50 protein-coding genes and 3 pseudogenes are annotated in these 56,499 nt (G+C 70.4%); 25 read left to right on the plus strand and 28 right to left on the minus strand.

Going from position 1 to position 56,499, the window contains the following annotated elements; translation table 11 throughout:
- Positions 1-114 precede the first annotated feature (114 nt).
- Both LCD33_RS04070 and LCD33_RS29560 read right to left on the minus strand, forming a co-directional pair.
- Positions 115-1,728, minus strand: coding sequence for a cation acetate symporter (locus LCD33_RS04070; protein WP_224968566.1), 1,614 nt, complete (start codon positions 1,726-1,728; stop codon positions 115-117).
- On the minus strand, positions 1,728-2,144 hold the full coding sequence (locus LCD33_RS29560) for a DUF485 domain-containing protein (protein WP_224957832.1): 417 nt from the start codon (positions 2,142-2,144) through the stop codon (positions 1,728-1,730). Before LCD33_RS29560 ends, LCD33_RS04070 begins: the two co-directional genes overlap by 1 nt.
- Before the next feature lie 440 nt (positions 2,145-2,584).
- Between LCD33_RS29560 and LCD33_RS04080 the strand changes: the two genes are divergently transcribed.
- Together LCD33_RS04080 and LCD33_RS04085 are read left to right on the plus strand one after the other, a co-directional pair.
- Positions 2,585-4,075 carry an OFA family MFS transporter gene (locus LCD33_RS04080; RefSeq protein WP_224968568.1) on the plus strand — a complete coding sequence of 497 codons (1,491 nt, stop codon included), beginning with the start codon at positions 2,585-2,587 and terminating at the stop codon, positions 4,073-4,075.
- A 10-nt stretch (positions 4,076-4,085) separates the two neighbouring features.
- Positions 4,086-4,223 carry a hypothetical protein gene (locus tag LCD33_RS04085; protein WP_224957903.1) on the plus strand — a complete coding sequence of 46 codons (138 nt, stop codon included), beginning with the start codon at positions 4,086-4,088 and terminating at the stop codon, positions 4,221-4,223.
- Positions 4,224-4,359: 136 nt separating this feature from the next.
- Here the strand turns inward: LCD33_RS04085 and LCD33_RS04090 are convergent, their stop codons facing one another.
- Positions 4,360-4,563 carry a cold-shock protein gene (locus tag LCD33_RS04090; RefSeq protein WP_224957835.1) on the minus strand — a complete coding sequence of 68 codons (204 nt, stop codon included), beginning with the start codon at positions 4,561-4,563 and terminating at the stop codon, positions 4,360-4,362.
- Between the two features lie 420 nt (positions 4,564-4,983).
- On the opposite strand from LCD33_RS04090, the gene LCD33_RS04095 reads away from it, so the two are divergent.
- Positions 4,984-6,234 carry a sensor histidine kinase gene (locus LCD33_RS04095; protein WP_224977529.1) on the plus strand — a complete coding sequence of 417 codons (1,251 nt, stop codon included), beginning with the start codon at positions 4,984-4,986 and terminating at the stop codon, positions 6,232-6,234.
- Entirely contained in the window at positions 6,231-6,893 is a 663-nt protein-coding gene (locus tag LCD33_RS04100; protein WP_224957837.1) for a response regulator transcription factor, read from the plus strand. Before LCD33_RS04095 ends, LCD33_RS04100 begins: the two co-directional genes overlap by 4 nt.
- A 168-nt stretch (positions 6,894-7,061) precedes the next feature.
- Here LCD33_RS04100 and LCD33_RS04105 read toward each other — a convergent pair whose 3' ends face one another.
- Positions 7,062-7,952, minus strand: coding sequence for a CPBP family intramembrane glutamic endopeptidase (locus LCD33_RS04105; RefSeq protein WP_224977530.1), 891 nt, complete (start codon positions 7,950-7,952; stop codon positions 7,062-7,064).
- A gap of 176 nt (positions 7,953-8,128) precedes the next feature.
- Here LCD33_RS04105 and LCD33_RS04110 point away from each other — a divergent pair, with 176 nt between their 5' ends.
- The 4 genes from LCD33_RS04110 to LCD33_RS04125 are packed head-to-tail and all read left to right on the plus strand — an operon-like array spanning position 8,129 to position 12,295.
- Complete coding sequence (locus tag LCD33_RS04110; RefSeq protein WP_224957840.1) at positions 8,129-8,860, plus strand: GntR family transcriptional regulator; 732 nt, start codon at positions 8,129-8,131, stop codon at positions 8,858-8,860.
- Positions 8,857-9,879 carry an ADP-ribosylglycohydrolase family protein gene (locus tag LCD33_RS04115; protein WP_224957841.1) on the plus strand — a complete coding sequence of 341 codons (1,023 nt, stop codon included), beginning with the start codon at positions 8,857-8,859 and terminating at the stop codon, positions 9,877-9,879. The genes LCD33_RS04110 and LCD33_RS04115 overlap by 4 nt, the downstream gene beginning before the upstream one ends.
- A 5-nt stretch (positions 9,880-9,884) precedes the next feature.
- Positions 9,885-11,354 (plus strand): cytosine permease, encoded by a 1,470-nt coding sequence (locus LCD33_RS04120; RefSeq protein WP_224977531.1) that lies wholly within the window; start codon positions 9,885-9,887, stop codon positions 11,352-11,354.
- Positions 11,351-12,295 (plus strand): PfkB family carbohydrate kinase, encoded by a 945-nt coding sequence (locus LCD33_RS04125; RefSeq protein ID WP_224977532.1) that lies wholly within the window; start codon positions 11,351-11,353, stop codon positions 12,293-12,295. The genes LCD33_RS04120 and LCD33_RS04125 overlap by 4 nt, the downstream gene beginning before the upstream one ends.
- A gap of 16 nt (positions 12,296-12,311) precedes the next feature.
- Here the strand turns inward: LCD33_RS04125 and LCD33_RS04130 are convergent, their stop codons facing one another.
- Positions 12,312-13,025 (minus strand): haloacid dehalogenase type II, encoded by a 714-nt coding sequence (locus tag LCD33_RS04130; RefSeq protein ID WP_224957845.1) that lies wholly within the window; start codon positions 13,023-13,025, stop codon positions 12,312-12,314.
- 137 nt (positions 13,026-13,162) lie between these two features.
- On the opposite strand from LCD33_RS04130, the gene LCD33_RS04135 reads away from it, so the two are divergent.
- From LCD33_RS04135 to LCD33_RS04145, 3 genes are all read left to right on the plus strand, one after another.
- Complete coding sequence (locus tag LCD33_RS04135) at positions 13,163-13,975, plus strand: DMT family transporter (RefSeq protein ID WP_224977533.1); 813 nt, start codon at positions 13,163-13,165, stop codon at positions 13,973-13,975.
- 58 nt (positions 13,976-14,033) lie between these two features.
- Complete coding sequence (locus LCD33_RS04140) at positions 14,034-14,432, plus strand: CocE/NonD family hydrolase C-terminal non-catalytic domain-containing protein (RefSeq protein ID WP_224977534.1); 399 nt, start codon at positions 14,034-14,036, stop codon at positions 14,430-14,432.
- Between the two features lie 84 nt (positions 14,433-14,516).
- Positions 14,517-15,605 (plus strand): amidohydrolase family protein, encoded by a 1,089-nt coding sequence (locus tag LCD33_RS04145; RefSeq protein WP_224957850.1) that lies wholly within the window; start codon positions 14,517-14,519, stop codon positions 15,603-15,605.
- A 364-nt stretch (positions 15,606-15,969) separates the two neighbouring features.
- Here LCD33_RS04145 and LCD33_RS04150 read toward each other — a convergent pair whose 3' ends face one another.
- Positions 15,970-16,899: a zinc-binding alcohol dehydrogenase family protein gene (locus LCD33_RS04150; RefSeq protein WP_224977535.1), complete on the minus strand. Its 930-nt coding sequence runs from the start codon at positions 16,897-16,899 to the stop codon at positions 15,970-15,972.
- A gap of 172 nt (positions 16,900-17,071) precedes the next feature.
- Between LCD33_RS04150 and LCD33_RS04155 the strand changes: the two genes are divergently transcribed.
- Positions 17,072-18,007 (plus strand): AraC family transcriptional regulator, encoded by a 936-nt coding sequence (locus tag LCD33_RS04155; protein WP_224957852.1) that lies wholly within the window; start codon positions 17,072-17,074, stop codon positions 18,005-18,007.
- Between the two features lie 416 nt (positions 18,008-18,423).
- Here LCD33_RS04155 and LCD33_RS04160 read toward each other — a convergent pair whose 3' ends face one another.
- Positions 18,424-18,996: a TetR/AcrR family transcriptional regulator gene (locus LCD33_RS04160; RefSeq protein WP_224968760.1), complete on the minus strand. Its 573-nt coding sequence runs from the start codon at positions 18,994-18,996 to the stop codon at positions 18,424-18,426.
- Between the two features lie 88 nt (positions 18,997-19,084).
- Here LCD33_RS04160 and LCD33_RS04165 point away from each other — a divergent pair, with 88 nt between their 5' ends.
- Positions 19,085-19,702, plus strand: a complete 618-nt coding sequence (locus LCD33_RS04165; RefSeq protein ID WP_374201648.1) for an alcohol dehydrogenase catalytic domain-containing protein — start codon at positions 19,085-19,087, stop codon at positions 19,700-19,702.
- Positions 19,703-19,926: 224 nt separating this feature from the next.
- Here LCD33_RS04165 and LCD33_RS04170 read toward each other — a convergent pair whose 3' ends face one another.
- Together LCD33_RS04170 and LCD33_RS04175 are read right to left on the minus strand one after the other, a co-directional pair.
- Positions 19,927-20,253, minus strand: a complete 327-nt coding sequence (locus LCD33_RS04170) for a transcriptional regulator (protein ID WP_224957854.1) — start codon at positions 20,251-20,253, stop codon at positions 19,927-19,929.
- Positions 20,250-20,714: a hypothetical protein gene (locus tag LCD33_RS04175; protein WP_224968762.1), complete on the minus strand. Its 465-nt coding sequence runs from the start codon at positions 20,712-20,714 to the stop codon at positions 20,250-20,252. Before LCD33_RS04175 ends, LCD33_RS04170 begins: the two co-directional genes overlap by 4 nt.
- 236 nt (positions 20,715-20,950) lie before the next feature.
- Between LCD33_RS04175 and LCD33_RS04180 the strand changes: the two genes are divergently transcribed.
- Positions 20,951-21,400, plus strand: coding sequence for an amidohydrolase (locus tag LCD33_RS04180; protein WP_255614680.1), 450 nt, complete (start codon positions 20,951-20,953; stop codon positions 21,398-21,400).
- 200 nt (positions 21,401-21,600) lie between these two features.
- Here the strand turns inward: LCD33_RS04180 and LCD33_RS29315 are convergent, their stop codons facing one another.
- Positions 21,601-22,398: a helix-turn-helix transcriptional regulator gene (locus tag LCD33_RS29315; RefSeq protein ID WP_224968764.1), complete on the minus strand. Its 798-nt coding sequence runs from the start codon at positions 22,396-22,398 to the stop codon at positions 21,601-21,603.
- A 160-nt stretch (positions 22,399-22,558) separates the two neighbouring features.
- On the opposite strand from LCD33_RS29315, the gene LCD33_RS04190 reads away from it, so the two are divergent.
- Positions 22,559-22,894, plus strand: a complete 336-nt coding sequence (locus LCD33_RS04190; protein ID WP_224968766.1) for a hypothetical protein — start codon at positions 22,559-22,561, stop codon at positions 22,892-22,894.
- A gap of 37 nt (positions 22,895-22,931) precedes the next feature.
- Positions 22,932-23,483, plus strand: coding sequence for a nuclear transport factor 2 family protein (locus tag LCD33_RS04195; RefSeq protein ID WP_224957859.1), 552 nt, complete (start codon positions 22,932-22,934; stop codon positions 23,481-23,483).
- Positions 23,484-23,498: 15 nt separating this feature from the next.
- On the opposite strand, the gene LCD33_RS04200 is transcribed toward LCD33_RS04195, so the two are convergent.
- Together LCD33_RS04200 and LCD33_RS04205 are read right to left on the minus strand one after the other, a co-directional pair.
- The gene (locus LCD33_RS04200; RefSeq protein WP_224968768.1) at positions 23,499-23,855 is read right to left on the minus strand and encodes a hypothetical protein; all 357 of its coding nucleotides are present in this window, start codon (positions 23,853-23,855) and stop codon (positions 23,499-23,501) included.
- Position 23,856: 1 nt separating this feature from the next.
- Positions 23,857-24,276, minus strand: a complete 420-nt coding sequence (locus tag LCD33_RS04205; RefSeq protein ID WP_224968770.1) for a TetR/AcrR family transcriptional regulator — start codon at positions 24,274-24,276, stop codon at positions 23,857-23,859.
- A gap of 395 nt (positions 24,277-24,671) precedes the next feature.
- Between LCD33_RS04205 and dnaE the strand changes: the two genes are divergently transcribed.
- Entirely contained in the window at positions 24,672-28,211 is a 3,540-nt protein-coding gene (gene dnaE, locus LCD33_RS04210; RefSeq protein WP_374201772.1) for a DNA polymerase III subunit alpha, read from the plus strand.
- 64 nt (positions 28,212-28,275) lie between these two features.
- Here dnaE and LCD33_RS04215 read toward each other — a convergent pair whose 3' ends face one another.
- The 9 genes and pseudogenes from LCD33_RS04215 to LCD33_RS04255 form a co-directional block, all read right to left on the minus strand.
- A complete protein-coding gene (locus LCD33_RS04215; RefSeq protein WP_224957863.1) occupies positions 28,276-29,232 on the minus strand; it encodes a hydroxymethylglutaryl-CoA lyase in 957 nt (318 codons plus the stop codon).
- A complete protein-coding gene (locus LCD33_RS04220; protein WP_224968337.1) occupies positions 29,229-29,402 on the minus strand; it encodes a hypothetical protein in 174 nt (57 codons plus the stop codon). Before LCD33_RS04220 ends, LCD33_RS04215 begins: the two co-directional genes overlap by 4 nt.
- A gap of 307 nt (positions 29,403-29,709) precedes the next feature.
- The gene (locus tag LCD33_RS04225) at positions 29,710-30,507 is read right to left on the minus strand and encodes an enoyl-CoA hydratase/isomerase family protein (protein WP_224968339.1); all 798 of its coding nucleotides are present in this window, start codon (positions 30,505-30,507) and stop codon (positions 29,710-29,712) included.
- Positions 30,508-31,755, minus strand: coding sequence for a CaiB/BaiF CoA-transferase family protein (locus tag LCD33_RS04230; protein ID WP_224968341.1), 1,248 nt, complete (start codon positions 31,753-31,755; stop codon positions 30,508-30,510).
- Positions 31,752-33,917, minus strand: coding sequence for a hydantoinase B/oxoprolinase family protein (locus LCD33_RS04235; RefSeq protein ID WP_224968343.1), 2,166 nt, complete (start codon positions 33,915-33,917; stop codon positions 31,752-31,754). Before LCD33_RS04235 ends, LCD33_RS04230 begins: the two co-directional genes overlap by 4 nt.
- A gap of 40 nt (positions 33,918-33,957) precedes the next feature.
- Entirely contained in the window at positions 33,958-36,009 is a 2,052-nt protein-coding gene (locus LCD33_RS04240) for a hydantoinase/oxoprolinase family protein (protein WP_224957867.1), read from the minus strand.
- 53 nt (positions 36,010-36,062) lie between these two features.
- Positions 36,063-37,361: pseudogene (locus tag LCD33_RS04245) on the minus strand (hydroxymethylglutaryl-CoA reductase, degradative); the annotation flags it as partial.
- Positions 37,362-37,638: 277 nt separating this feature from the next.
- Positions 37,639-39,585, minus strand: a complete 1,947-nt coding sequence (locus LCD33_RS04250; protein WP_224957869.1) for a helix-turn-helix domain-containing protein — start codon at positions 39,583-39,585, stop codon at positions 37,639-37,641.
- Between the two features lie 529 nt (positions 39,586-40,114).
- Positions 40,115-41,337 (minus strand): annotated as a pseudogene (locus LCD33_RS04255) (alpha/beta fold hydrolase).
- A 730-nt stretch (positions 41,338-42,067) separates the two neighbouring features.
- Here LCD33_RS04255 and LCD33_RS04260 point away from each other — a divergent pair.
- A complete protein-coding gene (locus LCD33_RS04260; RefSeq protein WP_224957873.1) occupies positions 42,068-43,405 on the plus strand; it encodes an aromatic acid exporter family protein in 1,338 nt (445 codons plus the stop codon).
- Between the two features lie 111 nt (positions 43,406-43,516).
- Entirely contained in the window at positions 43,517-43,648 is a 132-nt protein-coding gene (locus tag LCD33_RS28755) for a hypothetical protein (protein ID WP_255615271.1), read from the plus strand.
- Positions 43,649-43,653: 5 nt separating this feature from the next.
- On the opposite strand, the gene LCD33_RS04265 is transcribed toward LCD33_RS28755, so the two are convergent.
- Positions 43,654-45,255 carry a CdaR family transcriptional regulator gene (locus LCD33_RS04265; protein ID WP_224977537.1) on the minus strand — a complete coding sequence of 534 codons (1,602 nt, stop codon included), beginning with the start codon at positions 45,253-45,255 and terminating at the stop codon, positions 43,654-43,656.
- A gap of 884 nt (positions 45,256-46,139) precedes the next feature.
- On the opposite strand from LCD33_RS04265, the gene LCD33_RS29565 reads away from it, so the two are divergent.
- The 6 genes and pseudogenes from LCD33_RS29565 to LCD33_RS04285 all read left to right on the plus strand — a co-directional run bounded on the left by LCD33_RS29565 (position 46,140) and on the right by LCD33_RS04285 (position 49,466).
- Positions 46,140-46,472 carry an inorganic diphosphatase gene (locus LCD33_RS29565; RefSeq protein WP_224957877.1) on the plus strand — a complete coding sequence of 111 codons (333 nt, stop codon included), beginning with the start codon at positions 46,140-46,142 and terminating at the stop codon, positions 46,470-46,472.
- On the plus strand, positions 46,411-46,539 hold the full coding sequence (locus LCD33_RS28760; RefSeq protein WP_255615272.1) for a hypothetical protein: 129 nt from the start codon (positions 46,411-46,413) through the stop codon (positions 46,537-46,539). The genes LCD33_RS29565 and LCD33_RS28760 overlap by 62 nt, the downstream gene beginning before the upstream one ends.
- A gap of 183 nt (positions 46,540-46,722) precedes the next feature.
- A pseudogene (locus LCD33_RS28765) lies at positions 46,723-47,181 on the plus strand (cation:proton antiporter); the annotation flags it as partial.
- A 31-nt stretch (positions 47,182-47,212) separates the two neighbouring features.
- Entirely contained in the window at positions 47,213-48,358 is a 1,146-nt protein-coding gene (locus tag LCD33_RS04275) for a cation:proton antiporter (RefSeq protein WP_308011221.1), read from the plus strand.
- A gap of 92 nt (positions 48,359-48,450) precedes the next feature.
- The gene (locus tag LCD33_RS04280) at positions 48,451-48,822 is read left to right on the plus strand and encodes a hypothetical protein (RefSeq protein WP_224967549.1); all 372 of its coding nucleotides are present in this window, start codon (positions 48,451-48,453) and stop codon (positions 48,820-48,822) included.
- Positions 48,823-49,016: 194 nt separating this feature from the next.
- Entirely contained in the window at positions 49,017-49,466 is a 450-nt protein-coding gene (locus LCD33_RS04285; RefSeq protein WP_224967551.1) for a DUF1931 family protein, read from the plus strand.
- A gap of 62 nt (positions 49,467-49,528) precedes the next feature.
- Here LCD33_RS04285 and clpB read toward each other — a convergent pair whose 3' ends face one another.
- The 6 genes from clpB to LCD33_RS04315 are packed head-to-tail and all read right to left on the minus strand — an operon-like array spanning position 49,529 to position 56,434.
- The gene (gene clpB, locus LCD33_RS04290; protein WP_224957883.1) at positions 49,529-52,159 is read right to left on the minus strand and encodes an ATP-dependent chaperone ClpB; all 2,631 of its coding nucleotides are present in this window, start codon (positions 52,157-52,159) and stop codon (positions 49,529-49,531) included.
- Positions 52,150-52,509 carry a chaperone modulator CbpM gene (locus LCD33_RS04295; RefSeq protein WP_224957885.1) on the minus strand — a complete coding sequence of 120 codons (360 nt, stop codon included), beginning with the start codon at positions 52,507-52,509 and terminating at the stop codon, positions 52,150-52,152. Before LCD33_RS04295 ends, clpB begins: the two co-directional genes overlap by 10 nt.
- A gap of 2 nt (positions 52,510-52,511) precedes the next feature.
- A complete protein-coding gene (locus LCD33_RS04300) occupies positions 52,512-53,441 on the minus strand; it encodes a DnaJ C-terminal domain-containing protein (protein WP_224957887.1) in 930 nt (309 codons plus the stop codon).
- A gap of 5 nt (positions 53,442-53,446) precedes the next feature.
- Positions 53,447-53,962 carry a nucleotide exchange factor GrpE gene (locus LCD33_RS04305; protein ID WP_224957890.1) on the minus strand — a complete coding sequence of 172 codons (516 nt, stop codon included), beginning with the start codon at positions 53,960-53,962 and terminating at the stop codon, positions 53,447-53,449.
- Between the two features lie 8 nt (positions 53,963-53,970).
- Positions 53,971-55,869: a molecular chaperone DnaK gene (dnaK, locus tag LCD33_RS04310; RefSeq protein WP_224977538.1), complete on the minus strand. Its 1,899-nt coding sequence runs from the start codon at positions 55,867-55,869 to the stop codon at positions 53,971-53,973.
- A gap of 34 nt (positions 55,870-55,903) precedes the next feature.
- Positions 55,904-56,434 carry a general stress protein gene (locus LCD33_RS04315; protein WP_224957893.1) on the minus strand — a complete coding sequence of 177 codons (531 nt, stop codon included), beginning with the start codon at positions 56,432-56,434 and terminating at the stop codon, positions 55,904-55,906.
- Positions 56,435-56,499: the final 65 nt, after the last annotated feature.

Consider the following 56,499-nt stretch of genomic DNA (forward strand, 5'->3'; position numbering starts at 1 on the left):
CCCCGGTCCCCCCCGCGGCGCCGCGCGCCCCCCCCCCCCCCCCCCCCCCCCCCCGCCCGCCCGCCCCCCCCCCCCCGCCCGCGGCCGCCCCCGCGGCGGCGTGCGCGGCGAGCGTCAGGCGCGTTGCGGTTCCTTGAGGCCGGAGCCGATCCCGGTGAGGGAGCGGACCTCCATCTCGGCCTGCTTGACCGGGTCCTGGTCCTTCTTGCCGAGCAGGGTGCCGAGGAAACCGGCCAGGAAGCCCAGCGGGATGGACACGATGCCCGGGTTGGTGAGCGGGAACAGGTCGAAGTCGGCGTTGGGGAACATCGCCGAAGGCCGTCCCGACACCGCGGGCGAGAACGCGATGAGCACGATGCACGACACGAGGCCGGTGTACATCGACCACAACGTCCCGGTGGTGTTGAAGCGCCGCCAGAACAGCGAGTACAGCATCGTCGGCAGGTTCGCCGAGGCGGCCAGCGCCAGCGCCAGCGACACCATGAACGCCGCGTTCTGCCCGATGGCCGCGATGCCGCCGACGGTGGAGAGCACGCCGACCACGAGCGCGGTGAGGCGGGCGACTCGGATCTCGGAGCCGGTGTCGGCCTTGCCGCGCTTGATGATGTTCGCGTAGACGTCGTGCGCGAACGAGGCGGACGCGGTGAGCGTGAGGCCCGCGACGACCGCGAGGATCGTGGCGAACGCGATCGCGGCGACCACGCCCAGCAGCCAGGAACCGCCGATGCGGTGGGCCAGCAGCAGCGCCGCCGAGTTCTCCCCGCCGGGCGCGTTGGTGATCGCGTCGGAACCGACCAGCGCGGTCGCGCCGAAGCCGAGCAGCATCGTCGCCAGGTAGAACACGATCATCGTCCAGGTGATCCACACGACCGAGCGGCGCGCCTCGCGGGCGCTGGGCACCGTGTAGAACCGCATCATGATGTGCGGCAGGCAGGAGATGCCCAGCACGATCGCCATCGCCAGCGAGATGAAGTCGATCCGCGACAGCGAGGTCTGGCCGTACTGCGCGCCCGGTTCCAGCAGCGCCTGGCCGAGCGGGCTGTTGGCCGCCGCCTGCTCCAGCAGGCCGGAGAGGTCGTAGGAGAAGCGGCCGATCAGGAACACCGCCATCAGCGACACGCAGATCAGCAGCAGCGTGGCCTTGATGATCTGCACCCAGGTGGTGCCCTTCATGCCGCCGACCAGCACGTAGAAGATCATGATGAGGCCGACGGCGACGACGACCATCGCCTGCCCGAACTTGCTCTGCACGTCCAGCAGCAGCGCGACGAGACCACCGGCGCTCGCCATCTGCGCGACCATGTAGAAGAACGAGATGACCAGCGTCGTGTTCGCGGCGGCCGCGCGGACGGGCCGCTGCCGCATCCGGTAACCGATCACGTCGCCCATCGTGAACCGCCCGGTGTTGCGCACCAGTTCGGCGATGAGCATCAGTTCGATCAGCCACGCCACGAGGAACCCGACGGAGTAGAGGAACCCGTCGTACCCGTGCACGGCGATGGCCCCGGCGACGCCGAGGAACGAGGCGGCGGAGAGCCAGTCACCGGCCAGCGCGATGCCGTTCTGCGCGCCGGTGAGGTTGCCGCCCGCCACGTAGTAGTCGGAGGCGGTCGTGTTCCGGTTCGACACCCGGTACACCACGAACAGCGTCAGCAGCACGAATCCGGCGAAAACGCTGACGGTGGTCGTCGGGTCGCCGACGGCCCCGGCCGCGATGGTGGTCGTCATCAGCGGTCGGCCCCTTCCTGCTCGCGCAGCTGGTCCACCAGCGGATCGATGCGCCTGCGCACGTACCGCCCGTAGAGCACGGTGACGATCGCGGTGGTGACGAACTGGAGCAGCCCCAGCACGATGCCCATGTTCACGTAGCCGTACACCTGCCGGCTCATGAAGTCCTCGGCGTAGGCGCCGAGCGCGACGTAGGTGAAGTACCAAGCGAGGACGAGCAGCGTCACCGGGAACACGAACCACCGGAATCGACGCCGGAGCGCGACGAAATCGTCGCTTTCCTGAATTGCGGCGAAATCGGTTCCACCCGAGTTCGCGGGGCGCCGGAGGCTGTGTTTCGAGATGTTGCCGAATCGTGGCTCGGCGTACTGACCGTCAAGCCGGTCTCGGCTTCGGTTCTCCGACGTTCGGGGCATGCTGTGGATCCTTCGGGCTTGCTCGCGCGTCAAGGAATCCGGAGTCTATCCCCTCGGGGCCAAAGAAACACGTGCGGGCGCTATCCGAACTTCCAGCTACATCAGCGCAAATAATTGGTCTCGAAACGGTCACAACATTGGTCACGGGACCAACACGATGCGCTACACGGCGTAACCGAGACTGAGGCGTTTTGTAATTAATACGTGCGTTTCGCCCGACTCGAACGGGCACTTTCCCGTGCGTAGCAAGGCCCTTCCCGCCCACCAGCAGCGATCACGAATCGTGACGGGTGATCCGGACCCCAGCGCACCCCGCCTCGATTGTTCGCCAATTTCCCGTTTGACCAGGCAGGTAGCATCTCGAATTCGTGCGCCCCTCACGTGCCGGGGCGCGTTTCCGGTACCAGCCACCGGAACCCTTGCACCAAGGAGGTTTACTTGTGACAGTGCGTGACGGATTCTCGGTCGTTGCGCCACCGACCTGGAACCGTTGGCTAGTCCCACCCGCCGCGCTGGCCATCCATCTTTCCATCGGGCAGGCCTACGCGTGGAGCGTTTTCAAAAGCCCGCTGGAATCGAGCCTCCAGATTTCCGGGACCGGTAGCGCGCTGCCGTTCCAGGTGGCCATCTTCTTCCTCGGGCTGTCGGCGGCGTTCGGCGGCAAGTTCGTGGAGTCCCGCGGCCCGCGCTGGGCCATGCTGGTCTCCACCATCGCCTTCGCCTCGGGCTTCCTGATCTCCGCCCTGGGCATGTACCTGGGGCAGTACTGGCTCGTCGTCGTCGGGTACGGCGTGGTCGGTGGCATCGGCCTCGGGATCGGGTACATCGCACCGGTGTCGACGCTGATGAAGTGGTTCCCGGACCGCCCAGGTCTGGCCACGGGCATCGCCATCATGGGCTTCGGCGGCGGCGCGATCATCGCCTCGCCGTGGTCGACCGCGATGCTCGACGCCTTCGGCAAGACCACCAGCGGCATCGGCAGCACGTTCCTGGTGCACGGCATCGTCTACGCCGTGTTCATGACGCTCGGCATCCTGCTGGTCCGGGTTCCCCCGCCGGGCTGGACCCCGCCGGGCTGGACCCCTGCCGCCGCGGCCAAGAGCACCAACCCCATCAAGGTCTCGGCCAACAACGCGCTCCGCACGCCGCAGTTCTGGTTGCTGTGGATCGTGCTGTGCCTGAACGTGACCGCGGGCATCGGGATCCTGCAGAAGGCCTCCCCGATGATCCAGGACTTCTTCGCGGGGACCAGCACTCCGGTAGCCGTCGCCGCGGCGACCGGGTTCGTGTCCCTGCTGTCCCTGGCCAACATGGGCGGCCGCTTCGCGTGGTCGGCGCTGTCCGACCGCACCGGGCGCAAGAACATCTACCGGGTCTACCTCGGAGTGGGTGCGCTCGCGTACCTGCTGCTGCTGTTCGCGGGAGACAGCAGCGTCGCGCTGTTCGTCGTCGCCGCCATGCTGATCATGTCGTTCTACGGGGCGGGCTTCGCGACGATCCCCGCCTACCTGAAGGACCTGTTCGGCACCTTCGAGGTCGGCGCCATCCACGGCAGGCTGCTCACCGCCTGGTCGGTGGCGGGCGTGCTCGGGCCGGCCATCGTGGACGCGCTCGCCGACTCCGGCGAGGCCGCGGGCAAGTCCGGTGCGGACCTGTACACGGTGTCGTTCTACCTGATGACCGGCGCGCTGGTGATCGGGTTCGTGGCGAACGAGCTGATCCGCCCGGTGCACTCCCGGTTCTACGAGCCGGAGCAGGCCGCGGCGGAGGCCGAGTCCGGTTCCGGCGACGCGGCGGAGACCGCCGAGTCCGAGTCCGCGGACTCCGCGAAGTCCGAGCAGGCCGACGCGGACGACTCCGCGGCGGAGAAGGCCGACGAGTCGACGGACACCGCGAAGGCGTCCAGCACGTCCGGCGAGCAGAGCAGCTGAGGGGCGAGAGATGACCGAGCAGAAAACCGCACCCGAAGGCGGGATCGGGGTCAAGGCCCTCCTCACCGTGTCCTGGCTGTGGGTGGGCGTCCCGTTCGCGATCGGCGTCTACCAGCTCGTGATCAAGGCGGCGCAGCTGTTCGCGTGAGCGGCGCCGCCCGGTGATCGACCGGGCCGAAAAACACTGAGGCCGACCGTCCAGCTGGACGGTCGGCCTCAGTTGTGATCACCCCCGGATCGCGGGGAGTCCCCGGCCCGGGTTCACATCGCCTGGAAGGCGAAGATCAGACCACGCGCACGGACTCGGCCTGCGGGCCCTTCGGGCCCTGCGTGACCTCGAAGGAGACCGTCTGGTTCTCCTCCAGGGTGCGGAAGCCGGCGGCGTCGATGGCCGAGTAGTGGACGAAGACGTCGGGTCCACCCTCGGACGGCTCGATGAAGCCGAAGCCCTTCTCCGAGTTGAACCACTTCACGGTGCCCTGTGCCATGTTCCTGCTCCATCCTGGTAGCTGGTCGGTTCCGGTGCCAGGTCCGGCACCGGGGTCGCGGATCTCAGACGGCGACTACTCCAGCTACTCCCAAGACAGCAGCTCGCCCGCATCAGCACTCCTGCGAGCGTGCGAAAAACACGAACCCAGAAACAACGACCGCCATCGAGAATACACGTCGGCCCGCGGAGGTCCGAGCCCTCGACCGCCCCGCCCGCGCCGCGCACCAGGCGGAGGCCGGTCTCCGCTGCGGATTCAGCCCGTGGCGAACCCCCGATCGTGGCGGAGAACACCGCCCGCCGAGCCGCGATCCGCGCTCCCCCGGGCGGCTCGGGACCCCCGGCTAAGATCGCCGCGTGCCGCCGACAGGCGCGGACGCCGGGCCCGCGGATCGTCCGCCGCGGCGCGGAAGGAGCACGGATGCGCATCCCGCCGAGCGCGCCGCGGCCGCTGAACCCGATGGCCGCCGCCGGGTGCGGAGTGGTCTCGCTGGCCCTGTTCCTCGCGATCCCGCTGGCCGGTGCCGCGGACCCGACGCTCGGCGACCTGCCTTCGCCCGGCGAGGGCCGGTGGTGGCTGCTGGGCGCGGTGCTGCTGGTGCAGGCGGTCACCGCGGTGCAGGTGAACCGCCGCCCCGAGGTGGTGCTGCCGCTGGTCGCCGGGGTTCCGCTGGTGGCGGCCTGGTTCGGTCCGAACGCGGCGTTCAGCACCACCGCGGTGACCTTGATCGCGTCGGTGTACCTCGCGGTCGTGGCCCGGATGCGGCGGCCGCGGGTCGTGCTGCCCGCCGCGTGGCTGCTGGTGGCGACCGCCCAGGCCTGCAACGAGGTGCGCGGCGGAGCGCTGACGGTGCCGGAGGCGCTGCTGGCCGGGCCGGCGCAGGCGCTGGTCGTCGTCGGGCTGCCGCTGCTGGCCGGGTCCGTGGTCGCGGCGCAGCGGGACGCCCGCGACGCCCGCGAGCAGGAGGCGCGGGCGCTGCGGCGCGAGCAGGGCGCGCTGCTGGAGGCCGCGGTGTCGCAGCAGCGCGCCGCGATGTCCCGGGAGCTGCACGACATCGCCGCGCACCACCTGTCCGGGATCGCGCTGATGGCGGCGGTGATCGACCGCCGGATCGACTCGGACCCGGCGGCGGCGAAGGAGGCGGCCCGCGAGATCCGGCAGCAGAGCACCGCGGTCCTCGACGACCTGCGGCGGCTCGTCGGGCTGTTGCGGGAGGATCCGGGTGCGGAGTCGCCGGTCGCCGCGCTGGAGGCGGTGCCGGAGCTCGTCGCCCAGCGCCGGGCCACCGGTGCGGAGATCGACCTGGTGCTGCCCGAGTCGGGGACCGACGGCGTCGGCCCGCTCGCCCAGCTCGTCGCCTACCGCGCCGTCCAGGAGTCGCTGGCCAACGCGGCGGCGCACGCCCCGGGCGCGCGCTGCGCGGTGGAGATCGGCGCCCGGGACCGGGACCGCGTGCAGGTCGTCGTCCGCAACGGCTCCCCCGCCGCCGCGGGCGCGGGACCGGGCGGCGGGTACGGCCTGCTCGGCATGGCCGAGCGCGCCCAGCTCGTCGGCGCCGACCTGGACTACGGCCCCACTGCGGGCGGCGGCTGGGAAGTGCGCCTGCTGCTGCCCCGCGAAGACCCGTCCCCCGCGGCGTCCGCGCCGCCGACCCCGGAGGCAACGGCGTGATCCGCGTCCTCGTCGCCGACGACCAGCACCTGACCCGCGCCGGGCTGTCGGCGCTGCTGGGCGGCGAACCCGACATCGAGGTGGTGGGCCTGGCCCGCGACGGCACCGAGGCGCTGGCGATGGCCCGCGAACTGGCGCCCGACGTGGCGTGCCTGGACATCCGGATGCCGGGTCGCAGCGGCATCGAGGTGGCGGCCGAGCTGTGCGCCGCGGACGCCGACCCGCAGGTGGCGGTGCTGGTGCTGACCACGTTCGACCTGGACGACTACGTGTTCGGCGCGTTGGAGGCCGGTGCCTCCGGGTTCCTGCTCAAGGACGCGGAGCCGGACGCGATCGTCGGCGCGGTCCGCCAGGTCGCCGCCGGGCAGGGCACCATCGACCAGAGCCTGACCCGGCGGATCCTGCGCGAGTTCGTGCACCGCCGCCGCCTGCAACCGGTGACCGCGCGCCGGGCCGGGGACCTGCTCACCCCGCGGGAGCACGAGATCCTGCTGCTGCTCGCGCAGGGCATGTCGAACGAGGACATCGCCCGCGCCCTCGTCGTCGAGGTGTCCACGGTGAAGTCGCACCTGGCGCGGATGCTGCCGAAGCTCGGCGTGCAGTCCCGGTTGCAGGCGGTGGTGTGGGCGTACCAGAACCACGTGGTCGCGGTCCCGTGACCGGCTCCCCGGTCGCGGGCCGGGACAGGGGCCGCGCGGGGGGGCGGCGCGGCGCCCCCGGCCCCCCGCCCCCCGGGGGGGGGCGCCGGCCCCCCCCCGGGGGGCCCCCCCGGCCCCCCCCCCCCCCCCCCCCCCCGCTGGGGCGCGACGAGCACCCGTCGGCCCGGGTCAACCCCGGTAACCGAGCCTGCCCTTGGTGCCGACCAGCACGAGCAGGGAGGCGACGACCGTCCCGGAGGCCATCGCGATCATCGCGAGGTCCACGTCGATCGTCGGGAACATCTCCGACCACACGAGCGTGGAGAAGTTGTTCGCGCTCACGTGCAGCAGCATCGACAGCGGCAGGCTCTCCCCGGTGCGGTTGAACACCCAGGTCATGACGATGTTGAACGAGATGCAGAAGACGGCGAACGCCACCGGCAGGGTCCAGTGCGCGTGCGGCCAGCGGCCCCATTCGGTGAAGAACAGCGGCAGGTGCCACACGGTCCACAGCGGGCCGAGCACCATCGAGCCGGCCAGCGGCCCGAACCGGCGTTGGAGGCGGGGCAGCGCGAAGTCCCGCCAGCCCGGTTCCTCCGCCAACCCCGTCGTGATCATCTGGATGAGCAGTCCGGGCACGTAGGCGGCGACCACCATCATCGACGGCGCGTGCACCTGCCCGCCGGAGAAGGCGTACCCGGCGGCCAGCATCGTCACCGGCACGCCCAGCAGCGTGATCGCGTACCAGTGCCAGCGGACCCGCCACCGCCACATCCGGCCGACCCAGCGGCGCAGCCCGGCGCGCCCGTCCGCGATCGCCGTCACCAGCAGCGCGGACCCGATCGGTCCGAGGTAGGCGCCGGGCAGCATGCCGAGGAGCTGGCTGGTGCCCAGCACCTCCGGGAAGCGGAAGTCCCACACCCCGATCCCGTTGCGGGACAGGATGTAGGGCACCCAGGCCGACCAGCTCAGGCCGTTGGCGAGCAGGAAGAAGCTCAGCATCGGGCGGCGCCGGATCAGTCCGCGCAGCCCCTTCGTCGGTTCCGCGGTCTCCCGCGTGGTGATGTCCTTCGTGGTCACGTACTGGAGCCAACCAGCGGAGCCCCGCCCGCTTCGAGCTCCGGAAGGTCGAACCCGGGCGCTGCCATCGAAAGTTGCAAGCGGGTGTCCACTGCGGACGCGGCCGTCGGCCCGGACGTCGCGGGTCGTCGCGCTCGCGGTTGCCGGCGTCTCCAGCATGCTGTACATGTACCTACATGTATAAACAGGTCTCGCCGGGGAAACGGCAGCAGATCGTCGACACCCTCGCGCAGCGCATCCGCGACGGCCACTACCGGCTCGGCGAGAAGCTGGACGGGGAACTGCGCCTCGCCGAGGAGTTCGACGTCTCGCGCGGCACCGTCCGGCAGGCGCTCAACGAGCTCCAGCACCTGCGGCTCATCGCCACCGAGAGCGGACGCGGCTCGTTCGTCATCTTCAACGGGCACCAGCTCAGCCAGGACCGCGGCTGGGCCCAATCGCTCGCCGACACCGGCAGCGAGATCACCGTCGCCGTCCTCGGCCTCGAACGCGTGGAGCGCGCCGACGTGCCGCTGCTGCCGCCCGAAGTGCGGCTCGACCGGGGCATCGCGATCCGCCGCGTCCGCATCCTCCGCTCCGCGGACGGCGTCGAACCGATCTCCTTCGAGCACTCCACCGTGCCCGCCGAAGGCACCCTCGAACAGCTGCCGGAGACCGGGCTGGTGAAGGGCTCGATCTCCCAGACCCTCGCGCAAGCCGGGTACCTGCTGACCCGCGGCACCCAGCGGGCGGACGTGCACTGGCTGGACGAGCGGGAAGCCGGGATCCTGCACCGCGAAGCGGGCAGCGCGTTCCTGCGCACCGCCCGCACCTCGTTCACCGACGACGGCCGGTTCGCCGAGCACGTCGTCTCGCTGCTCGACCCGCGGTACTTCACCCTCGCGCTGAACTTCGGCGACCAGCGATGAACGCCGAGCACGACCCGGCGTTCGACCGCGCGCACGGCGCCCTGCTCGGCCTCGCCATCGGCGACGCCCTCGGCATGCCCACCCAGTCGATGCCGCGGGACCTGGTGCGCGCGCGCTACGGCCGGATCGAGGACTTCGTCGACGGCGCGGCCGACCAGCCGATCGCGCCCGGCATGGCCGCGGGATCGGTCACCGACGACACCGACCAGGCGATGATCGTCGCGCGGCTGGTCGCGGACGGCGACGGGGGCATCGATCCGCACGCCTTCGCCGCGGAACTCATCGCCTGGGAGCAGGTGATGGTCGAGCGCGGCTCGCTGGACCTGCTCGGCCCCTCCACCAACGCCGCCCTGGCGAAGCTGCAGGCGGGCGCCCCCATCGAGGAGACCGGCCGCTACGGGACCACGAACGGCGCCGCGATGCGCATCGCCCCCGTCGGCATCGCGCACACCCCGGGCGAGCGCCTGCTCGACGCAGTCGTCGAAGCCAGCCGCGTCACCCACAACACCGGGCTCGGCATCTCCGCGGCCGCCGCGATCGCCGCCGCCGTGTCCGCGGGCGTCGACGGCGTGGACGTCCCCGGCGCGCTCGCGGCCGCCGCCACCGCGGCCCGCGACGGCGAATCGCGCGGGCACTGGGTGGCGGGCGGTTCGATCGCCGCCCGGCTGGAGTCCTTCCGCGCGAAGGCGCGGCGGCTCGGCACCGCGGAGTTCGCGACCTTCCTCTACGAGGTGGTCGGCACCTCGGTGCAGTCGCAGGAATCGGTCGTCGCGGCCCTCCTGCTCGTCGAACGCGGCGCCGACGACCCGTTCGCGGCGCTGTGCACCGCTGCTTCCCTCGGCGGCGACACCGACACCGTCGCCGCCATGGCCGGAGCGGTGCTGGGTGCCGTGCACGGCACCGCCGCCTTCCCCGCAGCGGCGGTCCACCGGGTCCTGGCGGTCAACGCCCTGGAACCGGCACCACTCGCGCGGCGGCTCCTCGCCGTGCGGCGATCGTCAACGGAGATGATGAGGTGACCCCTGTGTCCGAGACCGGATCCCCGGCGGCGAGCGCGCCGGAAGCACCCCCGGCCGGCGCGCTCGGAGCGGTCGAGCAGCGCGGCATCGAACCGGTGCCCGCCGCCGAACGCACCGGGAACCCGCTGCAGCTGTTCTGGGTGTGGTTCGCGGCGAACATCTCCGTGGTCGGTATGCCCCTCGGCGTCAGCCTCGTCGCCCTCGGCCTGTCCGCGTGGCAGGCGGTCGTCGTCGCGTTCCTCGGCTCGTTCGGCTCCTTCGCCGTCGTCGGCCTGATCTCCGTCGCCGGGCGGCGCGGCGGGGCGCCGAGCCTCACCCTGTCCCGCGCCGTGTTCGGCACCCGGGGCAACGCGGGGCCGACGGCGGTCGCGCTGGTGTCGCGGCTCGGCTGGGAGACGGTGAACACGTCCACGGCCGCGCTCGCGATCGTCACCATCGTCTCGCTGCTCGCGGGCACCGGCGGCGACGCGAAGTCCGCGCCGGTCGTCGCGGTCGTGGGCGTCGCGCTGTTCGTCGGCTTCACCGTCGCCGTCTCCGGGATGGGCCACGGCGCGATCCTCGTCGTGCAGAAGTGGTCCACCTGGATCTTCGGGGCCGCGAACCTGGCGATCCTCGGCTTCCTGGTCGTCAACATCGACTGGGCCGAGGTCGGCCGCGCCCCGGGCGGGGACCTCGCCGCGGTCCTGACCGGCATCGGGACCATCGTCGCGGGCACCGGCATCGGCTGGGCGAACTCCGGGGCCGACATGGCGCGCTACCAGGCGCCGAGCGTGCGCGCGGTGCCGCTGGTGATGTCCGCGTCGGCCGGTGCCGGCATCCCGCTGGTGATCATGATCGGCATGGGGTCGGTGCTCGGCTCGTCCGATCCGGCGATCGCCGCGTCCGCGAACCCGCTGGACGCGATCCGGGACACGCTGCCGCTGCCGGTCGCCGTGGGCTACATGCTGATCTCGTTCGTCGGGCTGCTGCTGTCGAACCACCTGTCGGTGTACTCGGCGGGGCTGACCACGCTCACCCTCGGGCTGCGGGTGAAGCGGGTGTACGCGGTGATCGTGGACGTGGTGGTCACGACGGTCGCCTCGCTGCTGTTCCTGCTGGTCGCGGACGGGTTCTACCGGCCGTTCACCACGTTCATCTCGCTGCTGGCGGTGCCGATCTCGGCGTGGGTGGGGATCTTCCTCGTCGACATGCTGCGGCGCCGCGAGTACGACCCGGTGGCGCTGCTGGACCTGACCCCGCGCAGCGCCTACCACTACCGCGGCGGGGTGCGGTGGGCCGCGTTCGGCCCGTGGCTGGCCGCCATCGTCTTCGCCGCGCTGTTCATGCAGGTCACGCCGGGCGATGTCCCGTGGTACACCGGGCCGCTGCACGAGACCTGGATCGGGGTGAACGGCATGGCGTGGCTGGCGGCCGCCGCCGTCGGCGGGCTGCTGTACGCGGCGTTCGGCCTGCGCTCCGCGGCGGGTCCGCGATGAGCGGGCGCGTCATCCACACCGGGCAGGGCGTCGTGGACCTGGTGCTGCGGGTTCCCGCGGTGCCCGCGCCGGGCGGTGACGTGTTCGCCTCCGGGCACGAGTTCCTCGCCGGCGGTGGGGTGAACGTCATGCTCGCCGCCGCGCGCGACGGGGCCCGCGTCGTGTACGCGGGCGGGCACGGGACCGGGCCGTTCGGGGACGTGGTGCGCGCGGCGCTCACCGCCGAAGGGGTCGAGCTCACCGCACCGGCCGATCCGGACCGGGACACCGGGTTCAGCATCGCGCTCGTCGACGACGGCGCGGAGCGGACGTTCGTCTCCACCGCCGGGGCGGAGTCCGAAGTGGACGCCGAGCAGCTGCGCCGCACCGCACCGGGCGACGCGGACGTCGTCTACGCGTCCGGCTACTCCCTGGTGCACGACGCCAACCGCGCCGCGCTGCTGGAGTGGTTGCCCACCGCCCCTGGCCGCGTCGTCGTCGATCCCGCCCCCGTGATCGGCGACGCCGACCTCGACGCGGTGCGCGTGCTGCTGGACCGCGCCGACGTGTGGACCACGAACGAGCGGGAGGCGCGGATCCTGCTGCGGCGCTTGGGATCCGAGTCCGCGGACGACGCGGCCGGAGTGGCGGCGGCGCTGGCCACCACCACGGGCCGCACCGTGGTGCTGCGCGCCGGACCGCGCGGTGCGCTGCTCACCCGGCCCGGTGGTGACGTGCTGCTGTGCCCCTCCCCCGCGGTCGACGCGGTGGACACCAACGGCGCGGGCGACGCGCACGCCGGGGTGATGGCGGCGCGGCTGGCCGCCGGAGCGGACCTCGAATCCGCGGTCCGGCGCGCGAGCATCGCCGCCGCGATCGCGGTCACCCGCTCCGGTCCCGCCACCGCGCCCACCACCGCCGAGGTCGATGCGGTGGTCCGCGCCTCGATCGCCGGCGGCTAGGCCGGGCGCGGCCGGGTCAGCAGCCGAGGCGGGTCGCGAGCTCGGCGGCCGAGGTGGCGGCGATGTCGCAAGTGACGTCGGCCGCGCGGTCCGCCTCGCGGTGCGGCCCCTTCTCGCCGGGCCGTTCCAAGAACGCGGTGCGCAGCCCGGCGGCGCGCGCCCCGTCCACGTCCCAGCGGTGCGCGGCGACCAGCAGCAGCTGGTGCGGTGCGACGTCCAGCAGGCGGGCGGTCGTCAGGTAGGCGGCCGGGGACGGCTTGTAGCTGCGGGCGAGCTCGGCTGAGGTGATCGCGTCGAAGGTCAGCCCCGCCGCCTTGACCAGGTCGGTCAGCAACCGGAAACCGCCGTTGGACAGCACCACCACGGTGTAGCGGGCCCGCAACCGCGCCACCAGGTCCGCGCTGTCCGGCCAGGCGGGCAGCCGGTGCCAGGCGCGCACCAGCCGGGCCCGGTCGTCCTCGCCCATCGCGCCGGCGACCCCGTGCTCGGCGAGCAGGTCGTCCAGCGATTCGCGGTGCAGCGCGTCCAGGTACGCCCACTCGCGTTCCCCGCGGTCGACCCGCGCCATCGCGGGCAGGTAGCGACCCCGCCAGCTCTCGGCGAACGCGGCGGGATCGAGCTCGACCCCGCGATCGGCGAACACCGCGCCGACCTGCTCGGTGATGCCGCTGTACCAGTCCACCGCGGTGCCGAAGATGTCGAACGCCACCACGCGCACGTCGTCGAGCATGCCGCCTCCTCGCCGGTCGTCCCGAGTTCGCTGACCCGTCAGTGACACCACGTGGCAGCGCTCGGCGCAAGCGGTGCCCGACCGCTCGACGTGGCGGCCGCGCGGCGACACCACCGCGGAGCAGGCCAGCGCTGTTCGTGAAGCTCGCCGAGGTCGGGTCGGGCACCGCGGCGTTCCTGCGCTGCGCGATCGCGCTCGTCGCGCTGGTGCCGTTGGCGGTGCGCGAGCACCGCGGGCACGGCCCGCTGGAGCCCGCGCTGCGGCGCTGGGCGGTGGCCTCGGGCGTCCTGCTCGGGCTGGACTACGTGCTGTGGACGCAGAGCATCCTCGACGTGGGCGCGGGGATCGCGACGGTGCTGAACAACGTGCAGGTGCTCGCGTTCCCGCTGCTGGCGCTGGTGTTCGGCGGCACGCCGATGGCGCGGCGGTCCCTGTTCGCCTGCCCGGTGATGCTCGCGGGGATCGCGCTGACCAGCGGCCTGCTCGTGCCGGGCGCGCAGGCGGCGCACCAGGGGCGCGGGGTGCTGCTGGGCGTGGCGTCCGGGGTCGCCTACGCCGGCTACCTGCACCTCAACCGGCTCTCCGGGCACCGCAGCCCGCGGCCCGTGGTGACGCCGGTGTGCCTGGCGACGGCGGCCGCCGCGGTGGTCACCGGTGGGGCCGGGGCGGTGACCACGGGGATCACCGTGGACCTCCCGGCGACGTCCTGGCTGTGGCTCGTGCTGCTGGCGCTGGTGGGGCAGGTCGCCGCGTGGCTGCTGCTGGCGGCGGGCGGTCGCGGGCTCGCGCCGGGCACGTCGGCGTCGCTGTTGCTGCTGCAGCCGGTCCTCGCGGTCGGGCTGGGCGTGCTGGTGCTGCGCGAGTCGCCGACCGCGGTGCAGCTCGCGGGGTGCGCGACCGTCGTCGCCGCCGTCTGGTCCGCGAACCGGCCGTCCACTTCGGACATATGACCTCGCGGCGGATTCGAGTCCACATCGGACGGACGGCTGCCGCCGACCGTCCCACCAGGTGGACGGACGACGGCTGCCACCGGCACCCGTCCCGGTACGAAACATCACCGAGCACGGCGCCTCGATCCTGCGGTACAAGGGATCCGACGGGCGCCTGCGCGTCTCGATGCGCCACCTCGACGAGGCGCTGTCGAGCGATGCGGTGCCCGCGCACAGCTTCGACCGCGTCGAGAAGCTCTCCCCCGGCGAGGTCGTCGACGTCGAGATCGACCTGCTCCCGATCGGCCTCGCGTTCCACCCCGGCGAGCAGCTCCGCTTCATCATCAGCGGCCGCAACCTGCTCGGGAGGATGATGCCCGGGATCCGCGAGTACGTTCCCGCCAACACCGGTCGGCACATCATCCACACCGGCGGCGACAGCCCTTCCTATCTGCAACTGCCCGTTCAGGCGCGATAGCCGGCCATCTCGGGAGTCCCGCACGACGGCATCCGGCGGGCGCCTCGGGGACCGGGACCGCCCGGCGGTTCGAAAGGACGACGAATGAGCACGACCACCATCACCGACGTGCGGCTGCTCGGATCCTCGGGTCCCGTCGACGTCACCTTCGCGGCCGGGACGATCTCCGCGGTCGAGCCCGCGGGCACCGCCCCGGCCGGAGGTGAGGTCGTCGCCGGGCGCGGCCGGACGCTGCTGCCCGGGCTCATCGACACCCACGTCCACCTGCTCGAACGCGCGCACCTGGCAGCGGCGGCGCGCGCCGGCATCACGACCGTCGTCGACCTCGGCACCCACCCGGACGAACTCGTCGACCGGTTGCGCGCCGAGGAAGGCGTGTCCGCTCTGCTCAGCGCCGGATCGGCCGCCTCGGCCCCCGGCAGCACCCAGATCGCACAGATGGGCTTCCCCGCGGAGAGCGGGGTGTCCGGCCCGGACGACGCCGAGCGCTACCTGGCGTGGCGCGCAGCGGCGGGTTCCGACCTGATCAAGATCATCATCGAGGATCCGGACATCACCGACGTCCCGGCGCTCGCCCCGGACGCACTCGCCGCGCTGGTCGCCGGCGCCCACGCGCGGGGCCTGCGCACCGTCGCGCACGTCGTCACCGCCGACTCCTTCACCCGCGGACTCGACGCCGGTGTCGACGTGCTGACCCACGCGCCGATCGATCGACCGCTGCCCGAGCCGACCGTGCGGCGGATGATCGAGCACCGCACGATCGCCTCGCCGACGCTCGTCATGATGCGCGGCGTGACCCGGGCCCGGTTCGGCGCGCACGCGGAGGAGGCGTTCGCCGCCGCGGTCGAAAGCGTGCGGCGCATGCACGCGGCCGGAGTGCCGATCGTGGCCGGGACGGATGCCAACGCCGCGCCGGGATCACCGGCCCCCGTCGCCCACGGCAGCTCGCTGCACGACGAGCTCCAGCTGCTCGGCGAAGCGGGCCTCTCCCCCACCGAGGCGCTGATCTCCGCGACGAGCGGCGCAGCGGCGGCGCTGGGGCTGGACGACCGGGGAACGGTCGCCCCCGGGCAGCGCGCGGACCTGCTCCTCGTGGACGGCGACCCCGTCGACGACCTCGCGGTGGCCCGCACGCTCGCCGGGGTCTGGGTGGCCGGGCAGCAGGTCGTCTGACGCGGCGAGCCGGGCACCGCGGCGGTGTTCCGCGGCCCCGGCCCCGCGGCGGATCCACCAGCACCCGAAGGAGAACGCACCTGGCACGAGTCCACATCGGACCGGGCACCGTCGCGGGCGCCGAGCACGACGGCGTCTTCCGGTTCCTCGCGATTCCCCCAACGCCGCACCACCGGTCGGCAGGCCCCGCCCGCACCGCCCCGTCGCGGCGCTCACCGGCGTCCTGGTCACGATGCTGATCTCGGCGGTTCTCCCGCGCCCGCGTGATCGACTTGCTGCGCTGAGTGACGGGCCCCCGAGCACACCGGCGACCCGGTTCGACGGCGACCCGAGCACGATCCGGTACGGCGGCGGGAACCCCGGTTCAGGACCGGGTCAGGACGATGCGCTTGCTGCTGTCGGCCGGCTGCGCCCAGGCGCGTTCGACGTCGTGGAGCGGGATCGGGTCGGCGTCCACGGCGAAGGTGCCGCGGGCGATCTCCGCCAGCACCTCCGGGGCCGCGGCCGCCATCTCCGCTCCGCTCAGCGAGCCCTGCCCGCTGCCGATCACGTCGATCCGCGAGGACCGCAGCGCCCCGGCGGGCAGCGCCGCCCGAGACCCGGCCGTCTCGCCGAGGTTGATCCAGGTCAGCGGGCGTGCCGGTTCGGGCCGGGCGGAGAGCAGCGCACCCATCGTCGTGACCGCCGGTTCGCCCCAGAGGAAGTCGAGGACCACGTCGACGTCCGGGGGTGGCGGGTCGCCGATCAGGGCCGTCCCGGTGGCGCCGCGCACCGCGGCCAGCCGTTCCGGGTCGCGCCCCACGGCGGTCACCTGCGCGGCGCCGAACAGCCGGGCCACCGCCACGGCCATCCGCCCGGTGCCACCGGTCGCGCCGAGCACCAGGACGTTCTTGCCCGGTTCCAGCGCGATCCGCCGCGTCAACGCGAGCCAGGACGCGATCACGCAGTTCATCGTCGCCGCCACCGCCACCGGGTCGGCCCCGTCGGGGAGGACGATGCTGCGCCGGGTGTCGATGACCGCTTGTTCGGCCATCGAACCGCTCCGGCCCCCGAAGATCGCGAAGAACCAGAGCCGGCCGTCCGGACCGCGCCCCACACCGTCGAGGCCCGGCACCAGGGGCAGCTCGTCGGGGGAGCTCGTGTAGTGCGAGCCGTCGGCCTGCATCCGGACTCGCGGATGGAGCCCGGCGGCCAGGACGTCGACCACGATCTCGTGCTCCTCGGTCGCTCGCGGGGAGGGCGTGTCCGCGTACCGGGGGCCGGTGCCGTACGCCGTGACCACTGCAGCTTTCATTCTCGGAAGTCCTTCCAGAGGCGGGAACGGGTGGACGAATGTCCGGAGGGAGGGAACCGGGTCCGCGCGTCGTGGGCGGTCCCTCGCCGTCATGATCGAAACTCTAAGCGGGCGCGGAGGTGCCGCCTATGCTCGAAGAACCGAGTTCTGTTCGCGATCGTCCGGAGGGCCGATGGATCCGCTGAGCGAAGTGCTGTCGCTGCTCCGGCCGCGGAGTCCGAGGACGGCCGAGGTCGACGCGGGCGGCGCGTGGGCGATCGAGCTCGACGACCTAGCCGGGCAGATCAAGTGCTACGCCGTCGTCGAGGGCTCGTGCCGGCTGACGGTCGAGGGCGGATCCGCAGAGCTGCCCGAAGGCGCCTGCTTCGTCATGCCGACCGGCCGCGGCGCCGTCATCGGCAGCGGACCGGACGTCGAACCGGCACTGGCCTCCGAAGTGCTCGGCCCGGCCCGCAGCGGGAGGGTCATCACCTACCAGGGCGGCGGCACTCGCGTGATCGGTACGCGGTTCGAGTTCGACAGTCCGAACGCGCCGGTGCTGCTGCGGTCGATGCCGACCCTCATGCGGGTCGACGCGTCCCGTGATCGTGCCCGGCTGCGCGGCGCGATCGAGCTCATGGCCGAGGAGGTCCGCGAGGCACGCCCGGGCTCGCACCTGGTCGCGCAGCAACTCGCCCACCTGATGCTGGTCCAGGCGCTGCGGCTGCACCTGGCCACTCGGTCCCCGGACGACGTCGGTTGGTTCGCCGCCCTGGCCGATCCCCGGTTGAGCGCCGCGCTGGAGGCCGTGCACGCCGACCCCGCCCACCCGTGGACCGTGCAGAAGCTCGCCGCCCGGGCCGGCATGTCCCGCACGACGTTCGCCGAGCACTTCCGGGCCCGCGCGGGCGAGACCCCGATCGCTTACCTGACCCGGTGGCGCATGATCCTGGCCGGCGAGAAGCTGCGCACCGGCGAGGACACGATCGCCCGGATCGCGAGCTCCCTGGGCTACCACTCCGAGCACGCCTTCAACGCGGCCTTCAAGCGGGAGGTGGGGGTTCCGCCCGGGCGCTACGCCCGCGCCGCCCGACCCGATCGGAACTCCGAGCGGGCCGCGGACGGCTGAACCACCGAGGATTCGTCCCGCCCACGACGCGCGGATCGTCGAGGTGGTCGACTTCCCGCACGGCTCGCACTCGGCGGCACGACAACGTCCACAAGGGACGGACACTCCGGCGACACCTCGACCCCGAGGCGGAAGAGGTGGTCGCGTTCGGCATCGGTGAGCTCGAACACCCGGGACAGCGCGATCATGAGTGGACGGCCACCCCGAACGGGGAGACCTCCTTCCGCGGAGAACCGATTCGAACGAAGTCCACAGTGGACGAATTCGGCCGAAGCCGAGAAGATCAGCCGCCGCGGCCGACGAGCACGTCGCCGTCGAGCGGCTCCCCCAGCCGCGGCGCTCGACCAGGTCGCCGCGTCGGACCGGTCACCTGCCACGAGCGCACGTGGCCGGGGCGAACCCGGCCACCGAGCGGCTCAGGCCTCGGGCCGCAGACCGCGCATCAGCACGTCGAGCAACCGGCCGGCCCTGGCACCGTGCTCGGGGAGGGGCGCGACGGTGAAGATGCCGATGAGACCGGCGGCCACGTCCTCGGCCGCGACGTCGCCGCGCAGTTCACCTGCCGCGTCGCCGGCGCGAAGCACCTCTTCGATCGCCGCGATCAGGTCGGCGTGGGTCCGGGCGTGCGCGATCTCGCCGGACTCGATCATGGCGAGCAGCGTGCCCAGCATGCCGTTCTTGGTCGCGACCCAGCCCCCGAACAGGTCCATCCAGCGCCGCAACGCCTCGGCCGGGGGCAGCTCCGCGAGCAGCCGGCGGGCGCCGTCGGTGAGCCGCTGGACCTGATCGCCGTAGACCGCGGCGACCAGGTCCTCGCGGGTGGGGAAGTGCCGGTAGAGGGTGGCGATGCCGACCCCGGCTTCGCGCGCGACCTCCCGCAGCGACGGTTCGGTCTCGGCGGACGCGAAGACGCGGGTGGCGACCTCGAGGAGCTGCCTGCGGTTGCGGGACGCGTCCGCTCGCGGCGCGCGGGTGCCTGACCTCTTCAAAACGGAACACGCTCCGGTTGTGCTACGGTTCGTCGAAACGGAGCATAGTCCGCTTCCCGTCCGCACCCCTCCCCGGAGTCCGATCAGCATGAGCACGTCCACCAGGACCAGCAGAGCCGTCCAGTTCGTCGAATCCTTCGGAGGGCCCGCGGCCCTCGACCTGCGCGAGGTGCCCGTCCCGGAGGTGGCAACGGGACAGGTCCGCGTCCGCGTCATCGCGGCCGGGCTGAACCCGATGGACTGGTTCATGACCTCGGACGCGGACGCCGCCGCCCGCTTCGGGCTGAGCTTGCCGTGCGGCTTCGGGAACGACTACGCGGGCGTCGTGGACGAGGTGGGCGACGGGGCCCGTGACGGGAACGGCGTCCGGTTCGAGGTCGGCGACCGGGTGTTCGGAGCCGCCGCTGGCTCCCGACGGCATCACCGCGGCCGTGGACCTGCACGGCACGGACGTGATCGCGGTGGCGCGCGAGCTCGGCGCACCCGGCTCCCGGCTGACCACGATCGCCGCCGTCGTGACGGCGTCCTCCCGGCGAACGGTGCCAACGCCGCTCCCGGCGCCATCGAGGAGATCGCCCGCCTGGCCGCGGAAGGCCTGCTGCGCGTGCCCATCGCGGCGACCTTCCCCGTCGAGGAGGTCCGCGCCGCCGTCGAGCTGCAGGCGGGACGGCACGTGCACGGCAAGGTCGTCGTCGACCTCCCCTGAGGGGCGCAACCGCCACGAGGTGGCCGCAGACCGGCTTCGAACCGACGCCCCGCGCTCGCGCGGATGCCGCGCTCCCCCCGGCCCACGGCGCTCGCACGGTCCGATGAAGCCACGCCGGAGCAGGGACCCGCGAGGCCGTCCGGAGGCGGCCCGCAGCGGCCGCCGAGATCACCCGCGCCCCGACCCGGATCTACCGCAGCGCTCTCACGGCGCGACCAGGACGCCTAGCGCCCTTCATCCTCATTCCGCCAGGAATGACGCGCGGGGTCGGCGACGATGGCGTTGAGGGCGGCGATGTGGCGCCGGTACGCCTGCCGCCCGGCCGGGGTGATGCGGTACCAGGTGGCGCCGCCTCTGCCTCGCCCGGTCTTCTTGACCTTGACGTAGCCGGCGTGCTCCAGCGTGTTCATCTGCTTCGACAGGTCCGAGTCGCTGATGCCGAGGTGGTCGCGCAGGAAGCCGAAGTCGGCGTGCTCACCGCCGGCCAGGACCGACATCGCCGCCAGGCGTTTGGGAGCGTGGATGACGGCATCGAGGTCGGAGAGATTCATCCCTCGCCCTCGACCCGTCGGCGGGTCCGCGCCGCTGCGTGTTCGTACGCCTTCTCGTACCACAGCAGCCCTCCCGTGACGCCCACGAACGTCACAGCCGCCGCCACGACACCACCGGCGAACACGGCGAGCAGCGCGATGGTGGCCGTCAGGACCGCCGCGCCGATCAGGTAGGCCCTGATGGCGGGCTTGAACTCCGCCGGTGCACCAGCGACGTCCGGCCATGCACCGCGCACCCGGCGGTACCGGACCTGGGCGATCAACGCGACGGCCACCAGCGCCAGCAGCGCCGCGGCGCTCCACAACCCGTGCAGCTCGGTCACCGCGAGGACGAGCGCGCAGGCCCAGGCCCCGGCTGCGGGGTAGTACCACCAGCGGGTCGGCAGGTAGTCGATCCAGGTGGCAACGGAGCCGCGCTCGGCTTCGGCCAAGGCGCGCCGCGGCGTGAAATCACTTTCCATGGTGGAAAACATATTCGATCGCTTTCCACTTCTGCAAGTGGAAAGTGGTGGGGCGGCGACCGGCACCGCGGAACGGATCAGAGCGTGGTTCGCCTGCCGGTGGGACGCAAGGTCAACGCCCGCCTGGATGCCCGGAGCCGCCACCCCGGCATCGGGGGGACGAGGAACCGGACGTCGAGAACAGCCACACCGGCAGCGCCCCGCACCTGCTCGCCGATCCGGTGGTGCGTAAGGGGATGGCGAAGCTGAGCGACCTCGGCCTCACCCTCGACACCTGGGTCGTCTTCCCCCAGCTCGATGACGTGGCCGCGGCGGCCGACGCGGTGCCCGACCTGTCCTTCGTGCTCGACCACTGCGGCGGCCCCCTCGGCTACGGGCGCTACGCCGGGCGCACCGACGAGGACTTCGCCACCTGGCGCCGCGGGGTGCGGGCGGTCGCCGAACGACCCAACGTCACCTGCAAGCTGGGCGGCCTCGTCGCCCGCCTCGCCGCGTTCGACTACCGCACCGCGGAACGCCCCGCGTCCTCCGCGGAGCTCGCCGAGCTCTGGCGGCCCTGGATCGACACCTGCATCGACGCGTTCGGCCCCGACCGGTGCATGTTCGAGAGCAACTACCCCGTGGACGGGGTCGGCGTCCCCTACCGGACGCTGTGGAACACCTTCAACGCATCACCGAGCCCCTGACCGACGCCGACCGCGCCCACCTCTTCGCAGGCACCGCCCGCCGCGTGTACGGCCTCTGAGGTCCGGAGCTCCTCGCCCGATCTCCGCCGGGGCGCCCGGCGCGGTTCGAGCGGTGGGGCCGGTGATGGGAGCCGGTGCGGGCGACCGAGGTGCTCGCGGTTTCCGACCGAGAAGAACCCGCGCTCGGCCGACCATCGCGGCTACGCGCGGTCGGTCGGGGTGTAGAGCATGACCCAGTGGTCGCGTTCGGGTTCGTGGAGGATCTCGATGCCGAACCGGGTCCAGCCGCGGCCGGGCCGGTGCATGTCCTTCACCGCGGATTTCCAAGCGCTGACCTCGCCCCGATCCCAGTGCTCGCGGAAGGTGGCGCTGGTGGCGGTGAGCTCGTCGCGGATCGCGCCGAGGTAGGCGTCGCCGGGGTACCGGCTGAGCGCGGTCCGCAGTTCGGCCGCGGCCACCCGCAGGAACAGGTCCGCCCCGTCGTCGCCGAGCAGGGCGGGCAGGTCCTCCGCGGTGAACGCCTGGAAGACGATGTTGCGCCCGTGCGGCCCGTCCCGTTCCAGCGGAGCGAGCAGTTCGGCGGCGGCCTCGTTACGGGCCAGCAGATCGAGGCGTCCATCGTGGACGGTCACCGGCGTGGTCGCGCCGAGGTCGTGGACCATCCGCAGCAGCCCGGGCCGGACCACCTGCTGCGGGGCCGCCGGTTCCGGCGGGGCCTCTCCCCCGAGGCGGAAGAGGTGGTCGCGCTCGGGGTCGGTGAGCGCGAACGCGCGGGACAGCGCGGTGAGGATCTCCCGGGACGCTCGCGTGGCCCGGCCCTGTTCCAGGCGCGTGTAGTACTCGACCGAGATGTTGGCCAGCGCGGCCAGTTCCTGCCGCCGCAGGCCAGGCACCCGCCGCCGGGACGCCCGCCCGCCTCCGACGGGTTCCGGTGGCGGGAGCATCGCCCGGCGGTGGCGCAGGTAGGCAGCGAACTCGCTGCGGTCCGTCGTTCCCACGCCCCCATCGTCCTAGCCTGCCCCGCGACCCGGCCAGATCGGAGCCTGGTCTTGCCGGTACCAGGCTCCGCGCGGTCTTCCGGGCGGCGCCGCAGGGCCGCAGGCTCGGGGATGCGCGGCCCGGCGCTCGGACCGCGCGAGCGACGAAGGAGACGTTGTCATGACCAGCACCGCGTGGACCCTCCCGATCCGGGCGGAGCGCGTCCCGGAGTTCCGGAACCTGCTCGACGAGCTCCACGCCCGGCACCTGCCCGGCCTCGACGCCCGAGCGCGGGAGGTCGGCTACGTCCGGGAGCGGATGTGGTTGCAGCCCAACGCCGACGGCAGCGCCGAGTTCATCGTCTACCTGGAGTTCGACGAAAGCGTCGACGTGCCCACCTTCGCGGAACGGCTGCGGACCTACGAATCCGAGTTCACCCGCTGGTGGACGCCCCGGTTCGAGTCCTTCGGCCTGCCACCTGCCTTCGGCGAGCCCGTCCTGAGCTGGGACGCCTGAGCCCGCCCCTCCCCCGACGAACACCGGAGATTCGAGCATGACCGACCAGGTACAGCCCGCCGCCCGCACCGCCCTGCAGATCGCGCAGGAGTTCATCCGCGCGGTCGAGGCGAAGGACCCCGACGCCGTCGACCGCTTGCTGCACCCGGAGGTGCGGCAGCTGTTCATGCACACGAAGGCCACCACGACGCCGGACGGTGTCGCCGACCTCATCGCCGGCCGTCGCCGCGGGCGCTGCGTGGCCGACATGAACGGCAAAGCGGACGTCGCCGCCTACACCCGGGCGCTGTTCGACAAGTTCACCCCACTGATCTGGCGCGACCACGAGTGGACGGTCACCCCGGACGGGGCGGTCTTCTTCCGCGGAACGGGCGACATGGCCCTGACCGGCAACGGCAAGCAGTACCGCAACGACTACGCCACCCGCTTCGACGTCGTCGACGGCCGGATCGTGCTCATGGCCGAATACGCCGACGCGCTGCGCTACGCAGGACTGCTGGTCCGCCCGAACGGCCCCGAGTTCCGCGGCCTCCTCCGCGCCCTCGGCCGCTGGATCTCACCCCGGCTCTCCGCCACGTCGGGGAGATGAGCGCGACCCCGTTCGTCATCGGCTCGCGGCCCGTTCGATCAGGGCTACGGCGGCGCGCGGGTCGTCGACTTCGACGACCAGGCGGGCAAAACGTTCGTCGTCGGTCAGTTCCACGACCACGGCCTTCTGCGCGTCGCGCACGGCCCAGAAGACCTTCTCACCGTCCTTGTGGAAGGTGCCCGCCGTGATCACCCCCGGCACGTGCGTACCCGGCGCCCGAATCCCCTTGGGCTCGCCCAGAACGCCCGGATCCATCGTGGCGCCCCGCACATGCGCCAGCGGAATGGTCAGCTTGCTCTTGTGCGCCCAGACCTTGTCCAGTCCCGCCATCTCCACGACCAGGTCCTGGCCCTGCACCCTGATTACCGCCACGTCAGATCTCCTTCGCCATCACCGGCCGCCGGCGCAACCAACGCCCCAGCAGCGCCTCGGTCGCACGCGGATCCCCCGTCGCCTCGTCCACCTCCGCGAGAATCAACGACACCAGGTCGGCGACCTCGGGATCGTCGAGCGCCCGATCGACCGCGGCGACCAGCAGCAGGTCCCACTCCGGCACATGATCCGGCTGAACCGCCCGGCCCAGGTGCGGGCGAACCTCGTGCTCGATGTGGTGGCGCAACGCCGCCAGGTACAGACCCCGCTTGCTGCCGAACACGCCGTAGAGGCTGTTGCGGTGCACGCCGAGCCGGGTGACCAGGTCATCGACGGACACCCCGTCGTAGGCGCGGCGCGCGAACAGATCCGCCGCTGCCGCCACGACCTCGTCCACGTCGAAAGTCCGCCGCCGTCCCATGCGACGACGCTAGCGCTTTCAGGAACGACCAGTCAAGAACGATCGGTCATGAAAACCTCGGGAGCCGGTCCGACCCAGCGCCCTCGCCTCGATGAAAGGCGGTTCCCGGAGGGCACTGCAGATCGCCCTGCCCGGTGATGGAGGGCGTGCCCGAACTGCGGCGGAAGCGGCCGGCAGGGCGGTGACGACTGCAGAACCTGCGACTGCACCGACCGGATCCAACCCGCCCGCAGGCTCGGTGCGGCGAGGCGGCAACACTCGCTCGACGCAGCCCGGCTACACCGGGTAGGACGACTAGAGTTGACCCGCCACCGACCCAGCCCCTACCCGACGCTCCCGGAGATGCCCGCGTGTCTGATCGGTTCGTTCACCTGCACGTGCACACCGAGTTCTCGATGCTCGACGGTGCCGCCAAGCACAACGCACTGTTCGCCGAGGTCGCTCGGCTCGAACAACCCGCGGTGGCGATGACCGACCACGGCAACATGTTCGGCGCGCACTCCTTCAACGCGCAGGCCAAGAAGTCCGGCATCAAGCCGATCATCGGCATCGAGGCGTACGTTGCTCCGGCGAGCCGCTACCACAAGAAACCGGTGTTCTGGGGCGAACGAGCACGAACCGGCAAAAAAGAGGTCGACGAGTACGGCGAGAGCGGCGATGTCTCCGGCGCCGGTGCGTACACGCACATGACCATGCTCGCGCAGAACTCGACCGGGCTGCGCAACCTGTTCAAGCTGTCCTCGCTCGCGTCCATGCAAGGGTTCTTCCGCAAACCACGCATGGACAAGGAGCTGATCGCCGAGCACGCGGACGGGATCATCGCCACGAGCGGCTGCCTCGCCGGCGAAATCCTCACCCGCCTCCGCCTGGGCCAGAAGCAGGAGGCCGTGCAGGCCGCCTCCGACTACAAGGACATCTTCGGGCCGGACCGCTTCTTCATCGAGGTCATGGACCACGGCATCCAGATGGAGCGCAACATCCGCGCGGAGCTGCTGGACATCGCCCGCCAACTCGACCTCCGGACCGTGGCCACGAACGACAGCCACTACGTGACCGCGGATCAGGCCGGCCACCACGACGCTCTGCTCTGCCTGCAAACCCGCTCAACGCTCGCCGACACCGACAGGTTCAAGTTCAACGGCGACGGCTACCACATCAAATCATCGGCGGAGATGCGCGAGTACTGGGACACCGAGGTTCCCGGCGCCGCCGACAGCACCTTGCTGATCACCGACATGGTCGAGGGTTACGACGAGGCATTCGCACCCACGAACCGGATGCCGCAGGCCAAGATCAAGCCCGGCAGCACCGATGTCGAAGTGCTGCGCGAAGAGGTCGAGGAATTCATCCCGACCCGATTCCCAGGCGACAGCTTCACCCAAGACTACCGCGACCAGCTCGAATGGGAGCTGAAGGTCATCACCGAGAAGGGGTACAGCTCGTACTTCCTGGTCGTCGGTGACATGATCCGGTGGGCCAAGAACAACGGCATTCGCGTAGGGCCGGGACGTGGCTCGGCCGCGGGCGCGCTGCTGTCCTATGTTCTGCACATCATCGATATCGACCCCTTGCAACACGGACTCCTGTTCGAGCGGTTCCTCAACCCCGAGCGCGACTCGCCACCCGACATCGACATCGACTTCGACGAGCGCAGGCGCGATGAGGTCATCGCCTACGCGAAGGAGAAGTACGGCGAAGAATACTTCGCCAAGGTCATCACCTACGGCACGATTAAAACGAAAGCGGCGTTCAAGGACGCCGCCCGCGTGCACCTCGGGCAACCTGGATTCCAGCTCGCCGACCAGTTCAGCAAAGCACTACCGGCGCCGATCGCGGCGAAGGACATCCCGCTGTCCGGGATCGTCGATCCACAGCACGAGCGCTACACCGAGGCCGCCGAAGTTCGCTCGCTGATCGAGAACGACGCGCAGATCGGCAAGATCTTCGATACCGCACGCGGACTGGAAGGCTTGATCCGGAACGCAGGCGTGCACGCCTGCGCCCACATCATCTCCCGCGAACCACTGCTCGACGTGCTGCCGCTGTGGAAACGCGATGACGGTGAGATCATCACCGGCTGGGACGGGCCGCAGTGCGAAGACGTGGGCCTGCTCAAGATCGATATTCTCGGCCTCGTCAACATGACCACGATCGACGACACCGTGCGCATGGTGAAGGCCAATCACGGTGTTGAGATCGAACCGCTCGACATCCCCCTCGATGACGCCCCCACCTTCGAGATGCTGGGCAGAGGCGAGAGCTTGGGCGTGTTCCAGCTTGAAGGTGGCGGAATGCAATCGCTGCTCAAGCGCATGGCCCCCACCCGGTTCGGCGACATCGTCGCCTGCGTCGCCCTGTACCGGCCGGGCCCGATGGACGTCAACGCCCACCTCGACTACGCCGACCGCAAGAACGGCAAGAAGCCCGTCGAGCCGATCCACGCCGAACTCGACCAACCGCTCGAAGACGTGCTCGGTGAAACGTACGGCCTGATCGTCTACCAAGAGCAGATCATGGCCATCGCCCAGCGAGTGGCGGGATACACGCTCGGACAAGCCGACTTGCTCCGTCGCGCGATGGGCAAGAAGAAGAAGGAGGTGATGGACGAGCAGTTCGCCCGGTTCGAAGCCGGGATGGCCGAACGGGAGTACAGCAAAGAGGCCATCGACCAGCTCTGGGCGACGGTGCTGCCCTTCGCCGGATACGCGTTCAACAAGTCCCACGCGGCCGCCTACGGCTTGGTGACCTACTGGACCGCCTACCTGAAAGCGCACTACCCGGCCGAATACATGGCGGCGCTGCTGACCGCCAACGCGCACAACAAGGACAAGACCGGCATCTACCTGTCCGAGTGCCGCCGAATGGGAATCCGCGTGCTACCGCCGGACGTGAACGAATCCGTCGTCGGGCACGCGGCCGTGGACGGTCGAATCCGTTTCGGAATGGGAGCCATCCGCAACGTCGGCACGAACGTGGTCGAGTCGATCACCAAAACGCGTGAGACCAAGGGCCGCTACTCCTCGTTCACCGATTTCCTCGACAAGGTCGAGATCACCGCGTGCAACAAGCGGGTCATCGAGTCGCTGATCAAGGCAGGCGCCTTCGACTCGCTCGGAGCCACTCGCATGGCCCTGACCCAACACCACGAGGCGGCGGTCGACGCCGTGATCGGCCTCAAACGCCAAGAGGCGATGGGGCAGTTCGACCTGTTCGGCGGAGGCGACGACACCGCCACCAGCCCCGATTCCTCCCCGCTGGCGCACCTCCAGTTCACCCATGAGGAATGGCCGCGCAAACAGCTCCTCGCGTACGAGCGGGAGATGCTCGGCCTCTACGTCTCCGCGCACCCCCTGGACGGCGCCGAGCGCTTGTTGCGGCCGTACCAGGACACCACCATCGCAGAACTCGTCGGTGGAGAACGCGAGCCCGGCCCCAACGGCAAAGAAGAGGCCAAGATCGCTGGAATGATCTCAGCGATCCAGCGGCGGCTCAACAAGAACGGGCAGCCCTGGGCCATCGTCACGCTGGAGGACTTCGACGCCAGCGTGGAAGTGCTGTTCTTCCCGAAGTCCTACGAGCTGTTCTCCGACTGCTTGGCCGAAGACACCGCGCTCGCCGTCAAGGGCCGGGTCAACGAACGTGAAGGCGAGATCAGCGTGTTCGCCTCGGACGCCGTACCGGTGGACATCGCCGCGGCCGAGCACTCGCCCGGATCAGCGCCGCCGTTCGTGCTCCGCGCTGATGCCAAGAAGATCGACAAGGAACTCATCGGCGAACTCCGCAACACGCTCGGCACCTACCGCGGCGAAACCCCGGTGCACGTCCACTTGGGTTCGACTCGACTCGAACTGCCGGCTTGGCCGGTGAAGGTGTGCACCGAGCTCGTCTCGGAGCTCAAGTCACTGCGGGGAATCGCGATCGAGCGCGTGGGCTGACCACAAACCGGACGAATCAGATATCGGATCCGCCTCCCCGCACTGGGCATTGTCTTGTCGAGGGTCATTCCGCACTCCCTGATCGATCGCCCTCCCGGCTCAGCGCCGCGGCAACCCGTGACGGGTTCGGCCGCCCCAGGTGTCTGGCCAGCCACGTGCCGGTGCGCACCACTGCGGCGAGGTCGACGCCGGTGTCGTAACCGAGGCCGTGCAGCATCCACACCAGATCCTCCGTGGCGAGGTTGCCTGTCGCGCTGCGGGCGAACGGGCAGCCGCCGGTCCCGCCGACCGAGCTGTCGAACTCCCGCACGCCCGCCTGCAAGCCCGCGTGCACGTTGGCCAACGCCTGCCCGTAGGTGTCGTGGCAATGCAACGCCAGCACCGAAGGGGCGATCCCTGCCGCGTCCAGCGCCTCGACCAGCGCTGTGACGTGGCCCGGAGTCGCCACCCCGATGGTGTCGCCCAGTGCGATCCGCGTGCATCCCTGATCGACCAGCCGCCGCGCGGCCTCCACTACGCGATGGACCGGGACCGCGCCCTCCCACGGATCGCCGAAGCACATCGAGATATAGCCGCGGACCACCATGCCCCGCTGCCGTCCTTCGGCCACGACCGGCGCGAGCGCCGCCAGCACCTCGTCGGCTCCGCGTCCGAGGTTGCGGCGGGCGAAGCCCTCGGTCGCACTGGCGAACACGGCGATCTCCTTCGCCCCGGCCTCCAACGCACGTCGCATCCCGTGCTCGTTGGGCACGAGCACCGGGTGTCGCGCCGTTCCGGAGAGGTCGATACCGGCGAGCACCTCAGCGGCATCGCCGAGCTGCGGCACCCACCGCGGGGACACGAAACTCGTCGCTTCGACCAAGTGCAGTCCCGCTGCCAGCAATCGTCGGATGAGCTCGATCTTGATGCCGGTGTTCAGCCGGGCCTGTTCGGCCTGCAGGCCGTCGCGGGGGCCGACTTCGCAGATGGTCACGTGCTCGGGCAATCCCCGTTCCGGCACCACCATCGGCAGCCCGGTCATCGGTGCTCACCGCGGAGTTCGACAGGCGCCCGTTCAGCGTGCTCGGCTCGGACGACCCCGCCTGCGATCAACCGCTCGACGTTCTGCTCGGCCTGATCGAGGCCGAGCGCATGTCCGGAGTCCGAGGCGTCCAGGTCGCCTCCGTCGAGCGTGGCGGCGTTCTCGGCCACCAGCTCTCGCCGCTGAGCGATGGGGCGATCTTCGAATCCTGTTGGTCGACTGGTCGACACCGTTCCTCCTGGGCACTCGCATGCTGCGCGGCAGCGGGCCGACCGCGCCGAGTTCACGCCGCCGGCCGCGTCGCCGTTCCAGCGAGACGCTAGGTCCGCCGCGGGGCGACCGGTTATGGACGAAGAACACACCATTGCCGCGCGATGATGTGCGATACCGACACTCGCCTGTTGGTCCTGCGTGAGAGCGCACTACCGGGGCCGCCGAGCACGCTGCCCGTCGGCCCCGGTAGGCGGTGGATTGCCGTCAGCTCTCGGCGTCGCCCCGCATGGACCGGCGAGACGGGAACACCGGGTCGCGCTTCTGCCGGAATGCCGCAAGACCTTCGGCCGCGTCGGGGGAACCGAAAGCGCGTTGCCCGTAGAGGGCTTCGCTGTGGAACGCCTCCTCCGGAGGCAGATTTCCCAGCCGCAGCACCGCTTCCTTGATCGTGGCGACGGCCGTCCCGCTCAGTCCCGCGAGACGTTCCGCCCACTCGATCGCGGTCGGCAGCACCTCGTCAGCGGGCACCACCTCGTTCAACAGCCCGTACCGCAGCGCTTCGCGGGCGCTGAGGCGTTCCGCGAGCAGCAGGAGCCGCATCGCCCACGCGTGCGGGATCTGCCTCGTCAAGCGAACGAGCGTTCCCCCTGCGGGCACCACGCCGACGCGGGGCTCCGGGAGTTGGAATTCGGCTTGTTCACTGGCGATTCGCAGATCAGTGGAGAGCAGGATCTCGAAACCGCCCCCCAGGCACAGCCCGTTGACCGCCCCGATGACGGGCTTGAACACATCGGTGTGCTTCTGGTGCGCGCCGTCCCAGCGGGAGATGTCGAACCGGCCCTCGGCCAAGGCGGGGATGGACTCCTCCAGGTCCGCCCCGACGCAGAAGGCACGGTCGCCGCGACCCGTCAGCACCGCCGCCGCGATGGAATCGTCGTCGCGCACTTCCGCGAACGCCTCGGCCAGTTCGTCGTACATCGCCAGCGTCAGGGCATTGAGCTTGTCGGGACGGTCGAACCGGACGACCGCCACGGGGCCCTCGCGTTCCAAGGTGATGCCCACTCACACCGCCCCCGAACTGCGCAACACCGCGATCTCGTCCTCGGACAACCCCGCCAAACCCCGCAGCAGCAGGTCGTTGTGCTCACCGAGCTTGGGCGCGAGACCCCGCGGATCGGCCGGAGTGGCGCCGAGGTGCACGGGCTGGCCGAACATCTGGAGCGTGCCGAAATCGGGGTACTCGACATCGACGATCATGTCGCGTTCCTTGATGTGCGGATCGTTCACGACATCACCGATGTCCTTGATCGCGGTGAGCGGTACCTGATCGCCCGCGAGCTCCTCCAGTTCCGCTCGCGTTCGCCCCGCCATCCACCGGTGCAGCAATGGCCGGACCCGACGCTCGTAGACCTCCGGATCGAAGCGCTTGGCCATGGTGTCGATCTCGGGGTCCTCGGCCACGTCGTGCTCGCCGAACATGGCGCAGGTGAGCCTCCAGAACTTGTCCGTGTAACCGCCGAAGAACACGTACCCGTCCTTGCAGGGGTAGAGCTCGTAGGGCCGGACGAACGGGTGGGCATTGCCCAAGGGTTTCGCGATCGTGCCATCGACCGTGTAGGAGACAACGGCGTTCTCGGTCAACGAGAGCACCGAGTCCTGCTGGGCCACGTCGACGAGCTGGCCCTCTCCGGTCCGCTCGGCGTGCCGGAGCGCCGCCAGAGTTCCGATCACGGCGTACATGGTCGCCGCCAGGTCGCCGATGATGGTCCCCACCCGCGTCGGGGGCTGATCCGGGTTCCCGTTCATCGACCAGAGTCCGCCGGCGGCCTGCGCACTGTTGTCGAACGCCGGTCGGCGCCGGTACGGGCCCGTCTGGCCGAAGCCCGAGATCGCGGTGTAGACGAGCCGGGCGTTGGCCTGCCGCAGTTGCTCGTAGCCGAGGCCGAGTTTGTCCATCGTGCCGGGGCGGAAGTTCTCGACGAGCACGTCGGCGCGCTCGACAAGCCGCTTCAGCAGCTCCTTGCCCTCCGGGACGGCGAGATCAAGGGTGAGTCCGAGCTTGTTCCGGTTGTACTGGGCGAAGAATGCGCTGAACCGATCGCCGTTCTCCGATTCGAGGAAGGGCGGGAAGTCCCGCGCGTAATCCGGATCGCCGGGGCGTTCGATCTTGATGACGGTGGCGCCGAGATCCGCCAGGATCATCGAGCAGAACGGCCCGGCCACCACCCGCGTCACGTCTAGGACGACCACGCCCGCGAGCGGACCCCGTGAGGTCGTCGCGCTGTCGGAACTCGCTGGAACTTCGCTCATCGCGTCTTCCCTTCCTCGCGCGGCGCCACCCGGATCCGGGTCTCGAGCAACGTGCCGCACGCTGGACTGATCAGCTCGTCGATCCACACGGCGGGTTCGGACTCCCGCGCTCGCACCCGCACACCGAGTTCGGACAACCGCTCCGATGCGATGCCGGTGCGGATCAGGGCCCCGGGTCGCCAGTCCGCACCAGTGCCCAGCCGTGCACCGCTCGCCGGGCAGTACCAGCCCGCGGCGTCACGTCGCGGGGCGGAGCTCTCGGCGGTCGCGCCCGCGGACACCGGCTGCACCGGAACCGCTCCGCCGAGCCGCTCGGTACGCAGCGCGGTGCGCCGGTGCTCGGTCGCACCGCGATCAACGCCGCCGCCGGTGAACTCCACTCCGTACACCCGCGACGCGGCAGCCGCGGTCAGGTACCCGTCGGCCACATCTCGGGCGACCAGCTCCGGATCGCGCAACAGGGGATCGCCGTAACCTCCGCCGCCGGCCACCCACTGGACGAACACGTCGTCGGAACCGATCGTGACGTCCTGCTGGTTGATCTCCAACAGATCTCTCCTATCGGCGGTCAGTTCGCCGTCCGTCGGGACGGTCCCGCCGCCGAGCAGGTCGTTGATGTTGGTGCCGCGCCACACCGCGTGTCCGCTGCCCCCTCCCGCGAACCCGCCGCCGAAGCCGTCCGCGACCACCTGCGCGTTGGGCGCGAACACGGTCTGGGTCACTTCTCGCGCCCCGTGCAGCTTCCAAGCGAACTCGTGGCCGTGCCCACCTCGATGAGCGCCGTGCCCGGCGCTGTCGAGGTTGAGGCGCTTCCACAAGTACAGCACCGGGTAGAGCATCTCGTTCATCTCGACGTCCGGCAGCGCGTTGTTGACCTGGGTCATCATCCCGCCGCAGTCGAGGCCGTCGGTCACCGGCTGCGCCCCGGTTCCCATGCCGCCGCCGTCCATGTTGAACAGCACGAAGAACTCGCCGTCGTCGCGGCTGCCCGCAGAGATGCCGCCGGTCCAGGAATCCGCCCAGACTCCTTGCGTCCGGGCCCGGATCAGCTCGCTGTCGCTGCTCCGGGCCGCCTCGTTGAGCAGCTTGGTGACAAGCCGGCTGACCCGGGCACCGGTGGTGAGGTGCCCGTTGCTGATCGGCGCCGGTGGCAGCGGGTTGACCAGGGAACCGCGTTCGGCGAGCACGGTGCACGCGGTCATGACGCCCTCGTTGAACGGCACGTCCCAAGCCAGGATCGGCACCAGCGCGCTGGCGACGCTGCCCACCAACGTTCCGTAGCTGAGGTTGATGAAGCCGTCGGTCTGCGGGCTGGAACCGGCGAAATCCATCGTGATCTGGTCACCGGACTTGGTCATCGTGCAGTGCACGCGGTAGAGCTCGTTGACGTGGCCGTTGTGCTCGGTCCACTCGTCGGCCTCGTACACGCCGTCGGTGAGCAGCGCGATCCGCTCGCGCACCACGCGCTCGGCGATCTCGAAGTTGACCCGCGTGTGCTCGCGGAACTCCGCGAGCCCGAACTCCTCGACCGTGCCGCACAGCCTGCGGATGCCGGTGTTGTTGCTGGCGACCAGGCTGCGCACGTCGTTCCAGAACAGCGTCGGAACCCGGACGTTGTTCAGCAGCACGCGGCGCACCCACTCGACGGGTTTGCCGCGCTCGAAGACCTTCACTCCGGGCGGCAGCCGCAGCGCTTCGCTGTAGCAGTCGTAGGCTCCGGGCGCGAAGCCTCCTGGGGTCATCCCGCCGACATCCACCAGGTGCGCCTGCGACTGCGCCCAGCCGATGAGCTCGTCGCCGTAGAAGATCGGGGAGATGACGTTGGTGTCCGGCGGGTGCGCCGAACCGGCGGTGTGCGGGTCGTTGCAGATGAACGCGTCCCCGGGGTGCAGCGGTTCGCCCTCGATCTCCGCGACGAGGTTCTGCACCGCCACGCTGCCGGATCCGATGTGGAACTGGACGAAGTCCGAATAGGAGTAGATCCGTCCCTCGGGGTCGAACAGCGCGGTGTTGAAGTCGCCGGATTCGGTGATCACCGGTGATCCGGAGGACCGGATCATCGCGCTGCCCATCTCCTCGACGATGGAGTCCAGCCGCATCCGGAGCACCTCGAGGGTGACGGGGTCGAAGCCTGCGGGGATGTACGTGGAGTTCGTGGTCATTGCCGTCTCCGTGCAACGTTGGTGGGGCTGACGAGTGGTCTCACGCGGCGTTCAGGCGGATCAGGAAGTGGCCGCCGTCGACGACTTCCACCACCGCTCCCTCGGGCACGTACACGGTGGTGTCCCGCTCTTCGAGCAGGCAGGGTCCCTGCGCCTTGCCCAACGCGCTGAACCCGCGGTGCACTTCGGCGTTCCGCCGTCGCCCGGTCGCGGGGTCGACGTACTCCCGGTGGGAGACGGCGTGCCGTTCGTCGTCGCCGTTGTCGGTGATCTGCTGAGCTTCGGTGCGCCCGATCGCCTTGACGCGAGAATTGATCAGCAGGACCTCGGCCTCGGTCCAGGCCGTGCCCGCGCCGAATTCCGCCTCGTAGTCCTCGATGAATCGCCCGCGCAGCAGGTCCTTGTCCTGCTCGCCGAAACTCTTGCTCGGCAGCCGCGTCGTGACCTCGAATATCTGGCCCATGAACTTCATGTCCGCCTCGCGGTACAACTCCCGGTGCTGCTCGGGAACTCCTTCGGTCTCGAACCACTCCTGGGCTCGCGACTCCAGCGCCGAGAACTCCTTCTCCAGGTCCGCCGCCGGCTCCGCGAACGTCCACGGCGTGGTCTGCACGGCGGAGAAGACCGAGTCGGCGTGCATCAGCCCGTAGGCGGAGAACACGGCGGCGTTGCGCGGGACGACCACCTCGCTCACCCCGATCTCGGCGGCGATCGCGGCCGCGAACAACCCGCACGCCCCACCGAATCCGACGAGCGTGAACTCACGAGGGTCGTGGCCGCGGTTGACCGTGATCTTCCGGACCGCGTTGGCCATCTGCGACACCGCGAGGCGGTACACGCCGTGCGCCGCGACGTCGGTGTCCAGCGCCAGCGGCTCGGCGAGGTGGCGGTGCACCGCGGCGCGAGCCTCGTCCTCGTGGAGGCGGACGGTGCCGCCCAGGTAGTAGTCGGGATTGAGCAGGCCCATCACGAGTGCCGCGTCGGTGACGGCGGGCCGGTCACCGCCCTTGCCGTAGCAAGCCGGCCCCGGGACCGAACCGGCGCTGCGCGGCCCGACCCGCATGACACCGCGACCGTCGATCCACGCCAGGCTTCCCCCACCCGCACCGATCGTCTCGATGTCGACCGCGGTGAGGCTGGTGGGCAGGCCACCGATCTCGGCACGCGGCAGCACGCGGAACTCGTCGTCGATGATCGCCGCGGCGTCCAGGCTCGTGCCGCCCATGTCCGCGGTGAGCACCCGCTGCCGCCCCAAGTGCTGGCCGAGCAGCCGAGCGCCGGTCACGCCGCCCACCGGACCGGAGTTGAACATCGCGATCGGCGCCTTGCTGGTCTCCTCCACCGAGAGGAAACCGCCGTGCACCTGCATGATCTGCACTCGCGTGCGCAGACCGCGCGCGGCGAGTTCGGCGGCGAGCTGGTCGAAGTGCTGCGCCACGATCGGCTTGACGGCCGCGTCGAGCGTGGTGGTCACCATCCGTTCGTACTCGCGGTACACCGGTGTCAGCGAGCTGGACAACGTGTACGGCAGCTCCGGGTGGCGGGCCTCCAGGTACTCGCCGATCTGCTGCTCGTGCCGCGGATTGCGGAACGACCACAGCAGGCACACCGCCAAGGATTCGGCCCCCGCCGCCAGGACGCGCTCGACGGCCCGGCCCAAGGCGTCCTCGGCGAGCGGCACGAGGACGTCGCCGGAGGAGTCGATGCGCTCCGGTACCTCGACGATGCGGTTGCGCTCGACGATCTCCGGCGGCGGTGCCATGCGGTGCGGATCCCGCTCGTCGTCGCGCGCGGAGCGGGCGATGCGCAGCGTGTCGCGGAAGCCCTGCGTGGTCAGCAGCCCGACGGCCGAGTACTTCTGCTCATCGACGGCGTTGGTGACGATCGTGTTGCCGAGGACGAATCGATCGATCCGCGAGTAGAACGCCCCCTCCCCGACGCCGAGGAGGTCTTCGAGGCCGGCGAGGGCGTTGAGGATGCCCGTCGTGACGTCCGGCGTCGAGAACGCCTTGCCGCGCACGGCACGACCGTCGTGAACGGCGACCGCGTCCGTGAACGTGCCGCCTACATCGATTCCCACGTGCAGGGTCATAGTCGCTACGTCTCCTTTGACGTGTGTTGCTCGTGATCCGCCGTACGGCCGGGTCAGCTGCCCCGTGCTCGGAGTTCGGCGAGCACCTGCTCGGCCCGGTCGGTCCGGATGGCCCGATCGGCGACCAGCCGGCGCACGACTTCAGGGATCTCGTCTGCCGTGGCACCGGCCGACACGGCGATGTTGCGGGCGTGCAGCGACATGTGGCCGCGCTGGATCCCCTCGGTCGCCAATGCGCGCAGTGCCGCGAAGTTCTGCGCCAGGCCCACCGCCGTGATGACCTCGGCCAGCTCGGACGCGCTGGACACCCCGAGCAGCCGCACCGCGGTCTGCGCCGCCGGGTGGACCTTGGTCGCTCCGCCGACCAGGCCGACCGGCATCGGGAGTTCGAGCGTGCCGACGAGGTCGCCGTCGCGGTCTACCTCGAAGTGCGACAAGGCGGTGTACCTGCCGTCCGCCCCGATCGCGTGGGAGTGCGCTCCTGCCTCGACCGCGCGGGTGTCGTTGCCGGTCGCCAGCACGACGGCGGTGATCCCGTTCATGATCCCCTTGTTGTGCGTGGCGGCGCGATAGGGATCGGCTTCGGCGAGCGCGGCGGCGTGCGCGATGTCGCCGACGACCTCCGCACCTCCCAGCGAATCGGCCGCGAACACCGCCCGCGCCCGCGCCAACCTCAGATCGGCCTTGTTGGTCAGGATGCGCAACAGCACGCGACCACCGCCGATCTCCCCGACCCGATCGGCGAGGGCCTCCGCCATGGTGTTCACGGCGTTCGCACCCATCGCGTCGCGCACATCGACGACCAGGTGGACGACGACGTAACGACCGGCGCGTGCCTCGACCGTGCGCACCGCGAGGTCGCGCACCCCGCCGCCGACGGAGACGAGTCGCGGATCTTGATCGTTCGCCAGGCCGATCAGTTCATCAGCGGCCTCCAGCAGCCGCACCCGCGCGCCGTCGGGGTCCGCCACGTCCAGCAGCTGCAGCTGCGCCTGCATGATCGGCTCGGAGCTGCTGGTGTGGAAGCCGCCCCGTTCTCGTGCGATCCGGGCGGCATTGCTGGCCGCGGCGACGACCGAAGGCTCCTCCGTGACCATCGGGACCAGGACGTCGGCACCGTTGACGGTGAAGTTCGTGGCCACCCCGATCGGCATGCCGAACGTTCCGAGCACGTTCTCGATCATGCCGTCGGCCTGCTCGACGGTCAGCCCGCCCGAGGTGAGCACTTCGAGGACAGCAAGCGGGACACCCGCGTTCCGAGCCGCCGAAACCCGCCTGTCGCCCGGAGATCCATCCCGGAAACCAGGAATTCTGCTCTGCGTGGTCACCGATACCTCCACATCACCCGAGCCGCGTCGCTCGGACCGCTTCTACCGGCGGCAGGAGCGGATGTTGGACCACTCGGTGCAGCACGACCGCCGGTTGGCAGCAACAGTAGGCAGGCCGTGACCTGAGCAACACGGGTCGATCGCACATATTCGACTCGGCGACCATGTGTGACTCGTGCAGCTCCTCCAGGAAACCGTGGAGGATCGGCCCGTCGGACGTGATCCCACCGCGTGCGCGCTGGAAACCTCGTCCAGTTCGCGACCGGTGGAATCAGCCCGGCGGCGCCCGAGGCCGGCGAATTCACCCCTCGATGTGCCGGGCCAAGGCATGCAGGCGGGTCGCCACCGAGATACGGAACAGCGACTCCGGCTCACGCCACGACGCCCCCAGCAACGCACCGATCCGTTCGAGCCGCTGCGTCACCGTGTTGACGTGGACGTGCAGGACGCGCGCCGCACGACTCGGGCTGGCGTGCGAGTCGACGAAGGCGCACAGCGTCTTGAACAGCTCGGTGCCGCGCTCCTCGTCCCACCGCAGCACAAGTCCGATGGTCGAGTCGATGAAACCGGACAGGTCCTTGCTCCCGGCACCGAACATCGCCATGTACGGCTCGTACGCCCGTGAGTCGACGATCCCTTCCGACGTGCCCACACTCCGCACGACCTCGACGCATCGCCGCGCGGCTTCGAAACACCGCCCCAATTCCTCCGGCGACGCGGCAGGCGGACCGGCGACCGCCAGCACCGGGCCTGGCTGGCCGCCCTGGACGGCATTCCATGCTTCGCGCGCCGCCAGCAGGGGATCTTCGAGGGGAGACAGGAGCACCAGCAGACCATCTCGTTCCCCGACCAGCCCGCCTGCAGCCGACCTCCGCAGCACCTCGGTGGCGGATCTCCGGCCGTCCACGGGAACCGCCACCGCGACCACTGCGCGCAACCCTTCGAGCCGCACGTCCCGCGCCCGTGCCCTGAGCAGGAGATCCTGCCAACGGTGCTGGTCCCCGCGAAGGACGTCCGCGACCAGTTCCCCCCGAACTCGGTCCTCCACCGCCGCGATCGCTTCTTGCTTGACGGCCACGAGGGCTACGATCTGCGCGGCACGCTCGATCGTGCGCTGCTCGACCTCGCGCAGTTCGAGGTCGCCGTACCCGACCACCACCGCCCCGAGGAAGGTCTCCCCCGCCACGACGGCGACGGCCACCTCCGGACGCGGCGGAATGCCTGCGACGAAGACGCACCTCCCGGACAGCCGGCTCGCGTCGATCGCTTCCCGCACGGCTGGCAGCAGGTCTCCGTCAGCAACGGAGTACTCCGCTCCGCCGTCGTCCGGCTCCTGCGCAACGGGCACGAGGTCGCGGTCCAGAACCAGCACGGGGCGCTCCAACGCCTTCCCCAGCGTCTCCGCCACCCCTTTCGCGCTACCGCCCGTCAGCACGACGGCCGTGAGATCTTCGTGGACCGCGCTGGCACGTTCCATCGCGGTGACGTTGCTCGCCAGGACGGAATTGGCCCGCTCCGCCTCCTGCGCTGCGATCCGCTCCTGCTCCAACAGCCGCGCCGTCTGGAGCACGACCGCTGCATGATCGGCGAACGCGCTCAACAGAGCGATCTCGTCCGGAACGAACTCGTGCTTGCTGCGATTCGCCGCGAACAGAACCCCGAGCACCCGATCCCCCGCCACCAGCGGCACGCCCAGCAGCGAAACGAGTCCCTCTGCCGCTACGGCAGCGTCGATCTCCTGCTCGTGCGGGACCGAATGGTTCGCCTGGTAAACAGAGGTCCACTGCGGACACCGCGTGCGCACCACCTTGCTCGCCAACCCCATCCCCGGCGGCACGCGCAAGTCGCGGAACGACGGTGCCACGGACCCCAAGGTCGACCGGACCCGAAGCTCGTCGCTGCCCTCGTAGAACTCCGACAAGTAGGTGACATCCGTGCTCATCAGGGCGTGCGCTCGTTCGACCAGGCGGTGCAGCAACGCATCGGTGTCGCGCAGCTCAGCGAGCTCCCGCGCGCTGGAGAACAAGGCCGACAACTCCTGCCCACGGCGACGCCAGCGCGCCAGCAGCGACCGGAGGTCACGAAGGCGATCCACCAACCCCGCCGCTTCTCCTGCCGGCAGCTCCGAGCTCAGCCGCTCGAACACGCTGGCCGCGTCATCCTCGGGCTCACCGGCAACGGCATCGAGCAGTTCCACCACCCGGGCCACGGAGAGGCCCGCGCTCTGCTCGTCAGAATTCGTCAGCACGCCCGCCAGGATGCCCCCTCGCGCAACGACAGGTGAAACCCATCCACGGTGCGGTAGAACCCGAGATCCGAAGAATTCGGCCGCATCACCCACCGGCGGGCGGAACAGATCGGCTTTCAGGGCAGCACGACTCTCAGCAGCAGGATCAGTGGTAACCACCACGGAACGCGGTGTCCTGCCGACGGTGCGAGCACGGCGGACCGCAAGCGAGGGTGCGAGACCTCACCCTCCGACGCAGGTGGGTCACCGCGCGTCCCCGCCAGTGGCATGGGGACGTTATCGCCGTGCTCACCATGCCAAGAAGACGCGCAGCGCGACCGCTCAAGGGACGTACACCCCCGTCGAAGTTCGCGTTCGGTTCTTGCCTGATTCCTGCCGCTGATATTTCGCCATACGGCGGCGGGACCCCCTCAACGAAAAGCAGCTCGACCTCTGAAGCGAGTCGACGCCTCCGAGGATCTCGGCGGACCCGAGCGCTTACGGCTCCGGCACTCTGCCAACGCCGTTCGCGACCGCGGGTTGATCACGATCAGCAAACGCGACGGCGTGTGGCGGGTGGCGATGACCATGGCCGGGCGGTTCTACCTCGATCACGGGCACCATCCTGACGATCCTCGCTATCGGAACGACCGACAGCCCCACTGCCGACGGCGGGCTGTGAAGTCCGGCTCATCCTCCCGCTCGACGATTCGACGCCGCCGCCCGGCGCCGTGTCCGGTCGGGGAAGCCACTCGTGATCACGCCGCGCTCGCCGACGACCGGCGGCTCGCGCGCACCGAGCCGGCCCCCTGCTCCCGGGACTCGCCCACAGCGAGGTACCTCGCTGTGCGCGGCGTGCGGAGATCTCCTCGACGGCCCGAACCAGCCACTGCGGGGCCTCCTCGGCGGCGAAGTGGCCCGACGGTGCGCTGACGCGGACGACGTCGTCGGCATGCGCCCGCAACGGCACGGCCGGATCCGCGCCGGCATCGTGGAGCCCGGCGGCGGCCAGGACCGGCATCGGCAGTGACCGGTCGGCGAGAAGTTCGCGGTTGTGCCGACCGTCATCGAGCAGGGCGCGGTAGTGGGCGAAGCCGCCGCCGCGCAGCCGGTCCCGGCCGCGGTATGCCTCGGCGTAGGTGCGCAGGTCGTCATCGGTGAAGGTGCCCGACGTGCTCATCGCCCCGAAGGTGGTGGTCGCGAATTCGAGTTCGGGCCCGTCGAGGAGCATCTCCGGCACATCGGGTGCCATGAAGAACCCGAAGTGCCACATGCCGCCGTCGGCCACGTTCATCGCCTCCTCCAGCCCGAGGCCTCTCAGCAGCGCGGCGAGCAGGACGAGCGCGGACACCTCGCGGGGGAACTGGAGTGCCCCGGCGAAGGCGACCATGGCTCCGATGTCGTGGCCGACCACGACGGCGGACCGCGGGAGGTCGAGCGCCTCGAGCAGGCCGCGCAGGTCCCGGGCCTGTTCTGCTTGTCGTAGCCGGCGCCCGGCCGGGCGTTCACGCCGGTGCCGCGCAGATCGGGAACAACGACGGTGTGGGTACGCGCCAGCGCCAGCACGACGTGTCGCCAAGCCCGTCCGGTCTGCAGCCCGCCGTGGAGCAGCACGAGTGCCGGTCCGCCGCCTACCGCGACGGAGAGGGTGGTGTCGTCGGTGGACACGGAACGGACGGTGAACCCGGTCAGAGGCCAGGTGGTGGTCATGGGAGGTCCTTTCCGTGGCCAGACCAGCGCCCACAACCGGAGCGAGCCGATCATGGTGAGCATGTCGGTGTGACATGGGATCCAGCCGAGCTCGCGGCGCGAGCGCGGCGCGCGGAGCCGTCTGGACGCGCCGAGGACCAACGCGTCGAACTCGCCCACGCCTAGGCCGCTGCGGTGGGATCGAGGCTGCGTGTGGTGCAGCCGAGGTCGGCCGCGACGGCTTCGGCAGGTGTTGAGGCCTCCCCGACGTAGCAGGCGGCACCGGTCCCGGCGACGGATCGATAGATCAGCGACGCGTGACCGTGTTCGCCGGGGCCCGGATCAGACCGGGTACGAGCACGACCGTGCGGATCCCGCGGGAGGCACCGGCCCGGACCGCATCCCCCCGCGGCGAGCCGGTCGACGGCCAGCCGCTCTACGACGAAGGCGTCGTCCCTGTCGTGGCGAGGGTGAGGAAGCCGTGGTGGAGGTCGGTGCGGCGTTCCCAGCGATGGCCAGGAGTCGGAACTGGTGCAGTAGCGCGAAGGTGCGTTCCACGACCCGGTGCTCCGGCGGGTTGTCGTCGCGCGCATTGGCGGGATCGTCTCGACCGGCGGCAACAGTGGCGTGTCGGTTGCTGCTGCCCGGTCAGCAGGACGACCATGAAGACCGCCCACAGTCCGCTCGCGGCGAAGTGATGCGGCTGCTCGCGGCCTACCCGCCGCCCACCGGGCATTGCACGATTCCGAACCGCGGACGGCGGCGGCCCGGGGCTCGGGTCCCTGGTGACCCCGGACGAGAGGAGCCGGTGTCGATGCGTCGCACTTCCGACCCGGACAACCCGGATGCCCTGCCGGGCAGGTGGCGGGCCGGCCTCGCGCGGACGAGGGCACTCGTCGGCCGGGCGGTCGTGGGCTCACAAGCGGAAGGCGATCAGCTCCTGATGCTCAAGACCGCCGGTGCGGCGGGAATTGCGTGGGTGGTGGCCGCGCGGCTGACCGGCGTGCCGAGCCCGGTGCTAGCGCCGCTGGCCGCGGTGCTCGTCGTGCAGGCCACCGTGTACCAGACGATGCAGTCCGGTTTCCGCCGAGTCGTGGGGGTCGTGCTCGGCGTACTGCTCGCCCTGGTGCTGGGGCAGTGGCTCGGCCTCAACGCCTGGAGTCTGACCTTCGTGCTGCTGCTGGCGTTGCTGGTGGGGCGGATGTTCCGGCTCGGCGGGCAGACCAACCAGGTCGCCGTCAGCGCGCTGCTGGTGTTGGCCATCGGGGGCACCGCGACCGGCTACGCGCAGGAGCGGATCTTCGAGACTGTTGTTGGCGCACTGGTAGGGGTGCTGGTCAACGTGCTGGTCGCGCCGCCAGTGCACGTGCACGTTGCGCGCGACTCGATCGCCACGATGGCGCACAAGACCGCGGGACTGCTGATCGACATCGGACAGCGTCTCGCCTACGAGGAGCTCGTGTTCGAGCCCGGCCGGACCCGGGAGCTGCTGTGGACGGCGCGGGACCTCCACCACGAGATCGCCGACATCCGCGAGCAACTCGACCACGCCTCCGAGAGCCTGCGCTACAACCCGCGCCACAGCGTGTTCGTCAGCCCCGCACGCAAGCCCGAGCCAGCGGCGCTGCTGGAGCGGGCACGCGCGGGGGCCGACGCCGCCGACCACATCGTTGACCAGGCCAGCGGAATCGCCCGAGCCCTCGTCGACGTAGGAGAGGGCCGCTCCGGCGCCGAGTGGGATCCCGCCGTCACCGCGCGGGTCGGCGAGCTGGTGACCAGCACCGGGCGGGCGGTGGAGACCTGGGCGCAGGCCCTGATCGTCGACGACCCGGACGCACCGGACGAGGAAGGGCTGCGCGGGCAACTGGTACGCGACATCGAACATGCGCGGGCGAAGCTGGCCGCGCTCAGCCAGGAACTCGCGACGCAACGCGGGGAAACCGCCGGTTCGACGACCATGAGTTGGCTCGTCATCGGCAGCGTGCTGGCCGACATCTCCCGCATCCTCGCCGAGGTCGACCCCGCCGGCGGGGCGCACAAGGCGGCGTTGTCCCCAACCCCGCCCGCCCACGTGCACTTGCGTCGGCCCACGTTCCGAACACTGCGCCGCAGGCTCCGGGCTACCCGCGCGCGCCTGCGCCACCGGAGCTGAGCCGCGTCTGAGCAGAGTGGTCGACGTCGGCGACCGAGACTTCCTCGAAATCGCCGAGGAGTCGTCACTGTTCGTGCTGGTCGACTTCTGGGCACCGCTGCAGGCCGGTCCATGCCGGATGTCGGGATCCAGGCCGTGCCGACGCTCCCGCTGCTCAACCGGGATGAGGTTCTCGCGCGCCAGGTGGCGCCGCGGCTGCGCAAGCGGGCCGAGCAGGGTATCGGCGTGCAGTCGTTGCGCTGACTGGCTCAGGACGGGGTGTCTAGAACCCGCCAGGCGCGGGTCGCCACGTGCATGTTGAGGCGGTTGTCGACGTCGCTCAGGTCGATGCCGGAGATCTCCCGGATCCGCCGGAGCCGGTAGCGCAGCGTGCTCCGGTGGATCACCAGCGCCATGGCGGTGGCGTTGTAGTTCCCCCCGCGATCCAGGTAGTGCGACAGCGTGTTCACCAGGTCGGCACGATGGGTGCGGTCGTAGTCGAGGAGCCGACCGATCCACTCTCGCACGAACGTCTCGACGTTCGCTCCGCCCTCCCCCTGGCCGAGGATGCGGTAGAGGCCGATCTCGTCGAAGAAGGTGGTGCCGCAACGCTCCCGCGACTCCTGGCGGATCCGCAAGGCACGCAACGCCTCCCGGTACGACCTGGCGAATTCGGCCGGGGCGTCACAGCGACCACCCACCCCGATCGCCCCGCACTCATCGCCCAGCTCACCCGCGAGCGCGTGGTAGAAGCCCTTGCCGTCTGGGCGGCCGCTGTTGAACAGGACCACGGCGCCCGAACGCCGGGACACCAGGCCCGACATACCGAGCTTTTTCGCGGCGCGCTGAACGGCCGAGGCGACCACGTCATCGGCGCTCGCGTCACGCCACTGGACCGCGAGCGCGTAGTGCGGCCCGTGGAGGTTGTGGCCGACCGCCTCGGAACGGGCGAACACGCTGTCGTCCTCGACGCCGGCAACAAGATCCTCGACGAGGTCCCGGCGCAGCCGAAGCTCGGTTTCGGCGAGGTTGCGGGCGTGGGTGAGCACCAGGGCGAGCGCCATCGCTGCATGCTCCATCGCATAGGCGACGTGCGGGTCAACGGTCGGCTCCGGATCGATCAGCGCGATCACCCCGAGGATCTCGTGCCGGGGCTGGGCGAGGATGACCAACCGGTCCCGGTTGCGGGCCACCCCGTTGCGGGCCGACGCCTGCCGCAGCGTCTCCTCCCGCCGCCCATAGGGCGCGGAGTAGGGGTGCGACTCGGCCGGGCCCGCCCACGACAGCAGGTTGCCGAACCGGTCCTCGATCGCGACCGGCCTGCCGGTGAGCGTGTGCAGGGCGGCGGCGATGTCGGCCGTATCGCCATTGGTGGCCGTGATCCGGGTGAAGGTCTCGTGGATGGTCGCGCGACGCTGCAAGTCGTCGACCGTGGTCTTGAGATGCTGGTTCATCGTCGCCAGGTCCTCGCTGAGCCGGCTCAGCTGCCGGGCGTGGTCTCGCTCGTACAGGAACGACGCGTTGGCCAGGGCCGCAGCCGTGTGCTGGGCGAGGACGTGGAACAGGGACAGCTCGGAGGGCGCCGGCTCGTGCTCACCGGTGAGCACGAGGTAGCCGGTGAGCCCGTCCGGGCTCCGCAGGCCGAAGGCCCAGGCCCAGTTCGCCTCCGACCCCAGGACCGGGCCGTCCTCACCCCGCAGCGCCGCGAGCTGGTCGGCGAGGACGCTCGAAGCCTCGTGCCCGGCAGACGGAACGGCCACCAGCTCCCCGGAACTCAACAGGAACGCGGCGGACGCATGGAAGGCGCCCAGCTCGGGAACCGACGACATGGCTAAGCGAAGAATGCCCTTCTCATCCCGGCTCTCGAACATCGCCCTCGACCGTTCCAACATCCGGTGGAGCTCGGAGCTGAGCACTGCCTCTTGTTGGCCAGTGTGCGGCTTCGGGGAGGTGTGCGAGATCTTCATACGAATTCCCCTAGCGACATGCTCTGCGCCGTCAACGGTACGGCGGAATCGGAAGATTCGCTTGGCACGCGCGGTCGATCGCATCGCCAGGTTCGATCGCACCGAACTTTCGGCCACGGGAGCGGACGCGCCCGCCCCTGCGCTCGCGGGAACGTGGCCTCATCGAACCGGAGCGAATCCGCGGCGACCGTCAGGTGCCGCCCGCGTGCGGAATCTGAACGGGGGACGTCAGGACATCCAGATGCGACCCAAAAGACCGCTGATGACCGGTCATGCGATTCGGTCACTTCCGAGGGCAGGCCGACCGAACAGGCGGCTACACGCCGATCTTCGCACGATCGCGAGCCGTGGTGACCCGCAACGAAGGCCGCCGGGGGTGGGCAGGCCGACGAAGTGGTCATCACCCCGTCGCTCAACCCACCGCCGCGCGGCGAGATCAAGTACAACGCACACCGCACGGCGGGCCCGCAGGCACCGACGTCACGAGTTGGATCGACCCACCCGTGTCAACGAACTGGTGGAAGGCTCCGCAGAAAGACCTACGCCCGGCCGAGGTCAGCGGCGGGCGACTACGCCCCCTTCCCGGCGCCTACGTGGACGAGCTCTCCACTGCCCACCGGCGTTGCGATCGACAAGGCTTCCATCAGCTTCCGACTGATCGACGGCGTCGCGGGGGACCTCCACCCCTGGCTGGTCGAGGTCCCGGTGGCTTGCGGGCCCGCCGCGGATGTCCTCCTCTGACAGGCGGAGGATTCCGCGAGTGCGGCGATCGCGTTCGGAGGTGCGGTATGGATCCCGACGTCGTGGTGGAGACGCCGGTCCCGGAACAAGTACGAATGAATCACGAGCGTTGCCGGATCCGGCTGGGCAGCACGTTGCTCACCGCCACGCAGTACCCTGCGGACTACGGTTTCGTCCCCCACACCTGTGCCGAGGACGGCGAACCGCTGGACCCGCTCGTACTCGTCACCAGTAACACCTCCCGAACGGCCAAGTCGCGGGACCCGTGGTGGGCGTTTTCCGGATACGCGACCAGAACGGGGCACACGCGAAGCTGTTGTGCGTACCCGCCAGGAACACATCGCCGACGTGCCCGACCGGCCCTGGCGCTCGGTGGCTGAGATCGGGCGCTTCTTCGCGGTGTACAAGGCCATCGAGCCGGGCAAGTGCGCCGAGGTGCGCAGCTGACAGGACCGCGCCTTTGCCGAGCAGAGCGTGCGGGCGGCCTACGCCAGGTTCGAGCGCTGAGCGGTCCTCGCGCCCCGGACTCCCGTGGAGGTCATCATGCCCGAGCTGCCCGAGCTGATAGCGCTGGCGATCGGGGCGCTGAGCATCACTGCCCTGGCCCGGCGGTTCAGACTTTCCGAGCCGATGGCCCTGGTCCTGGCCGGGCTGGTGGCGTCGTTCGTCCCGGGACTGCCGGACTACCGGCTGGACCCCGATGTGATGCTGGTGTTGGTCCTACCGCCCCTGCTGTACTCGGCCGCGCTGAGCAGCTCCTACGTCGGCATCCGCGCCCACCTGCGCCCGATCGCGCTGCTAGCGGTCGGACTCGTGCTGTTCGCGACGGCCGTCGTCGGTGCGGTGGCGTGGTGGGCGGTGCCGGGGATCCCGCTCAGCGCCGCGTTCGTGCTCGGCGCGGTGGTGGCGCCACCGGACGCGGTCGCCGCCACGGCGATCGGCCGCAGGCTGGGCCTGCCGCGTCGGATCATGACGGTCCTCAACGGGGAGAGCCTGGTCAACGACGCCACCGCGCTCACCGCCTACCGGGTAGCCGTGGCAGCCGCCGTGGGGACCGGTTCCTCGCTGTTGGAAGGTGTCGGCGTGTTCGTGCTGGGGGCCGCGGGCGGGCTGGCGATCGGTGCCGTCGCTGGCTGGGTCGTGCACCGCGCGCCTGATTCTCGAGGACGGGACGCTGGAAAGTGCCGTCGGACTACTCGTGCCGTACGCGACCTACCTGGTGGCCGAGCAGGCGCACGCTTCGGGAGTCTTGGCGGTGGTGGTCGCGGGGCTGTTCCTCAGCCACCGCTCGCACCAGGGCAGTGCAGCCACCCGCGTGCAGGACCAAGCGGTGTGGCGAGCCGTGACCACGCTGCTGGAAGCGGTCGTGTTCGCGCTCATCGGGCTGCAGCTGCGCACCGTGGTGGACGGGGTCTCACAGGACCTCGAACGATTGGTCGTCGCCGGTATCGTGTTGACTGCCGTGGCCGTGCTGGCCCGGGCGGCGTGGGTCTTCGGGGTCATGTACGTCCCCGAGCGGCTGTTCGGCGGGCACGACCCCATGCCGTCGCAGTACGCGGTCATCGTGTCCTGGTCCGGCATGCGGGGCGTCGTCTCGCTGACCGCCGCGTTCGCGATCCCGGCCGTCACGGTCGCGGGGGCACCGTTCCCGTTCCGGGCAGAGCTGATGTTCCTGGCCTTCTTCGTCACCCTGGCAACGCTCCTGCTGCACGGCCTGACCCTCCCCTGGCTCATCCGTCGGCTGCGGGCCACCGGGGATGAACCTGAGGGGGACGCACTGGTGCAGGCGCAAGCCCTGCGCGAGGCAGCGCGGGTGGGCCTCGAACGGCTGGAGGTGCTACTGGCCGAGACCCAGCCGCCCGAGGAGATCGCCGAGGACCTGCGCCGTACCGCCCGCAGGCGCAGCGCCACCAGGCGTGGGAGCGGCTGGGGCGGAGCGCGGACGAACTCGGCGACAGTCCGTCCGCGGTCTACTGGCGGCTGCGCGCGGAGATGCTCGCCGCTGAGCGGGCGGCACTGGTCCAGATACGCGACGAACACCGGCTGGACGACGAAATCCTGCGCCCGATCCTGCACGAAATCGACCTGGAGGAACTCATGCTCCAGCACTCCTGACCGACCACATCGCCCTGGCGGGTTGAGAAGCGGCCGGGAATTCACCGCCCCAAGCCGAAGCCGCTCCGGAACAGCAGGCGCGAGGATGGCCTGCGGCACCGCCGGAGCGGTAGGCGTGCTTTGCCGACCTTGCCGGGAGGTAGCAGAATGAAGGCGGTTCGCCTGCGGCGCAGCGGTGCGCAGCCAGAGGTCGAAGACGCACCTGGCCCTGCCGTGGCGCACCCGTTAAACGTCCTTGTCGAGGTGGACGCTACAGATCTGATCGTCGACCGGTGGATCGGACTGACCGATGCGCCGTCGCCGCACGCGCTCGGCCACGGAACCGCGGGCCGGGTCCTCGACATCGGGCCCGGGGGCGGCCAACCCGACCCGGTGACCTGCTGCACCCGCGGCCGAAGTGCGGCTCTGGCGGTGCTCAGCGGGGACGCGGTAGGTCTGCTCGGAATCCAAGGTGTGCTGGCGCGCGCTCCGGCCGAGGTCGAGGTCAGCGACGTGTCGGACTGGGGCTCGGGTGGTCCGGGGCCGGAGAACGACCACGCCGGTGGCCAGCGCGTGGAGGAGATGCTCGACCGAACGTCGGGCCGGGGTGCCAACGTGGTCATCGCAGACTGGTAGGCCACCACCGCGACCTGGCCCTGGTATCCGAGAGGAAGGCCCGCACGGAGGTGTCAGGTGGCGGGATACCACCCCGAAAGAGTCACCGAGACCGTCGCAGCCCTGTCGCGGGACGCGCGGATGGTCCGTGCTCGTTTCCGGCCTCGGTGTGAGCCGGTGATCTGTTCGTGCGTTCCAGAAGAGAGGTGATGGACATGGCGGTCATGGGTGTGAGCAAGTTCCAGCGGTTCTTCCGCTCGACGGCCGGGCTGGACGTCGACAAGAACGACCTCAAGCGCTACAACGACTTCGTCAACGACAAGATCTACGACCTGTGCATCATCGGCCGCAACGCGGCCAAGGCCAACGGTCGTGACGTGATGAGCGTGGCTGACCTCCCGGTGACCAAGGGTCTGCAGGAGTGCGTTCACGCCTTCCAGAAGGTGGAGGAGGAGATCGAGGTCAAGCCCCTCCTCGAGCACATCACCGCCCGGCCGGTACTGGAGGTGGAGCTGGGCGAGGAGGTGCTGGAGCGACTGCCGCTGGTCGCAGGCGGGATCAGCGTGGCGCTCGCCCGCTCCTTCAAGATCGTCGACCCGGCGGTGAAGAACCCGGCGACCGAGGAGTGGGAGCGGGCGTTCGAGCTGTTCCACCTCCTGCTCTAGGAGTTCGGCCGAGAGAACCGGGGAGGTCCGGAGTGGACTCCCCGGTTCTCGTCAGGCGGGTTTCAGGCGGCTTGCGCGTGCAGGGCGTCAGCCTCGTACTCCACTCGTAGCTCGCCGTCCCGGGCCGAGACGACCACGGTGCCGCCTTCCTGGAAGTCGCCGCGCAGCAACGCCCGCCCGATCCTGGTCTCCACTTCGTGGGCGATGAAGCGGCGCAGCGGGCGGGCGCCGTAAACGGGGTCGAATCCCTGCTCGGCGATGAGCCGCCGGGCCTCCTCGGTGACCCGCAGCGTGGTGCGCCGCTCGGAGAGGCGGGCCCGCAGGTCCTCGAACTGCAGCTGCACGATCTTCTCGATCTGGGGCAGCGATAGCGGGCGGAAGAGCACGATGTCGTCGATCCGGTTGAGGAACTCGGGGCGGAAGTGCCGGCGCAGGTCGTCCAGGACCCGCTCCCGCGCGTCGGGCTTGATCTCGCCCTCCTCGACGCCGTCGAGCAAGTACTCCGATCCGATGTTGGAGGTCATGATGATGACGGTGTTGCGGAAGTCGACGGTGCGCCCCTGGGCGTCGGTGATCCGGCCGTCGTCGAGCACTTGCAGCAGGGTGTTGAAGACCTCCGGGTGCGCTTTCTCGATCTCGTCGAAGAGCACCACCGAGTACGGCTTGCGCCGCACCGCCTCGGTGAGCTGTCCCCCTTCCTCGTAGCCGACGTAGCCGGGCGGGGCGCCCATGAGCCGACTGACGGTGTGCCGTTCCTGGTACTCACTCATGTCCAGGCGGACCATGTTCTCCTCGGTGTCGAACAAGGTGGCGGCCAGCGTCTTCGCCAGCTCGGTCTTGCCGACACCGGTCGGGCCGAGGAACACGAACGAGCCGATGGGCCTGTAGGGGGCGCGGATGCCCGAGCGAGCGCGGATGATCGCGTCGGCGACGAGCTGGACGGCCTCGTCCTGGCCGATGACCCGCTCCCGCAAGATCTCGTCGAGGCGCAGCAGTTTCTCCCGCTCGCCCTCTTGGAGCCGGGCGACGGGGATGCCCGTCCAAGCAGCCACGATCTCAGCGATCTCTTCTGCTGTGACGACCTCCCGCAACAGCTGGTGCTCGCCCTGCTTGGAAGCAAGCTGCTCTTCCTCGGCCCCGAGCCTGCGCTCCAGCTCGGTGATCCGGCCGTAGCGCAGCTCGGCTGCGCGGTTGAGGTCGTAGTTGCGCTCGGCGTCGTCGGCCTCGCGGCGCAGTTGCTCGAGATCCTGGCGCAGCTCCTGCACGCGCCGGATCGCGCGCCGCTCGGCCTCCCATTGCGCGTGCTTGGCGTCGGTCTCGGTGCGCAGGTCGGCAAGTTCCTTGCGCAGCTCGTCCAGCCTGGACATGCTGGCCGGATCGGTCTCCTTGGACAGCGCGGCCTCCTCGATCTCCAGCCGCGTAACCCGGCGGGTGAGCTCGTCGAGTTCGGCGGGCATGGAGTCGATCTCGGTGCGCAGCCGGGCGCAGGCCTCGTCGACGAGGTCGATGGCCTTGTCGGGCAGGAACCGGTCACTGATGTAGCGGTGGCTCAGCGTCGCCGCCGCGACCAGCGCGCCGTCCTGGATCTTGACGCCGTGAAAGACCTCCAGGCGTTCCCGCAGCCCCCGCAAGATCGAGACGCTGTCCTCGACCGACGGTTCGTCGACCAGCACGATCTGGAACCGCCGTTCCAGTGCCGCGTCGGTCTCGATTCGCTTGCGGTACTCGTCTAGCGTGGTCGCGCCGATCATGTGGAGCTCGCCGCGGGCGAGCATCGGTTTGAGCATGTTGCCCGCGTCCATCGCGCCCTCGGCGGCGCCGGCGCCGACCACGGTGTGCAGCTCGTCAACGAACAACAGGATGCGGCCCTCGGCGGCCTTCACCTCGCCGAGCACGGCCTTGAGCCGTTCCTCGAACTCACCGCGATACTTGGCACCGGCCACCAGCGCACCCATGTCGAGGGCGAACACGGTCTTGTCCCGCAGCCCTTCCGGCACGTCGCCGTGCACGATGCGCTGCGCCAGGCCCTCCACGATCGCGGTCTTCCCGACGCCGGGATCACCGATGAGCACCGGATTGTTCTTCGACTTGCGGCTCAGGATCTGGACGACCCGCCGGATCTCGGCGTCACGGCCGATCACCGGGTCGAGGGTGCCCTTGCGGGCCTCGTTGACGAGGTCGCGGCCGTACTTCTCCAGAGCTTCGTAGGAGTTCTCCGGCGTGGCTGAGGTGACCCGCTGGCTGCCTCGGATCTCGGTCAGCGCGTTCAGGAACGACTCGCGGGTGATGCCGTGCTCGGACAGCCGCCGACCCGCCCTGCTCGACGAGCCTTCCTCGGCCATTGCCAGCAGCAGGTGCTCCACCGAAACGTACTCGTCCTTGAGCCGCCTGGACTCCCGCTCGGCGGCGTCGAGCAGTCTGGACGACCGCTGGCTGACGTAGACCTGCCCGGGCTGCGCGCCCGGACCGGTGACCTTGGGCAGTTGCGAGAGGTCCTTCTCGACGTCGTCACGCAGGACGCCGGGATCGGCGCCGACCCGTTCGACCACGCGCGGCACGATTCCCTCGGACTGGTCGAGTAGCGCCAGCAGCAAGTGCTCGCCGTCCACTTCGGTGTGGCCGTGCTCGGTCGCGATGGTCTGCGCCGCCTGCAGCGCCTCCTGCGACTTCTGGGTCAGCCGGTTCATGTCCATCGTGGATCACCTCCTGTCCCGCCTCGGGCGGTGGGGCGGGATCGGAGTGCGGTTTCCATCCGGTCGATTCGGTCGAGCAGGTCCAGCACCAGCCCGATCGCTGCGTAGTTGAGCGAGAGCCCGGCCCGCAGCCGCTGAATACGGGCGAGTACCAGGGGCGCGCTCTCGACGAACCACGGCGTCCCGTCGGCGTCGTATGACGCTTCCAGCAGGCTCAGGGCCACGAACCGCCGGACCAGGTCGGGGTGCATTCCGGCCTGTGCTGCGGTGGTGTCCAGGCTGAGCCGGTGCGGACGGGCGAGCGCGTAGCCGGGCCCGCCTGGACCCCGTTGCCGAGACGGATTGCTCATGATCACCTCCGGGGGTCGAAAGTGGATTCGGTGGCCAGCTGCTCGAACAGCTCCCGCTCGCGTGCGGTCGGTGTCGTCGGCACCATCACGCGCAGCTCGGCGTAGAGATCGCCGGGGGTGCCGCGCGGGTGGGGCATGCCTTCGCCGCGCAGCCGCAGCCGTCGGCCGCTGGAGGAGCCCGCCGGGACGGTCACCTTCGTCTCCCCACCTGGCGTAGTGAGCGGGACGGTGGCGCCCAACGCCGCTTCCCAGGGCGTGACTGGCAGGTCGACGTGGATATCGCGACCCGACAATCGGTAGCGGGGGTGCGGGGCGATCCGGACGCGCAGGTAGAGGTCACCGGAGGGGCCATCGCCGCTGCCCCGGCCGCCCTGCCCGGCCAGCCGGATGCGCTGGCCATCGACGGCGCCGCGCGGCACGGTCACCCGGTACTCCCTGGTTCCCTCGGGGCCGGACAACGTGATCGTGCGGGTGCCGCCGCGGTAGGCCTCCTCGACGGTCAGCTCCAACTCGGCTTCCTGGTCGGCCCCGGGAATGGGACCGGCCGCGCCGCGGGCGCCGAAGATACTGCCGAACAGGTCCTCGAAGTCGACCTCTCCCCCACCCGTGGTGAAGTGCACGTTCCGGCTCCCACCAGTGCCACGGGTGCGCCAGGTGCCTCCAGGGCCGGTGCCGGCACCCGCGCCGACACGTTCCTCCCAATCTTCCGGAACGGACCGGAAGTCCGGGCCGAAGCGGTCGTAGCGCTTGCGGAGGTCCGGATCCGACAGCACATCGTAGGCCTCGTTGATCTCCTTGAACCGCTCCTCGGCCTCCGGGGCGGAGTTCACGTCGGGGTGGTGGCGACGTGCCAGCTTGCGGTAGGCCTGCTGGATCTCGTCCTGGCTCGCGCCGCGGGACACCCCCAGCACCTCGTAGTAGTCGCGCGCCATGGCGCTCACCCCGACTGCCTCGTGACGCTGACCGCGGTGGGCCGCAGCTGGTTATCCGGCTCGCCGTAGCCGGGACGCCGGACGCCGACGACGATGCCGGGTTCAGCATCGGAGTCGGACACGACGTCGACCACCTCGTGGCGGCTCGGGTCGAACGGGACGCCGACCTCCTCCTGGCGCGGGTAGCCGAGCCGGGCCAGGAGGTCCACCGCCTGGTCCCGGACGGCCCGCACGCCGTCGACGATGGACTCGGGGTCGGCCTCGGCGTGCTCGAGCGCCAGTTCGAGGTTGTCCAGCACCGGCAGCCACGCCGCGGTGGCTTTCGCTCGCTCCTCGGCGCGCACCAGTCCCAGCTCGCGCACGTGACGCTTGCGCGCGTTGTCCAAGTCGGCCAAGGCGCGCCGGAGGCGGTCCTCCAGCTCGGCGGCGTTGGGCCTGACCGCTTCAGCTTCCTCCGGCTGCTCGGCCTGCTGTGCCTGCTCGTCGGATTCGGTGTCGTGTTCGTGCGGTGATGTTGTCATGCCGGGCCTCACGTCCGTTCGAAGTCGGCGTCCACGACGTCGTCATCGCCGCCACCTTCTTCGGAGCCGCCCGTCGCATCGCTGGTCGCGCTCGCGGCACCGGCACCGGCACCGGCACCGTAGGTTGACAGTCCCTGGTAGATCTGGCGCAGGTCGTCGGTCAGCGGCCGGGCCCGCTCCGGCGACGCCTCGTCGCGGACTGCCTCGCGCGCCTCGTTGACCAGCATCTCGGCCCGAGCCCGCTCGTTCACCGGTGCCGCGTCGCCGAGCTCCTGCAGCCGCTTCTCCACCTGGTAGGCGGCCGAATCGAGTTCGTTGCGGGTCTCCACGGCGGCGCGCAGCTGCTGGTCCTCGTCGCGGTTGCGCTCGGCTTCGGAGACCATCCGCTCCACCTCGCCCTTGTCGAGGTTGGAGCTGTCGCTGATGGTGATGCTCTGCTGGGCGCCGGTGTCCTTGTCCTTCGCGGTGACGCTGAGGATGCCGTTGGCATCGACGTCGAAGGTGACCTCGACCTGCGGTTCGCCGCGCGGAGCCGGCCGAATGTTCTCCAGCCGAAACCGGCCGAGCACCCGGTTGTCGGCGGCCCGCTCGCGTTCGCCCTGCAGCACTACGATGTCCACCGCGGACTGGTTGTCCTCAGCGGTGGAGAAAACCTCGGTGCGCCGTGCCGGGATCGTGGTGTTGCGCTCGATGAGCTTGGTCATGACGCCGCCGCGGGTCTCCACCCCGAGTGATAGCGGTGTGACGTCGAGCAGCAGGACGTCCTGGACGTCACCCTTGAGCACACCGGCCTGCACCGCTGCGCCCAGCGCGACGACCTCGTCCGGGTTCACGCTCATGTTCGGGTCTTTGCCCCCGGTGAGCTTGCGCACGAGCGCCTGCACGACTGGGATCCGGGTGGAACCGCCGACCAGGATGACCTCGTCGATGTCGTTCTCGGTGACCTTGGCATCGCCCATCGCGCGCTTGACCGGGTCCAGGCACCGCTCGACCAGGTCGGAGGTCAGCTGCTCGAATGTCGAACGCATGATCGTGGACTGCAGGTGCTTGGGACCGGCGGCGTCGGCGGTGATGAACGGCAGGCTTACCTGGGTCTGCGACACCGAGCTGAGCTCGACCTTGGCCTTCTCCGCAGCCTCGAAGAGCCGTTGCAGCGCCTGTGGGTCGTTGCGCAGGTCGATGCCGTTGTCGCGCTGGAACTCGTCGGCGAGGTGGTCGACGAGCCTGCGGTCGAAATCGTCGCCGCCGAGGTGGCCATCACCGGCGGTGGAGCGGACCTCCACGACGCCGTCGCCCACGTCGAGGAGGCTGACGTCGAAGGTACCGCCACCGAGGTCGAAGACCAGCACGGTCTCGTGCCCACGCTTGTCCAGCCCGTAGGCCAGTGCAGCTGCGGTCGGCTCGTTGATGATCCGCAGGACCTCCAAACCCGCGATGCGCCCAGCGTCCTTGGTGGCGGTGCGCTGGGCGTCGTTGAAGTAGGCGGGCACGGTGATGACGGCCTCGGTGACCTTCTCGCCCAGGGACTTGCCCGCGTCGTCGGCGAGCTTGCGCAGGACCTGCGCGCTGATCTCCTCCGGCGCGTACTGCTTGCCCCGGACTTCGAAGCGCGCGACACCGTTGTCGCCCTCGACGACGTCGAAGCCGACCGCGTCTATTTCGTCGGTGACCTCCTCGAAGCGGCGACCGATGAAGCGCTTCGCCGAGTAAATCGTGCCCTTCGGGTTGAGGATCGCCTGCCTGCGTGCCAGCTGGCCCACGAGGCGCTCACCGGAGTCGGTGAACGCGACGACGGACGGCGTCGTCCGCGAGCCCTCGGCGTTCGGGATGACCGAGGGTTCACCGCCCTCCCAAGCGGCGATCACGGAGTTGGTGGTGCCGAGATCGATACCGACTGCTTTGGCCATGACGTTCTCCTGCCAACGAATGCGGGCGCGGTGGTCAGTCGACGGCACCGCTCGCCTGCGGTTTCTGGTGTTGCTGGAGCAGCCTGCTCGCCTCCCCGGCGACCTCGGCGTCGACGAGGACCTCGTACCGGGTGGGCTGCATGATCTGCACTGCGGAGAAATCCCGCCTGCCGCCCTGCGCCGCGTACATCAGCAGACCGATCATGGCCCCGACGATCGCGCCGAAGACGAGTCCGTAGATCGCGAGGGTGAAGCTGGCCAGCAGCGGCTGGATCCAGCTGAAGAGCCCGAAGATCCACCCGATCAGCACGCCGGTCAGCGCGCCGCCACCGGCTCCGTGCAAGGCCGACCTGCCGTAGCTGAGCTTGCCGATGACCTGTTCGACGAACTGAACGTCATGCCCCACGATGGCGACCCGCTCCACCGGGAAGTCCTGGTCGGACAGGTAGTCGACGGCTTGCTCGGCGTCTGCGTAGCGCGTGTAGGAGGCGATCGAACGGCGGTCCGGGGGCTCTGCGAATGGGGCGCCTCCCGCATCGGACGCGCCCGGCTGCTGATCGGACATCACTACTCCACCTAAGCTCGTTCCTCTCACGACGTGCACGGCCAGATGGTGTTCCGCGCCGCTCC

This window comes from Saccharopolyspora sp. 7B (genome assembly GCF_020177435.1).
GTDB lineage: Bacteria > Actinomycetota > Actinomycetes > Mycobacteriales > Pseudonocardiaceae > Saccharopolyspora_C > Saccharopolyspora_C gregorii.

Excerpts from the sequence above, each read along its gene's own strand:
- LCD33_RS04070 (WP_224968566.1), bottom strand. The coding sequence starts at position 1,728 with ATGACGACCACCATCGCGGCCGGGGCCGTCGGCGACCCGACGACCACC.
- LCD33_RS29560 (WP_224957832.1), bottom strand. The coding sequence starts at position 2,144 with ATGCCCCGAACGTCGGAGAACCGAAGCCGAGACCGGCTTGACGGTCAG.
- LCD33_RS04085 (WP_224957903.1), top strand. The coding sequence starts at position 4,086 with ATGACCGAGCAGAAAACCGCACCCGAAGGCGGGATCGGGGTCAAGGCC.
- LCD33_RS04090 (WP_224957835.1), bottom strand. The coding sequence starts at position 4,563 with ATGGCACAGGGCACCGTGAAGTGGTTCAACTCGGAGAAGGGCTTCGGC.
- LCD33_RS04095 (WP_224977529.1), top strand. The coding sequence starts at position 4,984 with ATGCGCATCCCGCCGAGCGCGCCGCGGCCGCTGAACCCGATGGCCGCC.
- LCD33_RS04110 (WP_224957840.1), top strand. The coding sequence starts at position 8,129 with ATGTATAAACAGGTCTCGCCGGGGAAACGGCAGCAGATCGTCGACACC.
- LCD33_RS04115 (WP_224957841.1), top strand. The coding sequence starts at position 8,857 with ATGAACGCCGAGCACGACCCGGCGTTCGACCGCGCGCACGGCGCCCTG.
- LCD33_RS04125 (WP_224977532.1), top strand. The coding sequence starts at position 11,351 with ATGAGCGGGCGCGTCATCCACACCGGGCAGGGCGTCGTGGACCTGGTG.
- LCD33_RS04130 (WP_224957845.1), bottom strand. The coding sequence starts at position 13,025 with ATGCTCGACGACGTGCGCGTGGTGGCGTTCGACATCTTCGGCACCGCG.
- LCD33_RS04145 (WP_224957850.1), top strand. The coding sequence starts at position 14,517 with ATGAGCACGACCACCATCACCGACGTGCGGCTGCTCGGATCCTCGGGT.
- LCD33_RS04150 (WP_224977535.1), bottom strand. The coding sequence starts at position 16,899 with ATGAAAGCTGCAGTGGTCACGGCGTACGGCACCGGCCCCCGGTACGCG.
- LCD33_RS04155 (WP_224957852.1), top strand. The coding sequence starts at position 17,072 with ATGGATCCGCTGAGCGAAGTGCTGTCGCTGCTCCGGCCGCGGAGTCCG.
- LCD33_RS04165 (WP_374201648.1), top strand. The coding sequence starts at position 19,085 with ATGAGCACGTCCACCAGGACCAGCAGAGCCGTCCAGTTCGTCGAATCC.
- LCD33_RS04170 (WP_224957854.1), bottom strand. The coding sequence starts at position 20,253 with ATGAATCTCTCCGACCTCGATGCCGTCATCCACGCTCCCAAACGCCTG.
- LCD33_RS04175 (WP_224968762.1), bottom strand. The coding sequence starts at position 20,714 with ATGGAAAGTGATTTCACGCCGCGGCGCGCCTTGGCCGAAGCCGAGCGC.
- LCD33_RS04180 (WP_255614680.1), top strand. The coding sequence starts at position 20,951 with ATGGCGAAGCTGAGCGACCTCGGCCTCACCCTCGACACCTGGGTCGTC.
- LCD33_RS04190 (WP_224968766.1), top strand. The coding sequence starts at position 22,559 with ATGACCAGCACCGCGTGGACCCTCCCGATCCGGGCGGAGCGCGTCCCG.
- LCD33_RS04195 (WP_224957859.1), top strand. The coding sequence starts at position 22,932 with ATGACCGACCAGGTACAGCCCGCCGCCCGCACCGCCCTGCAGATCGCG.
- LCD33_RS04205 (WP_224968770.1), bottom strand. The coding sequence starts at position 24,276 with ATGGGACGGCGGCGGACTTTCGACGTGGACGAGGTCGTGGCGGCAGCG.
- dnaE (WP_374201772.1), top strand. The coding sequence starts at position 24,672 with ATGCTCGACGGTGCCGCCAAGCACAACGCACTGTTCGCCGAGGTCGCT.
- LCD33_RS04215 (WP_224957863.1), bottom strand. The coding sequence starts at position 29,232 with ATGACCGGGCTGCCGATGGTGGTGCCGGAACGGGGATTGCCCGAGCAC.
- LCD33_RS04230 (WP_224968341.1), bottom strand. The coding sequence starts at position 31,755 with ATGAGCGAAGTTCCAGCGAGTTCCGACAGCGCGACGACCTCACGGGGT.
- LCD33_RS04235 (WP_224968343.1), bottom strand. The coding sequence starts at position 33,917 with ATGACCACGAACTCCACGTACATCCCCGCAGGCTTCGACCCCGTCACC.
- LCD33_RS04240 (WP_224957867.1), bottom strand. The coding sequence starts at position 36,009 with ATGACCCTGCACGTGGGAATCGATGTAGGCGGCACGTTCACGGACGCG.
- LCD33_RS04260 (WP_224957873.1), top strand. The coding sequence starts at position 42,068 with ATGCGTCGCACTTCCGACCCGGACAACCCGGATGCCCTGCCGGGCAGG.
- LCD33_RS28755 (WP_255615271.1), top strand. The coding sequence starts at position 43,517 with ATGCCGGATGTCGGGATCCAGGCCGTGCCGACGCTCCCGCTGCTCAAC.
- LCD33_RS04265 (WP_224977537.1), bottom strand. The coding sequence starts at position 45,255 with ATGTTCGAGAGCCGGGATGAGAAGGGCATTCTTCGCTTAGCCATGTCG.
- LCD33_RS29565 (WP_224957877.1), top strand. The coding sequence starts at position 46,140 with ATGGATCCCGACGTCGTGGTGGAGACGCCGGTCCCGGAACAAGTACGA.
- LCD33_RS04285 (WP_224967551.1), top strand. The coding sequence starts at position 49,017 with ATGGCGGTCATGGGTGTGAGCAAGTTCCAGCGGTTCTTCCGCTCGACG.
- clpB (WP_224957883.1), bottom strand. The coding sequence starts at position 52,159 with ATGGACATGAACCGGCTGACCCAGAAGTCGCAGGAGGCGCTGCAGGCG.
- LCD33_RS04295 (WP_224957885.1), bottom strand. The coding sequence starts at position 52,509 with ATGAGCAATCCGTCTCGGCAACGGGGTCCAGGCGGGCCCGGCTACGCG.
- LCD33_RS04300 (WP_224957887.1), bottom strand. The coding sequence starts at position 53,441 with ATGGCGCGCGACTACTACGAGGTGCTGGGGGTGTCCCGCGGCGCGAGC.
- LCD33_RS04305 (WP_224957890.1), bottom strand. The coding sequence starts at position 53,962 with ATGACAACATCACCGCACGAACACGACACCGAATCCGACGAGCAGGCA.
- dnaK (WP_224977538.1), bottom strand. The coding sequence starts at position 55,869 with ATGGCCAAAGCAGTCGGTATCGATCTCGGCACCACCAACTCCGTGATC.
- LCD33_RS04315 (WP_224957893.1), bottom strand. The coding sequence starts at position 56,434 with ATGTCCGATCAGCAGCCGGGCGCGTCCGATGCGGGAGGCGCCCCATTC.